Below are 55,149 nucleotides of genomic sequence, written 5' to 3'. Positions count from 1 at the left end.
GAAAAAAGGATTTTTTATGCAGGATGAATCACCAAAACGCTTTGATCGAATTGTAGCTATCCTTATACAATTACAATCCAAACGAATTGTAAAGGCTCAAGAACTGGCCGAACGTTTTGAAGTAAGTTTACGAACCATTTACAGAGACATTCGTTCTTTAGAAGCCTCTGGCGTCCCTATTTATAGTGAAGCTGGTGTAGGTTATTCTTTAGTAGAGGGTTATCGTTTACCACCTGTAATGTTCACCCGTGAAGAAGCTAGTAGTTTTATTGCTGCGGAAAAGTTGATGGAAACGTTTATCGATAAAGAATTAGGAAAACATTATGCTTCTGCAATGTTCAAAATAAAATCGGTTTTAAAAAATACAGACAAAGATTGGCTAACTTCTATCGAATCTAAAGTGATCATGCAACCTCCTTCCGTGAATCTCTTCAACGAAAAAGTACCAGATGCCATGAGTATTCTTTTTAAAAGCATCGCTGATAAGACTCAAGTCAAATTAAATTACCAAGCATTTGATGCAGAAGAAGCTTCTGAAAGAAGTATTGAACCTGTCGGTATTTTTCATGACAATAACAATTGGTATATTTTTGGCTTTTGTCACTTAAGAAACGATTACCGCCAATTTAGAGCTGACCGCATTCAAGGCATTGAAAATAAAGACGTGGCATTTACTAAAGAACACCAACCTCTAGAGTTTTACTTAAATAAAGAAAAAGAATGTCCTACCACTAAAGTAGTCTTATTGGTCGACAAAAAAATTGGTAAATATTTAGACTTTGAAAAAAAATATCATGGATTTGTATCCCAAAAAAAAATAGGCCAACAGTTAGAAATGACTTTTTTAAGCAGGGATATTGAGAACGGATTTCCAAGATGGGTTTTAATGTTTGCCGATTATGCAACGATTATAGAACCCCAACGCCTAAAAGACAGAATGTTGGAAATGCTAGAAATTTATAAAACAAACTTATTACAATAGAACTCCGAAAACAACTAGTCATTTTCGGAGTTCTAAGTATTAATTACGCTCTAGTCCAGAAAAAAGGAGGTGTAATTCCTAAAGCTCTTAAATAAACATAACCTTGTCCGCGATGATGGATTTCATTATCAATGAAATAAAAAATATTTTCAATGATAGGAAACTCGTATTGCCCAAAAAGATTGAATGTTTTTTCAAAATCTTCAATTGGAATTTGCTTAAAATACTGATTAATTTCTGACGTTGCTTCGTCCCATTTTTGCAAATAAGCTGCTTTTGTCGCTAAATTTTCTACAGCTGCTTCAGAATAAGGCTGTTCGTCTCTATTAACAATTCCTTTTAATGCAGGAACACCAATGGCTAAAAGTTCGGATACTAATTTTGAAAAAGGACGCATACCTCCAATTGAAAATTCGAAAAAATCTTTTTCTGGAAAGGCTTCGATTACGTGTCTTGTTAAAGCGCGATGTCCTTGCCAATGTTTTAATAAATGTTCCGGGCTAATTACTTGTGGTACTGATACTGTGTTCATAATGTATAATTTATTGGATTACCTTACAAAGGTAAAGTCGGTTTATGACAACGGTTTGTCAGTAGTGATTTTAAAAAGTAATAAAAAATTATTCTTTTTTAAAAAGCCTTACCATTCTTTAAAAATACATTTATATTGCCCTTAAAAATATTACTAGTGATACTTTTAATTTTATTTATAATACTATACTATTTACTACTAACATTAAATTGGTCAAAATTTAAATTAAAATTTTTGCTAGTGTTATTTTAAATATTATTTTTGATATAAAAAATATCATTTTTAAACATAAAACAGTCATTAATGACGTTTTTAATGTGAAAAGAATACTAAAATATATCTTCTTAAATATAAAAAGTATATGAAAAAAGGAAAAAATAATATTGACACAGGAAAAATACTTGCTGATTATATACAATCGTATAAAATTAATAAGACAGAATTAGGCAATGCCATTAATAGAAGAGGACTTTCTATTTTAAATTATACAAGAAACAGTAGTATCCAAACAGCTATCTTAATTGAGATTTGCTACGCATTAAAACACAATTTTTTTAAAGAAATCGCAGACCAACTTCCAGAAGATTTTACAACAAAAAACAGAAAAGATAAAAGTTTAATTACGGAAAAAGATCAACTCATAGCCCAATTACAAGAAGAAAACAAAGTACTTAAAATTCAAAATGAAGTATTAATGAAGATAAGAAGTTAAGGAACTAGATTGCTTTAAAACCTATATTTATTATATAATTCATTAGATTTAACAACGACTTCTGTCATTTTTTCTCCACAAAAATTATAAATAATAAGTCTTCCAAATTCTTGGTTAACTATACAAATAACCTCATGAATTTCTTTATTTACAAGTACTAATCTGTGAAATTTTCGAAAATCATAAGTATCACCCTTTTCAGAAGATTTCATCTTAATTTTCATTAAAACGGCACCATTTTCATTTACTATTTCATCAATTCTTGTAACTCTTTTATGATTGGTTTTTCTAAAAAAGAAATATTTATGTTTTATTTTGATTGCTGTTGTAATGGTAAGTACTTTTCCTTCACAGTTATTTTTTAACTTCGGATTACCATTCTTACCACTCACATTCTGAATACAAATTAAAAGTAATAGAATAGGCAATAATAGCTTTAATTTTTTATTCAGCATTATATCCAAAATAATTACCATAATATTCAAACCTTTCTATAATTTCTTTGTCAATATTTTTTTGAGATTTTATATATTTTATAACATTGGTATAACCATTATAAAAAAGCCGATCTTTAAATAAGGCTGAATTAGCATCAAAACTGGTATCATCATTAGCAGATAGCAAAAGCAGTACGTCTTCTAAATTTTTATAATTAGCTAAATAGTCATAACAATTACGTAAAGTAGTTGTACAAAATTCACCTTCACAGCAGTTTTCAATCTCTTGACTAAGTAAAAAGCGTAGAATTTCAAGATAATTGGAATCTTTTTTGATAAAATTTGGCGCTAATAAATGGACGATTTTTTCTCTTTTTTTTTCATTTAAATCAAATCCACCATCCCATGTTGTTAATTCATTATTATTCCATTTAAATGCAATTGTAGAAAGAATTTCTTTACTAGGTAGATTTGGTTTTGCCGCATCAATTGCTTCAATAATTTTTTCTAAAACGTATTCCATATTCAAATTATATATTAATAGATGAATATACAAAAATGAAATTAACAAGTACAATTAAAAAACGGCTTACATTATCGCAAACCGTTTCAATTGTATATTAAAAATTGAACTCTAAACACTAACTGTTCATTATCGATTCAATTTCGTCAGCCTCAATAGGAATATTACGCATTAAATTGAAAGGCGCACCATTATTTTGGATAACCACGTCATCTTCTAAACGAATACCAAAACCTTCTTTTGGAATATAAATTCCAGGTTCCACTGTGAAAACCATATTCGCTTGCATCGGTTCATATAAAAGCCCATAATCATGCGTGTCTAATCCCATATGATGTGAAGTACCATGCATAAAATATTTTTTATAGGCTGGCCAATCCGGATTTTCATTTTGAACATCTGCTTTGTCTAACAACCCTAAACCTAATAGTTCAGAAGTCATAATTTTTCCAACCTCAACATGATATTGTTTCCATAAAGTTCCCGGAATCAACATTTTTGTAGCTTCATTTTTTACTTTTAAAACTGCATTGTAAACCGCTCTTTGACGCTCAGAAAATCTTCCAGAAACTGGAATGGTTCGGGTCATATCGCTCGAATAATTGGCATATTCTGCACCCACATCTAACAATAGTAAATCCCCTTCATGACATTGCTGATTGTTTTCAATATAATGCAATACATTCGCATTGTTTCCTGAAGCTATAATAGGTGTGTAAGCAAATCCTTTAGATCGGTTTCTTAAAAACTCATGCGCAAATTCAGCTTCAATTTCGTATTCCATTACATTAGGTTTCACAAAATTTAAAATTCTTCGAAACCCTTTTTCAGTAATATCACACGCTTTTTGAATTAAATCCAATTCTTCGCTTTCTTTTACAGATCGTATGCGCTGTAAAATAGGATTTGACTTTTCAACTTTATGTGCAGGATAATTTTCTTTCCACCATTTTACAAAACGTGCCTCACGCGTTTCTGTTTCAATAGTGGCGCGGTAATGCTCATTGGTATTGATATACATGGTTTCTGAATAAGCCATGATTTCCTTTAATGTTTTATGAAAGTCTTGTAACCAAATAACTGTTTTAATTCCTGAAACTTCAAAAGCTCTTTCTTTTGTTAGTTTCTCTCCTTCCCAAATAGCAATGTGCTCATTTGTCTCTTTTAAAAATAAAATTTCTTTCAAATGCTCATAAGGTGCATCTGGAAAAAGCAAGAGAATACTCTCTTCTTGATCCACACCGCTCAGATAAAAAATATCGCGATGTTGCGCAAAAGGTAATGTAGAATCTGCTGAAACAGGGTAAATATCGTTTGAATTGAAAATAGCAACGCTATTCGGTTTCATTTGAGAAACAAATTTTCTACGATTCTTTATAAATAAGTCTTTGTCTATTTGATGGTATTTCATGGTTTAGATTTTTAGATTTCTCGATTTTTAGAATATTTAGATAAACTATGTATCAAAAATACACAAACTATCTTTTTGAATCAGTAGCCAAATGGCTTAATTTTTATTTTATATGAATTATTTAAGATTTGAACACAGATTTGAGAAATTTCAATAATTTTAAAAATTTCTCAAATCTGTGTTCAAAAAATTATAAAATATTTTTACGAATGCGACTCATATGACGTGTAGAAATTCCTAAAAAAGAAGCCAAATAATGCAAGGGAACTTCTTGAAGTAATTTAGTTTCATTAACCAGCAATTTTCTATAGCGTTCTTCAGGTGTTAATGTTAGCAAGTCAATGCGATAATCATCAATTAAACAAATTTGTTTTTCAATTAAATAAAAGTAAAACTGATGAAAGGCTTTATTATGTTGTAATAAGTAATTGAAATCCTCTAGTGTTATTACCCATAAACTACTATCAACAATTGCTTTTATACTTTTTCTAGAAGGTACTTTATTTAGAAAACTATTTAAAGAAGAAGTTACGGTGTTCTTTAAAGCCAAATAAGTAGTTCGTTCCTCCCCTTCTACACCAATTGCATGCTGTAAAATACCATTCTCCACAAAACAAAAATGAATACAAATTTCATTTTCACTCACTAAAAATTCATTTTTCCTTAGTAGCACTTTTTTAAAATAGCCTAAAGCATCAAGTACTTCATTTTCCAAACAATCCTTTGGTAGTAAAGTCTTTATAAAATCTTCAAAATTATTTTTTTTAGGTAAAGTAGCCATTAGATACGTAATTATCTTCAAAAATAAGGAGATTATTTAAAAACTAAAATGATTATAAAAAACGTTTTTAAACAAAATGGTTATATTTACCAAATAAAAAATTGAACATGAAAAAGTATTACAAAGGAATCTTACTTTTAGTTTTAACTTTAAATTTTAGTTGTTCTAAAGACGATTCTGAAAAAAATGAACCTATAAATGAACCTGTAGTAAATTTAGATGAAAAAGTCCAAATATACAAAGCTGATAAAATTGATGACAGTTATGTTTTTGCTATTGAAAACGGTGGAAGAAACTGCTACTTAGTCAACAAACAAGGTTACAATGTAAAAGAATGGCAATTTGATTTGAAATTTGGAAATGATATTGAAATTCTGCCTACAGGAGAATTATTAGCCCAATTCAAAAAAGTTCCCTCAGCAATAACATTAGGTGGTTATGGTGGCATTATCAGTATACTTAATTCAGATGGCTCTACTAAATGGGAATACTTGTGTGCTGATGATTCAAAAATTGCGCACCACGATGTAGATTTATTACCAAATGGAAATGTTTTGTTTTTAGTTTGGGAAAAAGTTACACCTGCTGAAGCATTAAATTATGGTGTTGAAGTAGCCAATGATATTTTTCCGGAAGCTTTATTTGAAGTTAATCCACAAACCAATCAAGTGGTTTGGGAATGGCACAGTTATGATCATATTGTACAAGACACCAATACTACATTAGTTAATTATGGTCAAATTAATCAGTATCCAAACCGAATTAATTTTTCTTATAATAATCGTCCTGATGGAGATATTATGCATGCCAATGGAATTGATTATGATGAAGAAAAAGACGTTATCTATATGAGTGTTAATTTTTATAGTGAAGTTTGGGTAATCGATCATAGCACTACTACTATGGAAGCAGCATCAACTTCAGGTGGAAATTACAATAAAGGTGGTGATTTATTATATCGCTTTGGTAACCCTAGTGCTTACAATCATCCCTTTGGAGAACGCTTTTTGTTCAATAATCATTTTCCAAATTTAATTGAAAAAGAAGTTCCTGGAAAAGGAAACATGCTCATTTACTGTAACGGATTAAATGTAAATCAATCTACAGTTTACGAATTAGCTCTGCCTCAAAACTTTGAATTATCAACTACAGCATCAAACGAACCGCAAATGGTTTGGAATTTTACAGATCCTGATTTATTCTACGATAAAATATCTGGTGCTGTAAGACTCAAAAATGGAAATACGTTAATTACGGAAGGTGATTATGGTTATTGGGAAGTAACTCCAAATAAAGAAGTTGTTTGGAAATATTTTGGAGATAATCGAACGTTTTGGAGAGGTTACAATTACAACCTAGACGATTCCGCAATACAAAATTTAGGACTGTAACCCAACAAAAAATTTTATTATACCCAATAAATTGGTTATTTTCGAGGAAATTATTTTCTTATGAAAAAAGCAATTTATTGGGTATTTTTTTTAGCATTTGTACCAAGCTCATTTGGTCAGAACATGGATTTAAATGCGTTAAACCTTAAAAATATTGGTCCTACCATAATGAGTGGCCGAATTGTTGATATCGCTGTAAATCCAAATAATCCAACCGAATTTTATGCTGCATATGCTTCTGGTGGTCTTTGGTATACCAATAATAACGGAACTTCTTTTGAGCCTGTAATGGATACGGCTCCTACATTAAATTGTGGCTCTGTTACAGTAGATTGGAATACAGAAACCATTTGGGTAGGAACTGGAGAAGTGAATTCTTCACGTTCTTCATATTCGGGAATTGGTGTGTTAAAATCAACAGATAAAGGAAATACGTGGAAAAATATTGGCTTGAATGATAGTCATCATATTAGCAGGATTTGGGTAAACCCATTAAATAATGATGAAATTATTGTAGGTGCATTAGGACATTTGTATACTCCAAATGAAGAAAGAGGAGTTTTTAAAACTGTTGATGGCGGAAAAACATGGACTAAAACATTATTCATTAATCCAGATACAGGAATCATTGATATCTCCGTAGCATCAGACAATACTCAAATTATGTATGCTGCAGCTTGGGAAAGAGAAAGAAAAGCTTGGAATTTTAAAGGCAATGGAAAGGGTTCAGGAATTTACAAAAGTGAAGATGGTGGTACAACTTGGCATTTAATTTCTAGAGATGGGAGTGGATTTCCAAACAATGACGGCGTAGGAAGAATTGGTTTAGGAGTTTTTAATCACAATATTTTATATGCTATATTAGACAATCAAAATAACAGACCAGTTGTAGAAGAAGCAATAACAAAAAGTAAAAAAACAGCACAATCTGACATGTTCAGTGCTCCTGGTTCAATTTTTATAAAAAAGCCCAATAAAGAAATAAATTCGTATTTGAAAAAACACGGGTTAACAGAAAAATACCGTGCAGAAACGCTTAAAAATTGGGTTAAAAAAGGTCAATTGCAACCAACGGAAGTGAAAACTGTTTTACAAGATGCCAATAAAGCGCTTTTTGAAACAGAAGTTATTGGTTGTGAAATCTACAAATCTATAGATGGCGGAAAAACTTGGCAACGCACTCATGAAAACTACATAGATGATTTATACTACAGTTATGGGTATTATTTTGGGAACATTTCAGTTGATCCAAAAGACGAAAACCGTATTTATTTTGGTGGTGTTCCTTTGCTTTTTTCTAATGATGGTGGAAAAACTATGAAAAATATTAGTACTGAAAATGTCCATGCAGATCATCATGTAACTTGGATTAATCCAAACAACCCCAATCACATTATTAACGGGAATGATGGAGGAATTAATATTAGCTACGACAATGGTGCACATTGGAAAAAGTGTAACAATGAGGCTTTAGGCCAATTTTATGCTGTAAATATCGACCATAATGAATCCTACAATGTATATGGTGGCTTACAGGATAATGGGGTTTGGGTTGCCAACAATAATTACAAAAAATCAGATGCATGGGAGCAAGAAGGAAAATATCCTTATGAAAGTATTATGGGGGGTGATGGTATGCAAGTACAAATTGACAAAAGAGATGCTAACATTGTGTATACGGGTTTTCAATTTGGTAATTATTTTAGATTAGATAGAAGTAAAAATACACAAGAATTTATTTCTCCAACATTACCAAAAGGTACTAAAGAAAAACCACTCCGCTTCAATTGGCAAACTCCTATATTATTATCTCCTCACAATCAAGACATTTTGTATATGGGTTCTCAATTTTTGCACCGTTCGATGGATCAAGGTACAACTTGGGAAAAAATTTCAACAGATCTTACGCACGGTAGTGTAGAAGGTAATGTAGCATTCGGCACACTAACCACCATTTCTGAAAGTCCGTTGCAATTTGGATTATTGTATACCGGTTCTGATGATGGAATCATTCATCTTTCCAAAGATGGCGGTATTTCATGGAATATCATTTCAAGTCAATTACCCCAAAACTTATGGGTTTCTAGAGTAAAAGCATCTCAATTTAAAAAAGAACGTGTTTATGCTACTCTAAATGGTTATCGAAATGATGATTTTAAACCTTATGTTTATCTTTCTGAAGATAATGGAGCCAATTGGCAAGACATTAGTTCCAACTTACCTCAAAGTCCTGTAAATGTTATTTTAGAAGACACTGAAAATGAAAATCTGCTTTTTGTAGGTACCGATAATGGATTGTTTGTTTCTTTAGACAAGGGAAAATCATGGATTGATTTTTCATCCCAGATGCCTCCTGTAGCCGTACATGATTTGGTCATCCAACCTAAAGCCAAAGATTTAATTGTGGGTACGCATGGCCGTTCATTATACAAAGTGAATATCGATAAAATACAGCGACTAACATCGGAAGTGCTTTCTAAATCACTGTATATTTATGAAGTTCCTTCGATAAAAAAATCAGATCGTTGGGGTTCAAGTTGGAGCACTTGGGCAAAACCCTTTGAACCTAAAGCTGAAATTTGGTTTTATTCCAACACATCAGAAGAAGTTGAAATTACCATTGAAAATGAATTTGGTTTAACCGTTTTTTCTAAAAAAATAGCCGCTAAAAAAGGCTTAAATTTAGTTGAATACAATTACATCTTATCAGATGACGTGATCTCTAAATGGAAGAAAAAATATAAAAAAGCCATCTTTGAAAAAGGAGATAATGACAAACAATATGTACTTCCTTCCAAGTATAGTATTCATATCAAGAAAGGAAATGAAGCTGTTTTTACCCATTTAGAAGTTACAGAAAGCAAGAAAGTTTAATAAAATAGAATTTAAAATTTTTTATAAATACTAAAAAATTTCTTACATCGTTAAAATAAAAAATTAGGAAACAAGAAATTAAATTGCTTTAATTAATAACTTAAATATGATCCAAAAAACCCTCTACCTTTTATTATTTTTTTCTTCTTTTAGTTTTTCTCAATTTGATGATTTGGATTTGACTCCAGCGGATAGTTTAATGCAAGAAGGTAAAATTAAAGATGCCATTATAGAATTTGAAACGAATTATCAAAAAGGGAATAGAGATACAAATTATTTATATAATTATGCCTGTGCGCTAGCTGAAGATTCTCAATTCGATAAAAGTTTCGCTATTTTAAGAGAGTCTTTAGATTTAGAAATAAAATTAAATCCGCTCTTTGATCCAGACTTTTTAAACTTAAGAACGGATAAAAGATGGAATTCTTTTGAAGATGAACTAATTAGCAAAATAGAACTAGAATATAAAACTATAATAGTAGATAAAGAATATGCAAAAAAATTATGGAAAATGAGAGCTTTAGATCAAGCGTATTATTTTCAAATTCATTTAGCAGAAAGAAAAATCGGGAAAAATACCACAGTAGTTAATACTTTATGGAAAGTTAAAAACAATATTAATAAAGAAAACTTAGAAAAGTTAGAAAAATTAATACAACAGAAAGGATTTCCCAAAAAATCTTTAGTTGGAAATAATGCCGTCCAAGCAGCATTTTTAATTATTCAACATGCCGATTTACAAACGCAAAAAAAATATGTAAGCACAATTGAAGACTTGTGTAAAAAAAAGGAAGCCGATTCACAAAGTTTTGCCTATTTATATGACCGAATTGAAATTAGTGAAGGAAGACCTCAAAAATATGGAACACAAGTAAAATATAATAAAGAAAATCAACAATATGAACTTTATCCATTAGTAGATAAAGAAAAGGTCGATTTTTGGAGAAAAGAAATTGGTTTAAGTCCAATAAATGAATATTTATCTGGATATGGTATTAAAATATAGTGTAAGAAATTAAAGAGAAATACTATTCTACTATAAATTTATAAAAGCAACATTTAAAAACAAAAGCCTTGAGAAATTTCTCAAGGCTTTTTGGTCAAACCAAATTATACTAAAAATATTAAAATTGCGCTACCTCAGTAGAATCTTTCATTGCTGTAGTGGAAGATCTATTGTTAGTAACGGTATTTTGAACCGCGTCAAAGTAGGTAGTACCTACAAATCCTTGGTGTTTTACTGCTTTAAAACCATCTTTTTGCAGAGCAAATTCTCTTTCTTGTAATTCAGAATAACCTGCCATTCCTCTTTCTTTATACGCTTTTGATAATTCAAACATACTCGTATTCAAAGCGTGGAAACCTGCTAAAGTGATAAATTGGAATTTATACCCCATTGCTGCTAAATCCTCTCTAAAAGTTTCCATTTCTGCAACCGTTAATTTTGCCGCCCAGTTGAAGGAAGGCGAGCAATTATAAGCCAACATCTTTCCTGGATATTTCGCATGAATTGCATCCGCAAATTGTTTTGCATATTTTAAATCAGGATTACTGGTTTCCATCCAAATTAAATCTGCATAAGGAGCATAACTCAGCCCTCTATCAATACCTTGTTCAATACCTGCATTCACATAGAAGAAACCTTCGCTCGTTTTTTCACCTGTAATAAATTTAGCATCCCTTGGATCAATATCACTCGTTAAAAGATTCGCAGCATCAGCGTCTGTTCTTGCTACAATTAAAGCAGGAACACCCATAACATCTGTTGCCAAACGAGCCGCTACTAATTTATTAATTGCTTCTTGTGTAGGTACTAATACTTTTCCTCCTAAATGACCACACTTTTTAGCAGAACTCAATTGATCTTCAAAATGTACACCAGCTGCACCCGCTTCAATCATGGATTTCATCAATTCAAACGCATTTAGATTTCCACCAAAACCAGCTTCCGCATCGGCTACAATTGGTACTAAATAATCTTTTCTATCTTTTTCTGGCACCTGATTTACCACTTGAATTTGATCGGCTCTTAACAAAGCATTATTAATTCTTTTCACAACAAGAGGCACGCTATTCGCAGGGTACAAAGATTGATCGGGATACATTTCACCAGCTACATTTGCATCCGCAGCTACTTGCCATCCACTTAAATAAATGGCTTCTAAACCTGCTTCTACTTCTTGAATCGCTTGGTTACCAGTTAAAGCACCTAAACCAGCTACATAATCTTGCGCATTTAATTTTTTCCAAAGCTTCTCAGCTCCTAATTTTGAGATACTATGTTCAATTTTATAAGAACCTTGTAATTTAACTACTTCTTCAGCGGTATAAGGACGTTCAATTCCTTTCCATCTTTCGTTGGTTAACCAATCTGTAACTAATTCCTGAATTCTTGTTTCTACTGTTTTCATTGTGTTTTATAAATAAAGGTTGTGTTAAATGTATTTATATCCAGTTAGGGTTAGAAAATCGATGAAGGTATAATTCACTACCAAAATATCTAACAGTTGTTCGGCCAATTTATAATGGTATTTTTCATGATTCTCATCACCTACTTGGTTTCTAATTTTTTCATATTCTTCCATGGCAATTTTATCATAATATTTCTCCGTTAAGACTTTGCCATTATCTAAGGTTACGCCATTGCGAAGCCATTGCCATAATTGCGAACGAGATATTTCTGCTGTTGCAGCGTCTTCCATTAAATGATTTAAAGCAGCAGCGCCTTGTCCATTCAACCAAGAAGCGATATACAAAACGGAAATATTGATGTTTTTACGAACTCCCGCTTCAGTAATCGTTCCTTGAGGTACTTCTAACAAATCAGCTTCTGAAATCGAAAGTTCATTTCGTTTTACATGAATTTGATTTTTAGTAGGCATGTTTTCATCGAAAACTTTCATTGCAACGGGCACTAAATCTGGATGTGCGACCCAAGTACCGTCATGACCATTTTTTACTTCACGTTCCTTATCGGCTTTTACTTTGTCAAATGCTATTTTATTAGCTGCTTCATCATTTTTAATAGGAATTTGAGCAGCCATTCCACCTATGGCATGAATATTTCTTTTGTGACATCTTTGGATAACCAATTCCGAATACGCTTTCATAAAAGGACTCGTCATCGTTACTTGATCACGGTCTGGCACTAAGAATTTATCATTATTTCTAAACTTCTTGATATATGAAAAAATATAATCCCAACGACCACAATTTAGCCCTACGATATGATTTCTTAATTCATAAATAATTTCATCCAATTGAAAACTAGCCGTAATCGTCTCTACTAAAACGGTAGCTTTTAAAGTTCCTTTTTTAATATCTAGATATTCTTCAGTAAATTCAAAAACAGTATTCCACCATCTCGCTTCTAAGTAATGTTCTAATTTGGGTAAATAGAAATAAGGAGCGGTATTATTTTCTTTTAACTGTTTATGATTATGAAAAACATATAATCCAAAATCAACCAAAGCACCTGAAGCTTCTTCATTATTAATTAAGATATGCTTTTCATTCAAATGAATGCCACGAGGTCTTACTAATAAAACCGCTGTATTTTCATTTAACTTATATTCTTTATTTTTTGCTTCGTCAAATAAATAAATCGTTTTTGCAACAGCATCTTTTAAGTTTTGTTGTCCATTCATAAGGTTCTCCCAAGTTGGAGAAGTACTATCTTCAAAATCTGCCATAAACGTTTTGGCACCAGAATTCAACGCATTGATTACCATTTTACGATCTACTGGACCTGTAATTTCAACTCTTCTGTCTAATAAATCCTCAGGAGTTGTGCCTGCAAACCAATCTTTTTCACGAATATCTTGCGTTTCTTTTGGAAAACAAGGCAACTCTCCTTCATCAAACTTTTGTTGTTGTACTTTTCTTTTTTCAAGTAATTCCAATCGTTGTTTATTGAACACTTCATGTAATTCTGTTAAAAAAAGAATCGCTTCTTCTGTTAAAATAGCAGGGAATTTTGCAGTAGCTTCTGGAGCTAATTCAAATGCTTTTGCTGTTGTTTCTAATTGATTTTCCATGACTTATTGTTTTTGTTGGTACAATATTATAAAAAAGTTTTTTACAAAACAAGCGAACGTACGCTAAAATATAAAAAAATTATTTTTTTGTGATTTTAAATAATAGCGTATCTTTGAAATTATGAATTTAGAGAGAGATTATATCAAGCTTATTTTTGGCTTAAAATTAAAACAGGCAAGGACTAACAAAGACTTGTCGTTATTTGGCTTAGCCAAAATAACTGGGCTATCCAAGTCGTATTTAAATGAGATTGAAAAAGGAAAAAAATACCCAAAGACAGATAAGATTATTCTGTTATCTGAAAAACTAGATATTTCTTACGACAACATGGTATCTTTGAAGTTGGATAATAATTTAGCACCCATTGGTGAAATTTTAAATTCAGGAATCTTAAAAGAAATCCCCTTAGATATCTTTGGAATTGAGGAAAGTGATTTAATTGATATCATTGCTAATGCACCTGCGAAAGTAAATGCCTTTATTAGCACCATCATTGAAATTGCCCAACATTATAATTTATCTAGAGAAAGTTTTTTCTTAGCTTCCTTACGCTCCTATCAAGAAGCACAAAATAATTATTTTGAAGATTTAGAACAAAAAGTTTTGGATTTTGCCAAAGCCTTTCACATAGATTTAGACGCAGAAATAGCTTTAGAGGAATTGCAATCCATCTTAATTGAAGAATACAACTACAAAATTGAAATTTTAACTTTTAAAGAACAAAACGAACTAGGCGATTTACGTTCGATTTTTGTAGCCAAAAGCAAAACTTTGTTAATCTCAACAGATGTAGACGATTCGCAAAAAGCATTTATTTTTGCCAAAGAAATAGCCTATAATTTTTTACAAATTGAAGAACGATTGTACACTTTTAGCTGGATTAAGTTTGAAAATTTTGATCAGGTATTAAATAATTTCTACGCTTCTTATTTTGCAGGTGCCTTACTCTTACCTAGAAAAAAAATGATTGAAAAATTAAATGTTTTTGTAGCCAAAGAAGATCCAAAACCACAAGAATTTGTTCAACTAATAACCGATTTCAAAGTTTCTCCAGAATCTTTTTACCAAAGATTAACCAATTTATTACCCAAAGATTTTCAGTTAAAAAACTTATTCTTTTTACGCATGTCGCACAAAATTGGAAGCGACAATTATAAAATCAAAAAAGAATTACACATTACCAATCAACAAGAACCACATGCCAATGAAATGAACGAACATTACTGCAGAAGATGGGTTTCTGTTCGAACGATGGTAGAGTCTTTGAAACAAAATAAAACACATTTTTTTGATGCTCAAATTTCTTGTTATGAAAACAGTAAAAATGAATATTTAGTTTTTTCTTCTGCCACTCCAGACCCCTTTAAAAAAGACCATATTAGAAGTATTTCTGTGGGTATTCTCATCACACCTGCACTCAAGAAAAAATTTAAATTTATTGACAACGAAAATATTACCAAACAAATTGTAGGCGTTACTTGTGAAACTTGTGCGGTTAAAGATTGTTCTGTAAGAGCGGCCGCTCCTATTCAGTTGGAACAAAAAATACGCAACGAAAACACCGATTTAATCGTGAACAAATACATAGAGAAATACAGTTAAAAAAACTGTATTACTCTATCCATTTATAATATCGCGCCCCAATTAAATTAGGGTTTTCTTTTTCAATCAAATCAAGAACCCATTCCTTTTTGGGAAAACAAACACTTTTTTTTACTTCCTTTTTATGTAATTTTTCATAGGTTGTAAAATCTATTTTGTGACTTTTTTCTAAAGTTTCAAAAAGCTGTGTTTTTTCTAAAGCAGCTCTCCAGTTGCTTTGAACAACCCCTTCAAAGACTTTCGATTTCGAACCACTTCCATAGGCTAAAAAACCAAAAACGTTTCCTTCTATTGGAGTATCATTCGCATAAAAATGAGACAAAGTAGACAATAATCCCATAAAAACAGATCCTGTATACAAATTACCAATTAATGAAGAAGCTATTTCCGCAGGTTGCAATTTTTCAGTAACAAAATTTTGATACGCTTCTGATTTTCCTATTTCTTTTAATTTATTTTGGTAATCCAATGACTGCACATCCATTTCAATTTCCTTGGAATCCAAAGCATAAATTTCTGTCAACATTCTTCTACCTTGAAAAGAATAAGGCAGGTGCATCACAATACTAGCCCAAGAATTATAAATTGTTTCTTCTGAATTTTTCAATTTTTTAAACAAAAAATAAGCCTCTCTGGTTCTATCCATATAGCATTGATTTGAATATTGTCCATCAAAAACCGGCTGGTCTTTATGAATTTCAATTTCAGTTTCTAAGCTAGAAAACCAATCTTCGTTATTATCACTTCCAGTAATAGATGATTTAGCAATACTTCGATACGGTTTAAAAAAATCAAAAACTCCTTTTGTACTGGTTGCCCAATGATTTTCAAAAGCTATAATGCTAGGATTAGAAGTAATCAACATAGCTAAAGCACCAGCACCTTGTGTATATTCGCCCGTTGAATTTAAATCGTATTTTGCAATATCACAAGTAACTACAATGGCTTTTTTTTCTGGGTATAATCGCACAAAATCCATACAGTTTTGCATTGCATCTACACCACCAATACAGGCAAATGTAAAATCTACCGCATCGCAATGAGAAAGACATCCTTGACCAAATTTTTGTTCCATTAAAGATACCAAAAAAGAAGCAATCGGCTTAGAGCTATCTATACTACTTTCTGTGCCTACATAAATTCTGGAAATTTCATTTAAATTAATGTTTTGTTCCAAAATCAATTTCGTGAGTGCATTCGCTCCAAAAACTACAGTATCTTGATGTACATCTGGGAAAGTCATTTTTAACAATCCTAATCCTTTTTCTAATTTTGCAGCTTCAATTCCTCTTGCTTTGGCTAACTCATGTATAGGTAAATGTAATTTGGCTACATCAAAAGATATCGCATCAATTCCAACTTTCATAGTATTTCTTTTTAAGTGGTTAAAATTACAATTATGAACCTAAAAACAATCTCCTATCAAACTAGAAAATAGCATTTTCAAGGATTTTTATGAATTTTAAAAAAATAACTCTATTCTACATTAAAATTCATAATTCTACAACGTTTTATATCAAAAAAAATTCAATAGTATTAATGTAGATTTTTAACACATTTAAACCGGATTGTTAATAATAAAATACTACATTTACACGTTTAATTATAAGAGTGCTTCTAACATACTAAAACAAAAATTATTAACCCATTAGAACAAAAATGAAGAAATTCTTACCGATATTTATTTTGGCATTAGGGATAAGTTTCTTCTCCTGTTCTGACAAGGACGATAATTTAGTAAATGATGAACCTCAATTAATAATTAAATTTGAGTTTAATCCAAATCAACAAAGACTTGATAATTTAGGTCAACCCGCAGTTGTTGCATCTGGTCACGCTGCTCAATCACCTGTTTTTAATAGTATAAGTGCCCATTATTTTGAATTAAGTCCAAATGCTTATACACAGCTTGGAGATGGAACTGTTTTGTATCATGCTCCAGAAACCCTTACAGGAGGAGATTTAGCAATCGATTTTACACAAGCAACTGTTGTTTCTAGTGGCGAGACTTTCTTGTCTATTCCTTTAAAAGAAGTAAACCAAGGAAGCTATCAATATGTCAGAGTTTCTTTATCGTATCAAAATTATGATATATCCATCTTAAACAACAACACAAATTACACCGCAACTTTAGAAAGTTTTGTGGGCTACAACACTTATATTACAACACATCAAATAGGAAATAATATTTTTAATGTAAACGCTAACAAACTTCAAGGATATTGGGCTTTAGGACTACATAACTACCCTTATGCTACTTCTGGTCAAGCTCCAGAAGGATCAACTACAGTTCCTAATCCGATTGCTACTACTTCAGCAATTCCACAAGGTTCATGCGTTGTTACAGGTAAATTCCCATCTAATTTAGTCATTACCGGAACTGAAACTAAAGACATCATTGTTACACTATCTTTATCTACAAACAATAGTTTTGAATGGGAAGAAGTAAATATGGACGGAAAATACGAACCAACCGCTGGTGAGAACGTAATCGATATGGGAATTAGAGGTTTGGAACCCTCTTACAAATAAACATTTACTAGGTAACTCTTTGATTTACAAACCCAATTAAACATATTTTAAATTCATTATAAATTACCACTAAAAGGTTGTAGTTAAATTTTTTATGCTGTATTTTTGTTTGATTTTTAAAACTTGAACAATCAAATTAAATTATGGCAAAATCAGCACTTTTAAAGTCATCTATTGCTAAGAAATACTGGATGGCTCTTACAGGTTTATTTTTATGCTTGTTTTTAGCTGGTCACTTGGCTGGAAATCTTCAGCTTTTAGTACCAAATAATGCTTTGAATTTTAATCAGTATGCGTTATTTATGACCACTAATCCTGCAGTAAAAGTTCTTTCTTATTTAACGTACATTTCCATTCTTTTCCATGCTATTGATGGATTTTTATTGACGTATCAAAACGCTAAAGCGAGACCAATTGGGTATGCCAAATCAAATCCTTCTGCAAATAGCAGTTTTTCATCTAGAAACATGGCGCTATTAGGAACAATTGTTTTGGTATTCATTGTTACTCACATGGTAAATTTTTGGGCAAAAATGCATTTTGACAAAAACATGCCACTAATGACACAATCAATAGAAGGTCAACCTGGTATGAAACAAGATTTTTATGTTGGAACACAAGCTGGACAATATTACCCAGTAGAACAAGTAGAAATTGGAACTCATACAGACGAACATAATCATGCTCCAAAGCAATTTAAATTGGTTAAAAAAACGGAATTATACCATGCGCAAGCAAATGTAAAAGTAGCAGATTTATATAAAGACTTATATAAAATTACCTTAGCCTTTTTTAGAGATGCTAAATATGGTTTATACTTTACAATTGGCTACGTTTTAGCCATGTTTGCACTTGGTTTTCACTTATGGCACGGTTTCCAAAGTGCTTTTCAATCTTTGGGATTAAACAGCCCTAAATATACTCCTATAATCAAGTTTATTGGGAAAGCTTTTGCTGTAATTGTTCCTTTATTGTTTGCGATTATCCCATTATATATTCATTTTACTAAATAATCAACATCAGATATCATATGAAGTTAGATTCTAAAATACCAGAAGGACCATTAAATCAAAAATGGACTGATTATAAAGACCACTTAAAATTAGTTGCTCCAAATAATAGACCAAAATTAGACATTATAGTTGTAGGAACTGGTTTAGCAGGTGCATCAGCTGCTGCTTCTCTAGGAGAAATGGGTTATAATGTAAAAGCATTTTGTTTTCAAGATTCGCCTCGTAGAGCACACTCAATTGCTGCTCAAGGAGGTATTAACGCTGCGAAAAATTATCAAAATGACGGAGATAGTATTTACCGTTTATTTTATGACACTATTAAAGGTGGTGATTATAGAGCACGTGAAGCAAACGTTCATCGTTTAGCAGAAGTTTCAGGAAATATTATTGACCAATGTGTTGCGCAAGGTGTTCCATTTGCACGTGATTATGGCGGAATGTTAGACAATCGTTCGTTTGGTGGTGTACAAGTACAACGTACTTTTTATGCTGCTGGACAAACAGGGCAGCAATTATTACTAGGTGCCTACTCCGCTTTATCAAGACAAATTGGTTTAGGCCGAGTAAAAATGTACAACCGTCACGAAATGCTAGATTTAGTAAAAATTGATGGTAAAGCACGTGGAATTATTGCACGTAATTTAATCACAGGTGAAATAGAAAGACACTCTGCACACGCAGTAGTTATTGCTTCTGGTGGTTATGGAAACGTATATTTCTTATCCACTAATGCAATGGGTAGTAATGTAAGTGCAGGTTGGAAAATTCATAAAAAAGGAGCAGCTTTTGCAAATCCTTGTTATGTACAAATTCACCCAACATGTATTCCTGTTCATGGAACAAATCAATCGAAGTTAACGTTAATGTCTGAATCATTGCGTAACTCAGGTCGTATTTGGGTACCAAAGAAAAAAGAAGACGCAGAAGCTATTCGTGCTGGCAAATTAAAACCAACACAAATTGCCGAAGAAGATAGAGATTATTACTTAGAAAGAAGATACCCTGCTTTTGGTAACTTAGTACCTCGTGATGTAGCTTCTCGTGCTGCAAAAGAGCGTTGTGATGAAGGTTTTGGAATTGAAGCAAATGACACAAACGAAGGAGTTTATTTAGATTTCTCATCAGAAATTAAAAATAAAGGTAAAGAAGTGGCTTATGCACAAGGAAATCACAATCCTTCGGAAGAAGAAATCATCACTCTAGGTAAAAAATGGATTGAAGAAAAATATGGTAACTTATTTGAAATGTATGAAAAAATTACAGATGAGAATCCATATGAAACCCCTATGAAAATTTACCCTGCAGTGCATTATACGATGGGTGGTGTTTGGGTAGATTACAACTTACAATCAACTATTCCAGGTTGTTTTGTGGCTGGTGAAGCCAACTTCTCTGACCATGGTGCAAATAGATTGGGTGCCTCAGCATTAATGCAAGGTTTGGCCGATGGTTATTTTGTACTTCCCTATACGGTTTCCAATTATTTAGCTGACGAAATTAGAACGGGTAAAATTTCTACTGACGCTCCTGAATTTGCTGAAGCTGAAAAAAATGTGAAAGATAGCATCAATATGTTCTTAAACAATAATGGAACAAAATCGGTTGATTATTTCCACAAGAGGTTAGGACATGTAATGTGGAATAAGGTGGGTATGGCGCGTAACGAACAAGGACTGAAAGAAGCTATTGCAGAAATTGGTCAAATTAGAGACGAATTCTACAAAGACGTATATGTACCTGGAAATGCTGATGAACTTAATCCAGAATTAGAAAAAGCTCTTCGAGTTGCTGATTTCTTGGAATTAGGTCAATTAATGGCAATGGATGCCTTACAAAGAAATGAATCTTGTGGAGGACACTTTAGAGAAGAATATCAAGATGCTGAGGGTGAAACCTTACGTGATGACGAAAACTTCTCATTTGTAAGTGCTTGGGAATACAAAGGCCAGGACACTACTAAAGCAGAATTACACAAAGAAGAATTGAAGTATGAATTCATTAAAATTGCAGCTAGAAACTATAAATAAGAAATTATGAGTACAGCAAAAAACATAAATATAAACCTTAAAATTTGGCGTCAAAAAAACGCGAATGATAAAGGAGGAATTGTAGATTACAAATTAGATAACGTATCTACTGCAAGTTCGTTTTTAGAAATGCTAGACCAATTAAACGAACAATTAATTAACAACAAACAAGAACCAGTTGCTTTTGATCATGATTGTAGAGAAGGAATTTGCGGTATGTGTTCCTTATATATTAACGGTAGAGCACACGGACCAGAAACTGGGACAACTACTTGCCAACTTCATATGAGAAAGTTCAAAGATGGTGATACTATTTACATTGAGCCTTTTAGAAGTAAAGCTTTCCCTGTTGTAAAAGATTTAGTTGTTGATAGAAGTTCGTTTGATAGAATTCAGCAAGCGGGAGGATTTGTTTCTGTAAACACATCAGGTAACACAATAGATGCTAATGCAACTCCTGTACCAAAAGATGACGCTGACAAAGCATTTATGGCAGCTGCTTGTATTGGGTGTGGTGCTTGTGTGGCAACTTGTAAAAACGGCTCTGCAATGCTTTTTGTAGGTGCAAAAGTATCTCAATATGCCCTATTACCACAAGGTAAAGTAGAAGCCGCGCAACGCGTTCAAAACATGGTCAGACAAATGGACGAAGAAGGCTTTGGTAACTGTACCAATACTGGAGCTTGTGAAATTGAATGTCCAAAAGGTATTTCATTAGAAAATATTGCTCGAATGAATAGAGAGTTCTTAAAAGCAAGTTTATAATAGAAAGTACATACTACTAAATAAAAAAACTCCCGATTCACATCGGGAGTTTTTTTATTGTTAATCTTCTATTTTTTCTTTCATTACGAAAGTTTCCATAAATTTTGTGGTGTAATTACCTTCAACATAATCCGGTTCATCCATAAGTTGTCTATGAAATGGAATAGTCGTTTTAATTCCTTCAATAACAAACTCATCTAAAGCTCTTTTCATCTTATTGATTGCTTCTTCTCTTGTTTGAGCAGTAGTAATTAATTTTGCAATCATAGAGTCATAATTAGGCGGAATTGTATATCCAGCATATACATGCGTATCTAAACGCACACCATGCCCTCCAGGAGAATGTAAAACCGTTATTTTACCTGGGGAAGGGCGAAAATCATTGTACGGATCTTCAGCATTGATACGACATTCTATAGAGTGTAATTGTGGAAAATAATTTTTACCTGAAATAGGCACTCCTGCTGCTACTAAAATTTGCTCGCGAATTAAGTCATAATCAATTACTTGTTCTGTAATTGGATGTTCTACCTGAATACGCGTATTCATTTCCATAAAATAAAAATTTCTATGCTTATCCACCAAGAATTCTACAGTTCCAGCTCCTTCATATTTAATAAATTCCGCTGCTTTAACCGCTGCATCTCCCATTTTATTTCGAAGTTCATCCGTCATAAAAGGAGAAGGTGTTTCTTCTGTTAATTTTTGATGTCTTCTTTGAACAGAACAGTCTCTTTCCGATAAATGACAAGCTTTACCAAAAGAATCTCCAATTACCTGAATTTCTATATGCCTTGGTTCTTCAATTAATTTTTCCATGTACATCCCATCATTACCAAAAGCAGCACCAGCTTCTTGACGAGCACTTTCCCATGCTTTTAATAAATCTTCAGGTTTCCAAACCGCTCTCATTCCTTTTCCACCACCACCAGCTGTTGCTTTAAGCATCACAGGATATCCCATGTCTTTTGCAATTTTTTGAGCTTGTTCAAAAGATTCTAAAATACCATCAGAACCAGGAACACAAGGCACACCTGCAGCTTTCATAGTAGCTTTAGCTGTAGCTTTATCACCCATTTTATCTATCATTTCAGCAGAAGCTCCAATGAATTTGATACCATGTTCTTCACATATTTTTGAAAATTTAGCGTTCTCAGACAAAAAACCATATCCAGGATGTATTGCATCTGCATTTGTAATTTCAGCAGCAGCAATAATATTAGACATCTTTAAATAAGAAAGGTTGCTTGGAGGAGGCCCAATACATACTGCTTCATCTGCAAAACGCACATGTAAACTGTCTGCATCAGCTGTAGAATAAACAGCAACAGTTTTAATTCCCATCTCTTTACAGGTTCTAATTACACGTAAGGCAATTTCCCCTCTATTTGCAATTAATATTTTTTTAAACATAATATTTTTAATTAGATAATTAGACAATATGTCAATTAGACAAAAAGAAGTAATTACTTCTAAATACTAATTTCTAACTTTATTAAGATGGATCAACTAAAAATAAAGGTTGGTCAAATTCTACTGGTGAAGAATCGTCAACTAATATTTTAACAATTTTACCAGAAATTTCTGATTCAATTTCGTTAAATAATTTCATAGCTTCAATTACACAAACTACATCACCTTTAGAAACCGAGCTACCTACTTCTACAAAAACAGGTTTGTCTGGAGCTGGTTTTCTATAAAAAGTACCAATTATTGGCGATTTTATAGTAATATATTTTGAATTGTCATCCGCTTCTTTAGTTGTTTGTGGAGTTACTGGAGCTGTTGGAGCAACAGGTTGATTCGCTGGAGCTTGTGGTAAAGCATTAGAAACGGGAACTTGTTGTACATAAGTAGTTGTACTTTCTGCACCTTCACTTGTAGTTTTTATGGTGATTTTAAAATCATCCATTTCTAACTTTACTTCGGTAGCTCCTGATTTAGCTACAAATTTAATTAGGTTTTGAATTTCTCTAATATCCATACTATTTGACATTTGGTTTGGTTTGTTATTGTTTATTATAAGCCCATTTCAGATAAATCGCTCCCCATGTGAAGCCACCTCCAAAGGCTGCAAAAATAATATTATCTCCCTTTTTTAATTGACTCTCAAAATCACATAATAGCAACGGTAAAGTTGCAGAGGTAGTGTTGCCATAACGGTGAATGTTTACTAATACCTTAGACTCTTCAACTCCCATTCTATTAGCGGTAGCATCAATAATTCTCTTATTGGCCTGATGTGCAACCAACCAATTTACATCATCATGTGTAAGTTGGTTTCTTTCCATTATTTTTTCGCTCACATCAGCCATTCCAGACACTGCATATTTAAAAACAGTCTTCCCATCTTGAAATACATAATGCTGTTTGTTTTTTACAGTTTCTTCAGAAGCTGGTAAAATAGAACCTCCAGCCTCAATTTTTAGAAACTCTCTACCCACTCCATCACTTCTTAAGATTTCATCTTGCAACCCTAATCCGTCCTCATTAGGCTCAAACAAAACAGCTCCACCTCCATCACCAAAAATGATACAGGTAGCCCTATCAGTGTAATCAATAATAGATGACATTTTGTCTGCACCTATTAATAAGACTTTTTTATATTTTCCGGATTGTATGTAAGCAGAAGCGGTAGACATTCCATAAAGAAAACTGGAACATGCTGCTTGTAAGTCAAAAGCAAAAGCATTTGTTGCTCCAATTTGAGTAGCAACATAAACTCCTGTAGAAGCAACTGGCATATCTGGAGTTGCCGTTGCCATAATTACTAAATCAATTTCTTTTGGATCAATTTTAGCTTTATCAAATAGATTTTGAGCAGCTTTTATTGCCAAAAAGGAAGTTCCTTCGCCTTCTTCCTTTAAAATTCTTCTTTCTTTTATTCCCGTTCTAGTAGTAATCCATTCATCGTTGGTTTCTACCATATTTTCCAACACTTGATTAGACAACACATAATCAGGAACATATGAGCCAATAGCTGTTATTGCGGCTGTAATTTTATTCATAAAAATAATTTTTCTTTTTTAATAATCGCTTAATAAAAAAGTGTTTGAAATTACAAAAAAAAAATCAAACCTGTGTAAAATAAAGTTATTAATATAACAAAATGCATATTAACAAAAAAACTCTCACTGCGTGAGAGTTTTTCTCTATTTCATTGAAGCAATTAAGCTACTGCCTCAGCTTTATCAATTACTACTTGACCTCTGTAGTACATTTTACCTTCATGCCAGTAAGCTCTGTGGTATAAATGTGCTTCACCTGTAACAGGACATGTTGCAATTTGAGGAACAGACGCTTTATAGTGCGTTCTTCTCTTGTCTCTTCTCGTTTTCGAGGTTTTTCTCTTAGGATGTGCCATTTTACTATATTATTTATCCGTTAATAGTTTTTTTAAATTCTCCCACCTTGGGTCTATATTCTCTTCTTCCTTTTTATCTTCTTTCGGAGATAATGCATCTAATTTATCTAAAACATCTGTTTTTAAAGTTCCATCTTTTACACCTGGGTGAATTCTTTTAAATGGAACAGAAAGAACAATCATTTCATATATATATTGAGATACATCTACCTGAAACTCACCGTGTGGCAAAATGAGCAACTCTTCATTTTCATCATTAAATGAATCTCCAAAATTCACAATTAACCTCAATTTACCCTTAACTGGCAAATCAAAAGGCTCATTCGTTAAATCACAAGGAACATTTACTATTCCTTTATGCTTGAAATTCAACTCAAGCATCGTGTTTTTTTTCTCTAAAATTAAATCTACTTTAATAGCTACACTATTAAATTCTTCAAAATTAAAGTGCTCAAAGAACGAATTATCTAACTGATATTCAAACTGATGCTTTCCGATTTTTAATCCAGAAAACTGAATTAAATATGCTTTTAAATTTTTCATAACAACAGTCAACCTTTCTTTAAGGGGTTGCAAAGATATAAAATTATTATAAATTCAAACATGTTATAAACATTTTTTTGTTTACAACTAATTTTGTTTTGCCTTCAAAGGCTTTTTTGTAAGTTCTTGATATTCATTTCGCTTTTTATAAATATCCAAAGCTAAATAAACCGCTTCTTTAAATGAATCATGTTTCGCAATTCCTTTTCCAGCTATTTCAAAAGCTGTCCCATGATCTGGAGAAGTACGTATTCGATTTAATCCTGCTGTATAATTCACTCCATTACCAAAAGACAAGGTTTTAAAAGGAATTAAACCTTGGTCGTGGTACATAGCTAAAATAGCATCATATTTTTCATATTGTAAAGAACCGAAAAAACTATCGGAAGCATAAGGCCCAAAAACCAACTGACCTAAATCAAACATTTTTTTTACTGCGGGTTTAATCACTTTTTCTTCTTCATCACCTATAACACCATTATCACCACTATGAGGATTTAAACCCAAAATAGCCACTTTAGGCTTAGAAATACCAAAATCTTGCTGTAAGGTTTTTACGATTGTCCCCACTTTTCTTTCCAACAATTCTTCTGTCAAATAATTTGAAATTTCGTTTACTGGAATATGGTCGGTAAGAAGCCCTACTCTTAATTTATCATGAACCATTAACATTAGAGCATTTCCAGACAACTCTTTGTCCAAATAATCAGTATGTCCAGGAAATTTAAAATCTTCAGATTGAATATTATATTTGTTTATTGGAGCCGTAACCAGTACATCTACTTGCTTGTCTTTAAGTGCTTTTGTTGCTGTAGCAAAAGATTTTATTGCATATTTACCAACTACATCATCATTCTTTCCAAATTCTAAATTTACACCTTCTTTCCATACATTCAAAACATTAATTTTCCCTAAAACAATTTGCTCTAAAGAATCGATTCCATGTAAACTTGAATCTAAAGCTAGGTTCTTTTTTAAAAAAGATATGATTTTAACATTTGCAAAAATAACTGGAGTACAAAGCTCAAGCATTCTATTATCTTCAAAGGTTTTCAAGATTACTTCTGGACCAATTCCGTTCAAATCTCCTATTGATATTCCTACAATTATATTTTCTGCTTTTTTAACCATAACTAGTTAGTATTTATTGCTTACTTTTGAGCTACAAATTTAGTAAAATAAATCAGTTATGTTTACAGGTATTATTGAAACATTAGGAACTCTACAAGAAATAAGTCAAGAGCAAGAAAACTTACATTTAAAAATTGAATCTAACATTACCCATGAATTAAAAATCGACCAAAGCGTAGCTCATAATGGCATTTGTTTAACGGTTGTAGCAATAGAAAACAACACTTATACCGTTACTGCAATTAAAGAAACGATTGACAAAACCACAATTTCATCATGGAAACTAAATGATAAAATAAACTTAGAAAGAGCCATGAAACTTGGTGATCGTTTAGATGGTCATATTGTTCAAGGTCATGTCGACCAAACAGGAATTTGCATTAACATTAAAGAAGCAGACGGAAGTTGGTATTTCACTTTTGAGTATGACAAAACTCAAAGTAATATTACAATTGAAAAAGGCTCAATAACTGTCAATGGAACGAGCTTGACTGTTGTAGATTCAAAATTAAATCAATTTTCAGTAGCCATTATTCCATATACCTATGAGAACACTAACTTTAAAACTTTTAAAGTTGGAACAATAGTAAATTTAGAATTTGATGTTATAGGAAAATATGTAAAAAGAATACAAGATTTAAGAGTGTAAAAGAATTATAGATAATTCTTTTTAAAATCGAATTTTCTTACTATATAATAACCAAAAATCAAGCCTGCAAATATCATAGCAACGACTCCATTGTCTATAGGCAACCCTGGCGGTGGAGTTGGTGGTGGTGGCGGAGGTGTCGAATCAGAAAAAACATTCTGAAAAGACAACAAAACTAATAAAAGAATAAGTCTTTTGTTCATCATAATTTCCATTAGGTTACAAAAATAAAAACTTTTTCCTATTTTAAAAGAAAATTGTTCTTTAATATTATATGAATAAATTGAGGCCAATCATTTTATTACTTACGAAATTATAAATATTTCTGTATTAAACAATTTTTTTTTAACAAAAACTTTTAAAAATGTTTTTCTTATTAAAAAACAAAATAGCCTTCAATGAAGGCTATTTTGTTTTGTGGTCCCACCTGAACTCAAATATCTTTAATCAAATAAAATCAAATATAATCAAATAAACAAAGGCTTCTTTAAATATAAGATGTTTTGTATATTTCATTATATTTGATTAAAAACCATTAAAGTAATTGTTGGCTAAATGTCGGCTTTTTCTTTAAGTTTGCTTAAAAAAATAAAACATGGCTACAATTAAATTTTTAATTCAGACAAAAAATAATCCTGCAAATATTTATGTTAGATTAATAGATGGTCGTAAGGTTGATGTTAAAACAAAAACAAACTTCATTATTAATCCTTCAGAATGGAGTGCTGCTAAACAACGTCCAAAAAATTTAAAGAATGCCGAATTTAAAAATCTTGATTTCGAATTGCAAGAACTTAAAACTAAGTTGCTAAATTACTACAATAATAATTTAGATCAGGAAATAAATTTACAATGGCTAAAAAATTTTTTTAATCCACAAGAGGAAAGTATAGTTCCAACATCATTAATTGATTATTTTAATTTTTATTTAGAAGAGAGAAAAAACGATATAAGCCATAGGCAAGTATTAAAAATTAATGTTGTAAAGAACAAACTAATCAAAATTGAAAAAGAATACAAGAAAAAGTATTTAGTTAAAGATATTAATATAAAATTCAAAAATGAATTTGAAAATTATAATCTAACAAATGGATATAGCAAAAACACTATTGCTAATAATTTAAAAGTAATTAAGTCCATTTGTAAGCACGCTAAGAAACGAGGATTAACGATAAGCAATGAATTAGAAGAAATTCGTACTACAGAAAGAAAAGCAATTAGTGTTTATTTAACTTTTGAAGAATTAGAAAAAATTGAAAATCTAAAAATAGGCATCCAGGAACAAGAAGAAGCTAGAGATTGGCTATTAATAAGTTGTTATACAGGACAAAGAATTTCAGATTTTATGAGATTCAAAAAAGAAATGGTTATTACTCATTCAGGTAAGCAATTAATTGAGTTTTCTCAACAAAAAACAGGTAAAAAAATGGTTTTACCATTGCACCCAAAGGTTACTGCAATTTTAAAAAAGAGAAACGGTAATTTTCCGAAAAAAACTACCGACCCTAAATATAATGTTCTAATAAAAATAGTTTGTAAAAAAGCTGGAATTACAGATTTAGTTTTCGGAGGAAAAAACGATCCCGATACAAATCGCAAAGTGTTTAAAGAATATGAAAAACATGAATTAGTAACTTCACATATTGGTAGACGTTCTTTTGCAACAAATTTTTACGGAACCATTCCTACTTCTTTACTTATTTCTGCAACTGGACACAGCACCGAAAAAATGTTTTTGACATATATTGGAAAAAGCAGTTCCGACCAAGCTTTGGAATTAGCCAACTATTTTTAAAAAGCTATTTCCTATTAGCTACTTTTTCGATAGATTTTTGTAATACATTGTAAATGGAATAATCAAAATACATTTTCATACTAGCTCCAAGTTTTTCAGATTCTTTAAAAAACTTTTCTAGCAAATCGTTATTGTTAAATGGCAAACATAGCAATCTTTCTTTATCATCTCCCTTTTTTGCAGAAATAAGCATAGCTCTAGCTACATTGTTTTTTGTGTCCCAGTATAAAAAGTAAGTGTAAGTGAATTCTTTAAATGTATTTTGTTCAATTTTTTTTAATTCAAATCCATCTTTCATTTTATTTCCTAGAGCCAATTCTTTTGGCAGCTCTTCTAATAGATAATTGTACTCTTCTACGCTTGTACTGATTTTTTCTTGAGAAAGCACTGAAAACGATACAACAAACAATAATAATGTTAAAATTTTCTTCATGGTAAAATATTTATTTAGTATTAATTCACAAAATAAACTGTAATTATTTAACCAGTCAATACGTATTTATACTGATTTTTTAATACGTGTAAATACGTACCTTTTATAACCTTGTACGTATTTATACGTATATAATTTTAACATTAAATACATTTTATCTGTAATAATTTTAACAAATAAAATACGTTCTTTGTAGAAGTTGCTGTTTGTTATATCATGTTTGTTTTAGAGAATTAATACTTTTATAGTATTATTAATTTTAAAACATTTTATTATGAAAAAAGTTATGACTTTTGAGGTTAAAAAATTAACCAACAAACATTTGAAAACAATTAAAGGTGGTGAAGATGCTACTACGGTTCCTCCAGCAGTAACTGATGAAGAGGATATCGATAGAGGTGGCGGAAGACCAAAGACTAATGGTTAAAAAATGATAAAAAGACTAATAGCTTCATTCCTGGTACTTGTATCAGGAATGATTTTGTTAAGTGACTTGTTTGTAAGTTACTACAATATTGAATTTAAAAACATATACGGATTTAACTCTACTACAAATTTTGTGTTTTGGCTATCTATGATGATAAGCCAATTTCTTATTATTATTGCAGCACAATTTAAACCTTACAGAATAAGTTATTTAGCCCCAATCTATATAATTTCTTTATCTCTTTACTGGATATTTTTTTCAAATGATTACGATAACAAGTCTTATTTTAATATTTATGTACTTGGATTCTCGTTAGCTTTGTTAGTGGTTATTTCTCTAATTTCAATGATTATGAATAAAGAGAAAGTAGAAACAGAACAAAAAAATGCTAAACTAAAATTACTTGAAAATATCTTTGATTTAACAGTTTTAAAAATCAAAAAAGCAGATAAAAATTAATGGGTTTAAAAAGCAATAAAAATTCTAGTTATAAAGAACTCAACTTTATAGTTTCTGAAGCTATGGATAAACTTAAAAAAGGTTTATTATCAGAGCAGGAATATATTTCTATTATTTTAAACGTAGAAAAAGAAGTTAAAAACATTAACGATTCAAAAAAAGAGAATACTCTAAATGACTTCTTTTGGAGAATTATTAACTAGCTCTTTTTGGTTGGATTAGAAACCATTTTTTTTGCTTTCTCTAAATTTTCCTTAAGATTAATATATTCTAACTGTTCCTCGAGTTCCTTAAAAATGTTTTGATTTAAAATTGCAGATTCATCAATTTTACTTGTAGCAAGATCAACCTTATTTTCAAGTCGAACAAGTATTTCCTCGTTTTGTTTAGTCAACAATTCAATTTTATCCTTATAAGCTACAATTAAGTCATCTCTTAATTGAATTTCTTTAGTAATGATTTCAGAATCTACTGTGTTAGTTGTTTTTGAGGTGTTTAAAGAGGTGTTTTTATTAGATAAATCATTATTAATAAAATCATCTATAGAAATTTTAAAATAATCACAGATGCTCTGTATCGTTTCGATTTTAGGTTGAGATTTTTCATTTATATAAAATGAAATATTACCTCTATTTAATCCAAACATTGCACCAAACTCATCCCTAGAACAATTCATTTTATTAACTAAGAATGACAAATTATTAGAAATATAATTTTTCATTATAAAATTTATGTTATTTAAACAATTGAAAGTCAATTAATTAAGAATTAATTTATAAAAAATATGTATTTTAGTTATAAAATATTTGTCTTAATTATAAAATATATGTAATATTGTCGTATCAAAATACGAAAAAATTATGACTGTAGCAGATTTTAAAAAAGAGAGGAATGAGAAAATTAAATCTCGTTATGAGGAATTGAAGAAAATTACTGGAAGAGGGTCGAAGGCTCTTTCAGTAACTGCTACGGAGTTTGGTTTAAGTACTCATGCAATAGATTCTATAATTTATCCGAGAATTAAAACTAAAACTGTGCCAAAGGAACAATAAGTATAAAAAACATTATAACCATAAACACAACCCTAAAGAGTAAGCATGGCTAACTCACTAAAAGTAAGTTCATTGTTTAATTTGTAATAAAAACTATTTATAAGAAAATTTTCATTCTTGTTCGTAATATGGTGGTACTAAATAGTTTTAAAAATTGATTAATGCGGTTACATTAATCTTTTGAATTACAAATATTGGGTTGTGTTTTTAAAAATAAAAGTTAGTAAAATAGAATAGAGCGCCCGTCAAACCTTAAAAAAATTACTATGGAAGCAGTACAAATTACAAATTTATCACCACTCGAGCTTTCTCGTTTAATTAAAAACGAAGTAATGGAATTTGTTAAGCCAAAAGAAGAAGAAGAAGAACTACTTACACAAAAAGAGGTAGCAGGTTTTTATAAGGTTAGCGTTCAAACTATTATTAAATGGCAAAAGGATGGCATAATAAAGGCTTATGCAATTGGAAATGAACGCAGATACAAGAAAAGTGAACTTATAAAAAATTTAATCCTAATAAAATAAACATGAAAAAGAGTGGATTTTGTAGACAAATAATACACGAATCAATAGATATTTTACTTCATTTAAACAATGAAAACTTTAATTTAATTAACAAATTAAAAGAATCATTAAATATTGCTATAGAAAACCATGTATTATATGAAAATGAAATAGCCATAGGTGATTATATAGCATTTCATAAAGAACAAGAAAGGATAGCATTATTTTCTAGTAATTTAGTTCCAAAAAGTTTTAAACCTTCACACGAGAATAAATACAAATTAAGCGAGGATAATAAGAAACTAGAATGTGAATACTTAAGTAATCACATAGAATCATACTTTATTATCGAAAATAATGAACAAATAAAAGTTTTAAATTTTCTTGATAACAAATTGGATGAAATTAAGGTAGAGATAGGTTTCTATATCATTAAGAACGAGTGGGGCTACAATAAGTGTGTTTCAAATGAAGATTTTCAGAAGAATTATAAAATTGTTGAGTCTTAAACATAAAAAAAGAGAGTGGATACCACTCCACTCTCAACCATTTAACCACACCATGAACGGTGTAGATTGTTAAGCCACCACAGCTTAACGGTCCAAAATTAAGTAAAAATTATGACAAATAATAAAATAATAGAAGCAACAGCTGCTTTTAAAAAGTTGGACAAAGTAACGCAAGTCATTTACAAAAGAAAACAAATGATGGATATCGTTAAACGTGAGTTAGAAGTAGCAAGAACAATTGGTTTTGAAAGCTACGTAGAAAAATACAATCCTGATCAATACAAGAAGGATGTAATACAAGAGCTACTCTCGACCATTTAACCAACCGTAAAATACCACTTCACGTTACAAAACGTGTGAATCCTTGACGTTGAGGGCGAGTTTTTGGGTTAACATCGCTCTCTTCTGAAAGGTTAAGTTTAATTTAAAACATGAACGATATGCATTTAATTACTGAAAATGAAGTTTACAAACGCGAAAGCGAAGAAAAATTCAGTTTAAAAGAGCTAATAACATTAAAGCTTCCTGAACCTGTCACTTACACTAAAGAAGATTATGACTGGTATATGACTGTAGCATTAGAAAAAGTTGACAAAGTAACTCAAGACAGAAATTTACTTACATCTAAATTAATTTTGGAATACAGGTGGGCAATTCGTGAGGGTTATAATCATCAATTAGATACTGCTTTGAAAAACAGATACGATTATCCAAGAAACCAAAATACCGTAAAAGGCATTCAAAGTTATATTGAAAGAATTAAAAAAGCTTCAGATGAAGAAATGAAAGCTTTGGAAGTTGAATCATAAATTTAAAAACATCAAATAAAATGGCACTAGTAAACATTAACAATGAAGTTAAAGATAAAATTTTAAATGTAGGACAATTAATCGAATTATTAGAAAAATGTCCAAAAGATGCATTAGTATATCATGAAGGTTGTGATTGTTATGGACAAGCTGATAGAGTCGAATTTGATGAAACAGACAATACTATTTTAATAGGACGATGTAATTAATTTAAAAAAAATATTATGGGAAATATTCAGAATTTAAACGAAAAAGAAGCACGATACACCACAGATATTGAAAGCCTGCAAGAACTAATTGAAAAAGACAACGAAATACAGCCAGTAAGCCATTTACAACTGTATCTTATTCAACAAAGAAAAGAAATACATAAAATTCAAACTAATCAAATTAACAATATAGAAGTTGTTGAACCTGAAATAAAATAAAACCATTTACCATTTAAAAACCACACGTACCATGAAATTTTCACCACTTAAAGCCATACTATACTTCATAGTATTTTTAACAGTTCTATTCCTTTACTTTTGGGTAACAGGAAAATCTAATCAAGAAACCTTAAAAGAAGATATTAACTCATTTGTTATTTGTCTTTCAGCATTCGCAATCATTGTTTTCGGAACGAATATATATATCAATTCGCTAAACAAAAATTGATATGAGGTCGAATAACAATAATAGCAATCCAGCGAAAATTGGAGAGTTATTTCACGCCAATATTTTTGGGAAAATAACTCCTGTAACGCAAAATAACGTTCCAGTAAACGTTATTCGACGTGACGTTATCGATACGTTTAAAGACGTTAAACCCACGTTAGAAAAACCAAAAATTTACGTTGCATCTGCGTTTAACGAACGCCCATTAAAGGCAATATGGCCAATACTTGAAAACGAATCTTTTGCAGCTACTATGGACAAATTCAGGGTTTATGTAGCCGATATCAATGATAAACGTAAAATTGAAAATGAATCCATTGCCAAATACAACGAGAGTTGCAAATTAGTAATACTTTCCGAAATGCAGGAAACGTTGAAAAGAGTTTTTGTTAAGAAATTTAAAACGTATTCAGCTAGCTTTTATAATAAGGAAGTAGATAAACTTTTTACTGAAAAAGGCATCCAATTACCAAAGAAAAAGCTTCACATTCTTAAATATCCTACAGAGCTAATTTTCCAAAACATTCTTCACGAATACGCACAGCAATTAAAACAGAATACAAAAGTAATTCAGGATTTAGGTATTACTCAAGAGAGACCGTTAAAAATGCTTGAAATTAATTCCGTTAAGATTACCCAGTTAGAAAGAAACGGTATTAAGAGTATTTCAGTAACCAACGAAACGATTAAGAATCACAGAAAGCATTTAATTGATGCAGGTGTGTTTTTTGACTATACTTTTTGCGGTCACAGAAGAGGTGTAAAAGTGCATATAAACCCCGAAATTTTAGTTGTTTTAGACCTCAAAACCGAAAAATTAACAACCCTTGAAAATCAATGCGTTACGCTCCGAACCGCTAAAAGTTTTTGCAATAACAAAGAGATTACTGTAACTAAAGTAAATAAAAGTAAAATAAAAGAGAATGTTGATAACAATTCTCTTGAGATAGGAACGGCTTCGCCTGATAATTCATTTGCTTTTTACAATAACACCACTTCACAGTTAGAAAATAAGCAAACAGAGGGGCGCGCGAAAAATGTTAAAATTTCAGAAAATCTCGAAATTTTAATTGAAGATAAGATTGGGTTTTGCAATAATTTGAAATTAGGCAAGTATAATAACTATGTTCCTATCGATATCAGATATTTATACCACGAATCCAAGTACGGGACTATTCCTCGAGAAAGATTTAAAGAACTAATTATTCAAGATTTTTTCAAAAGTTTAGCAAGATTATACAAAAACAGCTCACCGTTTTTTGGTTCTTGGCTACAAGCTTACAATCAATGGATGGATAAGAAATTAATTGCTAAAAATGGCTATTTATACCACAAAGATTTAATGGTAGATAAGTTACAAGAATACCGTTGGAGATTGAACCATGCATCCAAATGGTTTACAAAATACAATGTAAAACCATTATACCCGAATCAATATTTAGATTTTACAAGAACAAATCCTAAAGAGATTGGTTTTGAATACACTCAAAAAGCTTTTCAAAAGCATAAAAAAGACATTCAAGAACGTATAAGTAACGAAAATGTAATCATTTTAAACGCAAAGAAACGTAAAGAACGTATCAATTATGCTAAGAAATTTGATTTAGTAATTAAAAGATTTATGAATAACCGACTATCGTTAAACGATACGTTCGATTACATCAAAAACAATCTCCCTGAACAATACCGATTAAAATTTACAGAAAAATTAATGAGTTACTCAGTAAAAAAAACTAAAACATTTTAATTATGAAAATAATAGCTCCTTTTAGCGGTGGAAAAGACAGTCAAGCAACACTTTTATATGCAGTTGAAAAATATGGTTTAGAAAATGTAATCGCTGTATTTTGTGATACAAAGTGGGAGCATGATATTACTTATGCTCATGTCAAATATGTAATTGAAAAATTAGGAGTTACATTTTTTAATTTACAATCAAAAGTATATAATGGAATGGTTGATTTAGCAATTAAGAAAAAACGTTTTCCAGCATCTAAATCAAAATTTTGTACTACAGAATTAAAAGTCATTCCAATGATTGATTTTGTATTAGAACAAAAAGAAAATCTTATAATCTTACAAGGAATTAGATCAGATGAGAGTGAATCACGTTCCAAAATGAATGAGGAATGTAGGTATTTCAAATACTATTTTGAACCATATCAAACAAATTCAATGATAATTGAAAACTTATCAAAAAAGGATAAATTATCATTGGCACAAAAAAACAAACTTGAAAAAGCAATTAAACGGCTAGCCAAAGGTAAAGAAGATGAAAAATATCATACTTATAGAAAAGAAGAAGTTTTTGAATGGTGTAAAAACTATACTGATGATATTTTGAGACCATTTTTTAATGCATCAGCAAACGAAGTTATTACTTATTCTCTAAATAGAGGATATAAAATTAATCCATTATACTTCAAAGGATTTTCAAGGGTAGGATGCTTCCCATGTATCATGTGTACTCAGAAAGAAATTGATTTAATTATAAAAGACTTTCCAGATATAGTAAAAAAAGTAAATGAAGCAGAAAACAAAGCTAAATCAACATTTTTTAAACCTGATAGAGTTCCGAAAAGGTACAGAAACCAAATTACAGATAACGGAGTAAAATATACAAGTTTTCAAGATGTAGTAAATTATAGAAAAGATAAAAACGCAACAGGAGATTTATTCGAAAACGACTTAGAATTAAATACCTGCAAATCAATTTACATGATTTGCGAATAATTTGAATTATGATTTTAAACCGATTTGGAAATAAAAAAAGTATGTGTAAAGAGTTATTTAATTGCTTTCCTGAACATAAAATGCGCATTGAATTGTTTTTTGGTGCAGGTGGTAGTTATTTCCATACTCCATTGCCTAAATATTCAATTTTGAATGATTATGATGATGATGTTACCAATTTATACCATGTTGTAATGAATAATAGACATGAATTTGAGTATCAACTTACAATTTTACCGATAACTGAAAGCTTAATTGATTATTGGAAATGTAATACAGAAATTGAACCTATTAGAAAAGCTTTACGTTTCATTTTTTTATCAAATTTCACTTTTGTAGGTAAAGGAGACACTTTAAGACTTGGATTAGATAATTCCAAAAAAACAATTCTAAAAAACATTGAAAATACTTTTTTAAGGTTACAAAACGCAAAGATTACAAATGATGATTTTAGGAATGTGATTGGTAAAATATCATTTAGTAAAAAAGTATTACCAAAAGACAAATGTTTTGTTTACCTAGATCCAAACTATCTTGACAGAGATAATAATTACAAATTAAAGAACTGGACCGTAAAAGATACAGAAGATTGTTTTAAAATCATGGTAAACTGCGGAATTAAATGCGCTTTATCTGAATTTCATTACGAACCAATTTTAGATTTTGCTTCAGATTACAAAATGAATGTAACGACCTTGAAAACAAGGAAAAACATTAAGAATAGAAATACAGAAATTCTAGTTACTAACTATGAAATTCAACAAACAAAAATTCACTTTATAATTTAATAATTAATACCATTTAACCCATGATTACTTTGTTCATTTTCAAATCAGGATTTTCAAATTTTTTCTTTACTGCTAATTTAATTTTTCTAATTATAGTATTTATTAAACCTTTTATAAGAAAAGAAATGATAAAAATTGCTTCAAAAAATTGGGATAATTTATATCCTGAACACAAAGAAGTTATTGAATACCATTTAGCTTTTAATAGCTTGAAAATGCAGTCTTTATTTGCCGATACAACATTTATTAAAAACTTAAATAACGAAGAATTTATTAAAGAACAATTCAAAGATATTGACCCTTATGATTCAACAGATTTTTACAGATGGAATGTACGCAATATTGGAAATTTTGCTTATGTGTGTCTGTACTACAAAAATCAAGAAATTCAAGACAAATGTCGAATTATTTTGAAAGAGTATAAAGCTTGGGTAAAAGAAAATAAAGAATATAAAAAATTAAAATAATTATTAATACTTAACACCATTTAACCACATTATGAGAATTAATAAACAACAGTATAATTTAAATTTTAGTAGTTTTCCTATTGACAAAAACAAAATTACTTATGGTGAATTTTTTGCAGGTGGACTAGGTTGTGCAACTGGGGCATCAAAAGATAAAAACATATCAGTTCTTTGGGTTCTAAACCATGATAAAATAGCTTGTAAAACTGCCAATTTTCATTTACCAAACACAAAAGTATATTGGTCTGATATTTACGTTCAAGACGAAAAAGAACTTGAACAGGTTGACATTATTCAGGCATCATTTGAATGTGATGAACATAGTAATGCTAAAGGTTCAAGACCTATAGATAAACAGAGTTATATGATGGGTTGGGAATTGTACCGGTACATTAAATATTTACAACCATTAGTACTCACAGTTGAAAACGTACCTGGAGTAAAAAAGTGGGGGCCATTAGATGAAAACGGAAAACCAATAAAAGAAAGAGCAGGTGAAGAATTCGAAAGATGGAAAAGTGCAATGATATCTTTGGGATATGAATATATTGAAAGTATAAGATGTGCTGCCGATGATGGAATCCCAACAACAAGAACAAGATATTTTGCAATTTTTTATAAAGAAGGTATAGATTGTTCGTTTCCTGAATATACTCACAATGAAAATGGTACTGATGGAAAAGAAAAATGGATTGCTTGCGAAAAATTTATTGATTTAGATAATCATGGACATTCTATTTTTGGAAGAAAATTTAATACTGAGTTACCAAAAAATTTAAGAAAACCTTTAGTACCTAATAGTCAAAAACGTATAGCCTACGGAATAAAAAAAGAATCTCCCGATTTCCATCAATTTATTTGTAGTTATTATGGTGGAAAACAAGGTATAAAGCGAATCACTGAACTTTCAGAGCCTTTAAAAACACAAACGAGTGAAAATAGACATCAACTTGTTACAGTTGAGAAAATGCAATTCATTGCAGATTATTGTTATGGAGATACATCTGACCCTATTACAAAACCTTTAAGGACACAGTTACAAAGGCAAACTAAAATGCTTGTTACAACTAAACAATTTATAACACAGTATTATGGAAATAATCAGGCTCAATCTACTTCTTCTCCTTTAAGAACTCAACCTTGTAGAGATACTAGCCAATTAGTAACAACGATTGAGAAAATTCAGTTTTTATGTCAATATTATAATAGTAATGGGAATCCTGAACAAAATACTCAATCTACTAATAAACCTTTGAAGCCAATATTACAGGTTAACAAACATCAATTAGTGACTGTTTTACATGATTTTGATATAAAAACAAGATTTTTAGATGCTGAGGAACTTTCTGAAATTTCAACATTCCCACGTGATTTTTTTACTAGGGAAGGATTAGAATTAAGTCATAAGAACTCAATATCTCTTATAGGCAATGCAGTTCCACCTGAATGGTTCTATAAAATTCTCTCTCATAACATTCCAGCAATATTAGAGTATAAAGAAAAGAAAATGACAGCATAACATTTTCAATATAAACATTAATAATTTAAATCCATTTAACCACATGAAAACAATCAACATCATTTGCTATTTAGCAACCCTTTATCTCATTTCATTATTCGTTAGAAGTGTAATTATTCCAAAAGTAAGACAATGGCTTTACAATTACAAAGAAAAGCAGCTGCTGAAGAAAGGAAACAAGAAGTTCTACTTTGAGAAAAACAAAGTCATTGTATTTGCTCATACTCAGGAACAAGCCAATGCAAAGTACAAACAAATGAAGTCTAACTTAAAAAAGAGACGAAATGCCATTTTGGAGCAAAACAGAAAGTAAGCTTAAAATGGTGGTTTTGTTTCCAAAAGGAAAGCCTAATCAAGTTTGGTACTCACCTATTAAGCACAATAATAAACCTGATCAAAATATAATTCATTCAATGGTTAAAAGATTGTCATCTCAAATAAAAGGTTACAATAAAATTCAAATTTATGATGTAGCCACTAATACACTTAAATACATCTATGAATAATGAAAACAATAAAAATACAAAATGTAACACAAGAAGAAATTCAAGTATTACAAAATGAATTACACGAATATCAAAATTCGTTAGCATCCAATTTACGTTCACAATCAGATTTTCTAAATGCCATTATTTACGTTGATTTAGCGTTGCGCTTATGGTTCAACTTTAGAAATAAAATTGAAAAACAGCAACCCAAAAAAGGATATACAATAACCCTAAAAGCTTCTGAATCTGCGATTTTATTAAAAGTATGTTTATGGCAAAACCAAAGTAACGCCACGTTTGAACGTAACGTTAAAACTAAGTACTCATTTACACTGGACCAACAATTAAAAAGCCTACAGCTATGAGAAGAGAATTTGACTATGTTGGAAAAGAAAAACTAGATCTAGCCAAACAAGAACATCGTGATGTTGTCATTCAAAGAAATAAAAATCTAGAATATTTTATAAAAAATGACATCTGTGTATATGATAATAAAGACATACTGAAAATCAAAGTAGAATTTACAGTCACCATTAATTGTTTGGTTTGTGGTAATACAATCGACAAGGATAAAGAAGTAGATTTTGAAGAAATAAGCAATATTCATTTGCCAGTTGTAAAATGTTCTTGTTGTGAAACTTCTTACCATTACACAAATAAAAATGAGGTTTATCAAATAGCATTAAAGAAAACAGAAAAGCCAACTAAAAAAAAATAACTAATGTCTAAAGTAATAATAATCTCAAGATTTTTTCCAGTTGGTCATAAAAGGCAACAAGAAAAAACAGACTTTCTAGCTAAGTTTTGGGCAAATCATGGTATCATAATGCAAAACTATCATTTAGAACAATTGATAGATGATTACGCTAACGTTTCAAAAATAGGCTTTTTGATGAACCCTAAAAAGCATACAATTAGAAAAGGTAATCGGTTTAAAAAAGGTGATTATTTCTCACCAAGAGTTTGGAGTGGTAGACCATATCATAGCAAACAAATTATCGTAGCACCTGATACTAAAATAAAGGAAGTATATCAGATAGAAATTAGAAATGATTTATCAATTTTAATTGATAACAAAGCCTTCAACTCAATTGATATTTTAGCTAATAATGATGGACTTAATAAAGAAGATTTTATTAATTGGTTTTCAAATCAATTACCATTTAAAGGACAAATTATTTGTTGGAATACTTATAATATTAACTATTAAAATTACAGAAATGAATAAATATGAATTTTATAAACTGATAAAAGTAATGCTATTATTTATAGCAACATTTTGGGTAATATCATTTTTTGGACTAGCAATTTATTTAATCTATAACTATTAAATAATATTTAATTTTTAAAAAAACACTAAAAAAATAAAGTACAATTTAAAGTATATTATTATGTCAAAAGCACTAAAATCAGATAAGCCTTTAAACGCAAAAATTAATAAAAATTTCTTCATTTTGGTTTTAGAAAATCCAAAAGAGAATGACGTTAAAAACACCAAAATTACTTCAGCAAATAAGCTTTCAGAGTATCTAAAGGACGAAGAACTTAAAATAAGGCTTTTTGAGGAAGTTTTAGGTAACGGAAAGTACAAAACGACACGTTTAATAAGAAATAGGCTTAAAATCATTTTTTACTCAAAATAACATTTTGACTTTAAATAAGCGTTTTTAAGCAATTTTATATCAATATGAAATAAAGCTAAGGACGATTAAAAAAAGTCTCTTAAAATAAAAATTCGATAAAAATAACTAATACTATAAATTATGATTAAGACTAACAATCAAAGAGAAGAAACGATAAAAAAGTGGAATAATAAATACATTATAGATATAGAAAACAAAGAAATTTTTTATTTTGATGCACAACGTGATTGGTTTGTATTATTCAATTATCCTAATAGATTTTCAGAAATTGAAAATGTTTATGAAAAAATAATACCAAAGAAAACTTATGTAATATATGCAGATTCAAAATATTTAGTTTCTTCTATTATAGAAATGCCAGGAGAATTTAAAATGATTGAAATTTACGATGAACCACCAAGTTTGCATACAGATTTAATTAATTTAAAAAATCTAACTGTTTTAGTTGATTAAGAACTCTTAAAATTAACACTCAATAAAAAAATTAATAATAAAAATTATGATTAAAAATAACATTAGAATGGTTGTGCAAGGTCCAGTTGAAAATGCGTTCGACTTTGCTGTTAGATTAGAAAAAGAGTGTGATAAAATTGCATTACAATTCAAAAGAAAAATTAATGCAGCTCCAATAGTATTCCTTACTTCAGATAGTTCAGGAAGACAGACAGCTACCTTGCAGTTTATGACTAACGAAAAAAATAAAAATGAAGATTTATTTAATCCTTTTCAATTAAGACTTGCTTATGATAACTTTTTAAAGAAATTTGGAAAAAATAAAAATGCAGAAGAATTATTTAATTTTTTATTAGCAGAAAAACAAAAAAATTATGAAGATAGATCGCTTAAAAAAAAATGATAAGTTTGTATCAAAGGATTTAGATGGTTGCTGTTATGTATTTATGGAAAAGGAAATAGACGTCTATCATTACAGATTATTTGGAACATCAATGTATTTTAGGACAAAAAAAAAAATTAATGTAGTAAAACTATAAACTATGCTTAAACCAAACCAATTTAGTCCAACAAAAGAAGAAATTGAAAATATAATTAAAAAGAACAAAAAATTAACTCAATATGAAAAAAAATGCTATAAATGTGGTCATAAACCTTGTTCTCATTGTGACGGATTTACATGTGATACATATCTACACAATGTAGAAATGTCAGGAAATTGGGAAGATTATAACGAAGAAGATATTATGGAAGATGGAAGTTTGTTTCCACCTCATTGTTGTTGTGATGGTCAATGTAGTTATGATTAAGGTTGTTTTTATAAAAAAATATTAATGTAGTAATTCAAAAGCCACTTATATAAGTGGCTTTTTTTATTCTAATTCTTTATAAATGTATTCTAATTCTCTCGGGTATATTATTTTTCTGTCTTTAGCTTCTTTTAAAGAAATGCCACTTACCCTTGCAATAGTTTCATTAATTAAAGGTCTTAAAATCCTTTCAGAAACTTTAGGAAAATCTTTATAAACTTCACTTTTTGTTTTAAAATTCAATTCTTTATTACTCATACTAAAGTGGTTAAATGGTTCTCCAAAAATAGTTAAAAAAACAAACATTTTAAAAATAAAATGTTTGATAATCCTTGCAAATGTTAGATAATCCTATCAAATCCTTGCAAATCCTCGCAAATCCTTGCAAATCCTTGCAAATCCTTACAACGCTAAATTTTAGCTTTATACATTTGAACTCTGATTCATTGACATAGATTAGTTATTAAGTAAAACAAGCCTATTACAGGCGTATTAATTATTAATGTAATAGGTTTTTTATTATGGATATAATATCAAGAGTAAATAGGAAATTGCATCGAAACATAATGCCTGGATATCAATATGAGAAATTGATACCAAGATTTCAAAACAATGTGCATCATTTTGATAATGAAAATGATAACCATAACACTTACGATACACTCCAATTTATGCAACAATGGACTGTACAATATTATAAACAACTTGAAAAAGTTGCTCCACTTTTAAAAGGAGAAACAATTCAAGAAACAGTATCTAATATTTACAAATGGTTGTATTCCCATTTTCAGTATAACATAGATACTAACGTTCAAAAATTATTTGCTCCAAGTAGTGCTTGGTATTACAGAAAGAAAGGAATAGACTGTAAATCGTATAGCGTTTTAGCATCCTGTCTGCTGCTGAATTTGGATATACCGCATTCATTTAGGAAAGTAAAGCTAAGAGGTTCAAATCATTGGAGTCATGTTTATGTAATTGTACCAACTAATTTAGGTTACTATGTGATTGACGCTACAACACATGATAATAAAGAAGTTAATTATAATGAAAAATACGATTTAAGTATGTCAGGATTAACACACATAGGACTAGCTAGTCCACTAGATGAAAATCAAAAGCAAATGTATTTTGAAAATCCATATGATTATCAAATGTTAGCGTGTAGTTGTGGGGAACAAAACCCGATCAATTATTTAGCAGCCAATGAAGATGGGAGTGATATTAATTTTGATTGGGTATCAAAATTATTCAAAGACTTAAATCTATCAAAACTATTCAATTCAATTAAATGTTGGGGCGGAACGGCATTTGATGCAAACCGTTTACAAGCATTAATCCCCGAAATCACAAAATACTTTATATCTATTATTGCTAAATACAATAAAGCAATAGAAGAAAAGCGTTTTGAAGACGTTCATAAAATTTATGTTGAGTATTGGTTAAAAAGAAACGCATTAGTACTAACGTATATTACAAAATATCGTGAAGGATGGAACCCTTGTTCCGATGCATCTTTTGAATTTCTACTTTCTTTCTTTGATAATAAAATTTGGAAAGTTTTGGGACTTGCTTTTGAAAAACACATTGTAACATACTTTGAAATTGGTCCTGATAGAACACCTTATAATTTCACACATTTTGCCAATTCAAAAGACTATTTTGATGGTGTTTATCTATGGGGAACTAATCTAGGAGTAAATATCGTAGCTTCAGAGCATAGTTATTCAGTTAACAATAAACCTAAAACAGAACAAATCCCTGCTTTTATTTTAACACCTGAAATTGAAAGTGCTTTAAATAGCGATGTAGCATCATCGTCTATTAATCTTGCTAGCGTAATGCAAACTATCTTAACAACTGCACCAGTTATTTTTTCAGTTTTGGGACAAGGAGATAGTACTACAGGAAACACCAATGATACAAATGGAGATACCAACTATAGTAATTTACCTCCAAAAAACCAACAAGTTACCAAAGCAGGATTTGGTACTGTGGCAGGCGTAGTTATGGTTTTAGCAGCTGGTGCTTATATGTTTAAAGGAGACGACAAAAATAAAACCGTTGCAGATGTATAATAACCAATACACATACAATCAGGAACAACTTAACGGATGGTTGGGTAGAGCTTTAAAAAGACTTATTGTTAAAGTAGCGAGTTTTGTAGATAGTTCACTAAATACTGCCACTTTTGGAATATCGTCAGAAATCGGAAGTTTTTCCAATTTGGCTCAAGACATTGGATCAGGTGGAAGCTCTTTTTGGCAAAGAGGAACCTTTAACGAGTATGATGAGATTCTTGCAAATCTACAGAATGACCCAAGAGGTTTGTACGAACCTACTTTTAATGAAGAAATGTTACTTGACGATTTTTCAAACGATTTGAGTTTGATTATTCAAGACATCACCAATGATGTTTTGGCTATCGAAAACCAAGCTTTTAGTGAGGCGAAATTGGAAAAAATCAATGCCATTTTAAAAAGAGTTTCCCTTTTAAAAGAGTATCACAAATACAATGAGCTAAAAGGACTTTCAAAACCTGCATTAGAGCTTAGAGATTTATTAATTGAAACTATGGTAATTCCAGTATTAAAAGTGGTTTCTTCTCAAATGCAAGGGCAAACCAATTATGAAAAGAAAACTGTTAAGTTACTTATCTCTTCGGGTGGAGTTTTAACAGAATTACAACCAATTCTAAAAAGAATTTACAACACATTTGAAGCAATTGTTGAAGTCTACTTACCAAAACAGATTACAATTGGGAATAATGACAGCAACATAGACACAAATACAGGTGGTGGTTCAGGTTCATCAAATACAAATGGAAATACCACTACTCCAACAGAGAAAAAAGGATATAGTTTAGTAACCAAAATAGGAATAGGCTTTGGAGTTAGCCTAATAATAAAAAAACTCCTTAAATAATTTTAAAAACCATTTAAACCACAAAAACCATGTTTAAGAAACCGACACAAAAAACAGTAGTAGGTCAAGCTACTAAAATTGGTGCAGGAGTTATTGGAGCAAAGCTTTCAGACGGTGTGGCGGCAGTTATGCCTGAAAGCACTAACTCTTACAAAAAAGGTGCAATTGCTGTAGCTGCATTAGTTGGAGCTGCGTGTATAGACACAAAAACAACCGCAGGAGAAGTTGCACAAGCGGCTTTAGTAGGAATGGCTATCAAACAAGGTAGCGATGCCGTTACCGACTTGTTAGTCCCTGCAATTGATGCACAAGACAACAGTAAAACTACTGGTAAGTTCATCAATGCCGTTGTAGGACACAATGCAGAAACAATCGTACAACCTGCTCCAGTAAGCGCAAAAATGTTGAATAGCTCGTATTCTTGGAATCAAGGAACTACACCTTTAGAAAGAGCTGAACCTGTTACGCTACCAAGTAGAGCACCTTTAGGCGTTTAATTCAATCAAAAAATCATTTTAAAAACAATTTAGTAAAAACAAAAACCATTTAATACCACAAAACCATGAATAACAAAGTTTTTTTCGTAATGGCTATTAATTTCTTAATCGGAATTAAAGAAAGATTATCAACACAATTACAGTCTGATTTTCAAAAAAATAATGTTGCCTTACAAGATCAAGTTTTAGAACTTAAAAAAGAAATTTCAGGAGGAGGAACAATCGACCTTTTAGATGCAACTGATGAACGTGTAGACGGTATCAACTCTTTTGATAAAAACCGTTTAAAAACAGGTAGAGCCTTTGTCTTTGACGAAGTTGCAATTGGATATGCTACAAATGCTGCTTCAGGATTAGCAGGTAATATTGATTATGTATCGGATGCACCAAAAGAATTGCGTAATGCAGTATTTATCTTAGAACAAGAGGGTAGAGAAGTTTTAAGAATGCCTATTAAAGATTTGAATAACAAAGATGGCTTCAAAATTTCAGATGCTTATAAAGAGTTAAGAACTCTTCATTATTTTGCTGATAATAGAGAAATAACTGCAAAAATCAAATTCCCTCCAGGAGTAACTTTAGATGCAGGAGTAAAACACTACGTGTATTTACGAATCAACGGTGCTCAGACTTCTAAAAAGTCAGACGTATAATATTCTCGAAACCATTTAACCACAACCATAACTAAAAAGCCTTGCCTTATTGTAAGGTAAGGCTTTTTTAATTTTAAGTTTTATGAAAAAATTTGAAACCAAAATCATTAATGTTACTCTTCCAGCTGCAAACTCCACCGTAGATTCTACCTCGATAAAATTACCTGATGGAAAAGTAATTGGTATTGCACAAGTAAATACTGGAAATACTTCAGGTGAAATAATTAATTTATCTATCCTTAACAATGGAAATGAGGTTTTAAGCCCTAGTGATTTATCCTTTTCCAAACAACAACCAGGAGGTGGATTTTTAAACTCATTACGCCCTGTGGATTTCGAAGGTGGGTATGAGTATAACATAAGACTTTCGGCTTACACTCCAAGTAGAGCAAATAATATTACTGTTCAAGTTTTATTTGCAGTAGTAACAAACCAAGATTCAAGCAAGTGTTAAGATGAAAAAAGTAAACTACGTTAGAGCTACTATTAATAATAGTATAGATGCTTTCCCTCTTGAGGGATGTATTAACCCTGTATTTCAAAATTTAGGAGATGCACCTGTTATTATTGATGGTGTCTTGTATGATAAAGACGAAAGTTTTCCCATTCATACAAACGGATTAGAAATCGACAAAGGCAATAACGTGTCAATTATTTTTCAATCTGAAACAGGAAAAAACCTACTCTTTAGATGTTTAAAAGTATCTGAAGATAAATGTAATCAATAATATAACGCTACATATTATGAGTTCAATTCAAAATACAATTAATTTTTTAAAAGAGAATCCAGAGAATTTCATTTGGATTACCAATCTAAATAACGATACGCGAATAGGTCAAAATGTTCATTATAAAGACATTCCAAACGAAGATTTAGAACAATACATTTTGTCTTTAAATCCAAGCACCAAAACAAGAGCTTGGATTGAGCATCGCAAAAAGCAAGGCAATACAAATGTAAAAGTAAGAGGTATGGGTTACACCATTAAATTTGATGCTGAAAGTGACAAACCTCAAAATTTACCAGTTGCAACATCATCCAATCACTTACCTACAAATCAGGCAATACCACAACATTATTCCTATCCAACCATTAATCCAAATCCTATTGATTATGGAGCATTAGGAAGTCCTTTTGGATTATCTGCACCTGAAACAAGAGATATGGTTCGTAAAGCAGATAAGTACGAAGCGATGAAAGAAACTTTGGAAGAGCGCACAGAGGAACTCAGAAAAATTAAACAGGATTTTGATTTACAAGAAATTGAAAACAGAGAACTCAAAAGTAAACTAGCGGTTTCAGAACAGGAAAAAACTATGGCTATTACTTTGGCTAAAATGGAAAACAAATCCTTTTTAGATTCACCTGCTTTTGAAAAACTTATTGAAAAAGCACCTGAAGTATTTGCCAATATGGTTGCAATGAAAAGTGGACAAGTTCCTACTACTACTGCATTAAATAGTCCATTAAACAATTTATCAGACGTTAAACGTGATTTTGTAGATTACATTTCTGCAAATGAGGTTTCTGATCAAGATGTAAACTTTGTAGGAGCTACTTTAAACTTTATGGGTAACGATCAATTTAAAGCAGAATTACAACAATTAATAACTAAATACAATATCTAAAATGGCTAATGTAATTATAACTGGAAAAAACTCGATTGATGAACTTAAAAGAGTTAAAGCAATTGAGAAATTAAAAGCTTTATCTACCGAAGAATTAGAGCGATTAACTTCTTTGTCAGATAATAGTAAAGCTAGAGCTTATTTGAGTTCAGCCACTAAATTCGCCATGTTAAAAACCTTTTTATAAAATGAAAAAACAACTATCAAACCCTTTAGCAGTTGCTACCTTAGCCACAAATCCCGATGTGATTAGAACCACAAAAACATTAGTTATTGGAGGTGGTATTGCCTTTGCGGGGTATTATGGTTGGAAAAAATATAAAGAATGGCAAAAGCAAAAGTTTGTGGAGAAATATGCGCATCTACCTGATGTGCAAGCAGCAATGGTCATGTACAAAGCCATGTTTTCCATTGACAAAATTGATGCGTGGCCGTTTGGCTCTATTACCATTCCTGATGGAACTGATGAAGCACAACTTAATAGTTTGGCTCTAAAAGTTTCTTCTTTGGAAAATGTAGTAAAAGCCTATAAAGTGCTGTTCGATAGTAATTTATTGACTGATGTATTAAGCGAATTAAACAATAGAGAACTTCAAAAGTTCTTTGATTCATTAGGTGCTAAATCAGAATATGAAGGTCAGTTTAATCCTGATGGAAGTATTAAGCCACAAACACCTTTTACAGTTGGTACGACAATTCAAGTTTTAAACCCAAACGGTACTACTATCTATAAAGCCAATGAAGTTAACGGTGAATATCAAAACAGTGGCGTAAAAAGAGACTTTATGAAGTACTCACAAACTATCGGAGAAATTATTAGAGTGTACAGAGGAGTTACAAGCGGACAGTATTATTATGTTGTAGATGTAGCATGGTCCTTAGATACCTTTTACGGTTATGGTTGGGTGGCTCATAAAGAAGTTAATAGAGAAATATAATGGAAACGAAAACAAACATAGTTGCTTTTAAAGGCAAAGTAGTAGATGAGTTTGGAGAAGCACTCGAGGGGGCACACGTAAGCATTTTGGATTACCCAAGTTTTAATGGAGTTCCTTATGGAGTAGTTACTGATGCAAAAGGGGATTTTTCTATCTCTGATTTTAATATCAATAATTACTCTAAAGTAGCTATTAGCTACGTTGGGAAAGAACAAATTCAAGACATTGTTCTTAATCTGAATTACAAAACCATTTTAATGAAAGATGCGTTTACCAATTTACCTGGATATACTGGAACCTATAAAAAGAAGCCTTGTTGGTTATGCATACTTATTCTTGCAAGCCTTTTTGGGTATAGTGTCTATTCGAAATAAAAATATTTAAGATACTTCTTTTTTTATTAGTTGTATTAGTAGCGAGGTTGACAGCATTGGGCAGCAATGCCCTTTGCTTCAATTTTTAAAGTATAATGATTATGGCAAATTTTAATGATTTTTTAAAAATACTTCAGAATGTTGAGGGTGGCTATCAAAAGCATTCTCAAGATTCAGGAAACTATAATAGCTTAGGACAATTAGTAGGAACCAATTGGGGTATTTCTGCAAAAACTTATGAGCTTTGGATTAAAAGACCACCCACAGAAACTGATATGCGTATTATGCCAAAAAGTACTGCGGTCCAAATTTACAAGCTATGGTATTGGAATGTAATGCGTGGAGATTCAATAAGCAATCAATCTGTTGCAAACATCATTATCGATCATGGGGTAAATGCAGGAATTGGTTTAGCAGCCAAAGAAGTGCAACGTGTTTTAAATCAAAAATTTGGTTATGCATTAGCAGTTGATGGTGTAATTGGTAATCAAACGATACAAGCAATTAACAAAGTAAATCAAGAACAACTACACGAGCTTTATATGATAGAAAGAATTAATCATTACAAAAGTCTAGGAGGTGTGTTTTTACAAGGGTGGCTTGACCGTTTAAAATCCTTTGTGTTTAAAAAAAAAGCTTAATCACTTTTACAGGTGTAGCACTTATTACCCTTACAGCCCTAACTATTAAAAAGATAAGAAATGAATAATTTATTTATACCTATTGGCAAAATATTCAATAATACAACCAAAGACTTGCCTGCTGATTTTTATATCGCTGGTTCGGCTCAGGGTAATGAACTAGTTTATAAAACCAATACGTATCGAACTTTTGTTCTTTCGATACCAGGAACAACCATAACCAATATTAACGAGATTGTCAGAAATGGCAATGACCTTTTCTTGACGTGTAATTTTGGAGTGGATAATATTATCGTTTCTCTAATTAATTGCCAAATTAAATCGAATAAATTAGTCTATGAAGCGATTAATTATAAGGCTTTAACTGGAATTACATTTGTTCACAGTATGGTTTTCTATGAAGACTATTTGTATTTATCAAATCGAGTAACAGGTCAACCTGTAATTTTAGGTAAAATTAATCCGTACAATTTAGAAGAGCAAACCTATTTTCAATTACCAAGTGGAACGGGTTACATTGGTTCAACTGATACGTTAAAAGTGTATCGAGGTTATATCTATACGCTAATTTCTAACGGTAATTCAGGAGCCTATTTAGTAAAAGTGGATTTGTCTTTTAATTCAGTTCAAATAATTTATACCACTGGAACCACAGCTGCCAAAAGAATCAATTCACCTTATCCGTTTTACATCTACAATGATGAAATTTTCATTGTTTGGGTAAACCGCTCTTCAGGAGTTTATAATAAAATTGGTATTGATGTTTTGAATTTAGATGGTACTGAATTAAGGAATTCAGGTGAACTAACTACAACCTTAGATGGAACTCAAAGACCGCATCCGCATTGGATGACCATTTTTAATGGGAAGATTGTAATTACTTCCCTTTACAATAAATTCATTTGTCGTATTGACTGTAAAACATTAGACTTAGAAGAGTGTATAAATGTTGGTATGACAGTAACCGATGATAATTCGATGATGCCAAATGGATATATTTATCTTAATGGAGAAGCTAACATATATGACCCTGCATATTTACCCAAATTATTAAAAATTAAGTACGATAATTTTACCGATTTAACGGAAGAAATTTCTACTCAAAAGTTTTTTAATGGGAATGGATCAGTAGGTTCAATCAATTACAACTATACTGGCAATATTCAACCAGTATCTAAAACCAATTATTCAAGAAAATATAAAACCATTACAGGTTTTATTGCTCAAAATGGTACAAATAATCCATCTTTAGAAATATTGGATAATGATTTTGAACAATTTAATTTAAGTTTTACACGTAATTCTTTAGGAAATTATAAAACTAGCATTCCTGATAATTTTTATGCAACGTTAATTCTTTGTCCAAACATTATTCCAACTTCTTTAACTCTTGAAAATGATGTAGCTAACATAAAAATAGCTACTGGAGTTGATGGAACAGAAGCCTACATTGTAACTACTAAAAATGGAATTTTATCGGATGACTGTATCCCTTATAATTATTTTGAATTGAGGGTTTATGAACCTGATGCATTTGAATTATTCACAGACGAATTTACAGACGAATTTATCTAAAAAAAATATAATTATGCCAACTACACCAAACATCGAAGCGATTACTACTGAAGTAATGAATTATTTAAACGCTTTCACTACTAAAAAAAGTATTGGAAGGCCACAAATTATAACCGCTATTTCAAAAGCAGTAGAAAGACTATATACTCCTATGGATGCATTTATGTCAAGCAATAACATTCAAACTATTGATTTAACCAATTACGTAAATGTAGAAAGGTTGTTTGCAGGTGCTAATCCTTTTTCCTCTTTGGATTTATCACCATTAGTAAATTTAAAGCACTTGGAACTGTTTAATTTAAACGGAACTATGACAAGTGTAGATTTGTCAAATAATACTGCATTGGAAATTGTGAACTTTCAATTCTCTTACGGTATTAATTCAATAGATGTTTCTGCTTTAGTTAATTTGAAAGAACTAAATATCGGTTCAACTTCTATTAGTGCTTTAAACATTTCTACAAATACGCTATTAGAAAAATTAGTATTCAATAATAACACTTTGTCAACACTTAATATTTCAAATAATCCATTATTGACTTATTTAGATTTTGGAGGTAATGTATTAAGTAGTGCTGAAATTGATTCTATACTTGCCACATTAGTAGCCAATAATTTAAACAATGGCTATGTAAGTTTGGGAGGAAATAATGCGCCTGGAAGTCAAGGATTGACGGACAAAACTACTTTAGAAGGTAGAGGTTGGACAGTAATGGTTAATTCTTAATCTTTTTGTTTATGGATATTCACCAAATACTAAACTATTTTTTTGGTTCAACCACCATATTTGCAATTTACATTGCTTGGAAAAGTCGAAAAGCAGAAATAAAAAAGATAGAAGCTTTATCCAATCAGGAAGTTTCAAAAAGTGATCAAGAAAAAATTACAACAGCTGAAAAAACAATCGACCTTGTAGATAAGCTTAGAGAAAGAATGGATAGTGAATTTGAAAGAATGACTAAACAAATTCAAACTGTGCAGGAAGAAAACAAAAGGATTTCAGATGAAAATAAAAAAATAAAAGGAGAACTAGACCTTTATAAAAAACAATGTTCACAATGCAGTAATAACAAAATAGGAAAATCATGAAAAAAGCACTTGCCTTTTGGTTTATTTTTTTAGCTATGATACTCACTCTATCATGCATCACATCTTGTCGTTCCAAAAAAGTGACTGAGACAAAAACTATTGAGAAAAAATCTGATAGCTTAGTCCATAATACAAGTGTAAAAAAAGTAGTCGAAATTTCTAAAAAAATTAAAGATAGTAGTTCTAGTTATATGCCAGATTTAAAAACTGGACAAGGTAAAGACTGTGACAGCTTGTGTAATGAGAAATATCGTAACGCTTTAAAATCGATTAATTTTTACAAAAAAAGCGGTGAAAACAGTTATAAAATGTTTTATGATGAGAAAACTCAATTCTTATATACCATAGCTAATATGCAAGAAACTATCAATACCCAAACAGATAGTATTTCTAAACTACAAAAAAAACAACAATCAATAAAAATAGTTGAAAGAGAAGTACAAGTAAATGTCTATCCAAAATGGCTATTAGGTTTTGCATTTTTGGGTCTTTTGTTTATCATTTTCTTATTATATCGTTTTAGTTTAATTTTTAAACCTTAATTATGAAAAATATATTAATACCTGTTGGGTTATTGGCTATTGGAGGAATACTTATTGCATCAAATAAAAAATCAATCAAAACAGATCTAGTTAGAAAACAACTTAAAGAATACATTAGAAGTATAACGGATAGTGATGCAGATTTACAGTTAATTGGAATCATTGATAAAATGACCGATGACGAAGTAATTTTTTTGAATGATTTATGGATAGTAAAGAAGTATTCACAACCCTATCCAAAAGAAGTACAAATAAAGTTTAACTCAATTGGTGAGAAATACAACATTTTCACTTAACGATATAATCTTTTAACTCAAAAAAAACTATGAAACTAACTACAAAAACAAAAATAGCAATTGGCTTAGCAGCTTTTGGATTAATCACTGCATATGGGTCCAAAAAGATTGCAGATTATCAAACAGTAATTAATAATTTACTATTTAAAATCGATAGTATTTATAAAGTTAGAGTTAAAGGAACTAAGTTACTATTCGATATTTCTGTAAAGTTTACCAATACCACTCAATATGATTTTTCGATAAATACTTTAGGTTTAGTTTCGGTAAAAAAGATAAAAGTATATCGTAATAATGTATTAATTGGGGAAGCCAATTCGGATATCACACAAATAGAAATACTAGCTTATAATTCATCTATTATCAAAGATATTACAATTGAAACTAACTATTTGCACCTTGTAAATGAATTGCTTAATTTTGAAGAATTCACCGATTTGAAAAGTTGGAAAACTGAAATTATCGTAGAAGCCTTAGGTCAAACTTATATTTTAGAGCAACCTTTGGAATAACCATTTAACCACTACACCGCCATGAGTAATTCTTTAATTAAAGAAATACTTACTAAATCTTCATTAAGCAATGAAGATTTAAGTATTTTAGAAGCCTTTGAGCCTAACGATGGCACAAATAGGCTTTATTCTTTTTTTACACCAATATGGATTTGTGAAGTAATGTATCAACTGGCAATTAGATACGGTTTCAATGAAACAAAAGGTAAAATTTTGGAACCAAGTTGTGGTACAGGTAATTTTCTAAAAGTTATTAAAAATCCAAAAAATATTACTGCATTTGAATTGGATAATTTAAACTATCAAATTGCAAAAAAAAGAGTTCCTGAAGCTACAATTTTCAATAACTATTTTGAAACAGCATTTTTAAAAGCACCTCGATATACAAGTGTCTTGAAGAATGAAGTAACTAATTTAGACAACTATCCTTTTGATTTAGTTATTGGTAATCCTCCTTACGGAAAATATAAAAATCTTTACTCTTCTTATTTTTCTAGTTTAAAAATCAAGCAAGTAGAAATGTTCTTTATGCTTCAATCAATGAAGTTATTAAAAAAGGGAGGTTTACTTGTTTTTATTACTGCACAAAACTTTATGAGAAATGATAAGACCTATATGCATGAAAAA

General features: G+C 30.6%; 72 protein-coding genes (1 of these 72 cut by a window edge). 54 read left to right on the top strand and 18 right to left on the bottom strand.

The window, feature by feature from the left end; translation table 11 throughout:
- Positions 1-16: 16 nt before the first annotated feature.
- Positions 17-982, top strand: coding sequence for a helix-turn-helix transcriptional regulator (locus tag FHG05_RS11560; protein ID WP_140998246.1), 966 nt, complete (start codon positions 17-19; stop codon positions 980-982).
- Between the two features lie 43 nt (positions 983-1,025).
- On the opposite strand, the gene FHG05_RS11555 is transcribed toward FHG05_RS11560, so the two are convergent.
- On the bottom strand, positions 1,026-1,514 hold the full coding sequence (locus FHG05_RS11555) for a DinB family protein (RefSeq protein ID WP_140998184.1): 489 nt from the start codon (positions 1,512-1,514) through the stop codon (positions 1,026-1,028).
- A gap of 361 nt (positions 1,515-1,875) precedes the next feature.
- On the opposite strand from FHG05_RS11555, the gene FHG05_RS11550 reads away from it, so the two are divergent.
- On the top strand, positions 1,876-2,226 hold the full coding sequence (locus FHG05_RS11550; RefSeq protein ID WP_140998183.1) for a hypothetical protein: 351 nt from the start codon (positions 1,876-1,878) through the stop codon (positions 2,224-2,226).
- A 14-nt stretch (positions 2,227-2,240) separates the two neighbouring features.
- Here FHG05_RS11550 and FHG05_RS11545 read toward each other — a convergent pair whose 3' ends face one another.
- The 4 genes from FHG05_RS11545 to FHG05_RS11530 form a co-directional block, all read right to left on the bottom strand.
- Positions 2,241-2,681: a hypothetical protein gene (locus tag FHG05_RS11545; protein ID WP_140998182.1), complete on the bottom strand. Its 441-nt coding sequence runs from the start codon at positions 2,679-2,681 to the stop codon at positions 2,241-2,243.
- The gene (locus FHG05_RS11540) at positions 2,671-3,186 is read right to left on the bottom strand and encodes a hypothetical protein (RefSeq protein WP_140998181.1); all 516 of its coding nucleotides are present in this window, start codon (positions 3,184-3,186) and stop codon (positions 2,671-2,673) included. Before FHG05_RS11540 ends, FHG05_RS11545 begins: the two co-directional genes overlap by 11 nt.
- A 118-nt stretch (positions 3,187-3,304) precedes the next feature.
- Positions 3,305-4,597 carry an aminopeptidase P family protein gene (locus FHG05_RS11535; RefSeq protein WP_140998180.1) on the bottom strand — a complete coding sequence of 431 codons (1,293 nt, stop codon included), beginning with the start codon at positions 4,595-4,597 and terminating at the stop codon, positions 3,305-3,307.
- Positions 4,598-4,787: 190 nt separating this feature from the next.
- Complete coding sequence (locus FHG05_RS11530; RefSeq protein ID WP_232338085.1) at positions 4,788-5,399, bottom strand: Crp/Fnr family transcriptional regulator; 612 nt, start codon at positions 5,397-5,399, stop codon at positions 4,788-4,790.
- An 86-nt stretch (positions 5,400-5,485) separates the two neighbouring features.
- Here FHG05_RS11530 and FHG05_RS11525 point away from each other — a divergent pair, with 86 nt between their 5' ends.
- From FHG05_RS11525 to FHG05_RS11515, 3 genes are all read left to right on the top strand, one after another.
- The gene (locus FHG05_RS11525) at positions 5,486-6,769 is read left to right on the top strand and encodes an aryl-sulfate sulfotransferase (RefSeq protein ID WP_140998179.1); all 1,284 of its coding nucleotides are present in this window, start codon (positions 5,486-5,488) and stop codon (positions 6,767-6,769) included.
- A gap of 60 nt (positions 6,770-6,829) precedes the next feature.
- Complete coding sequence (locus FHG05_RS11520; protein ID WP_140998178.1) at positions 6,830-9,643, top strand: VPS10 domain-containing protein; 2,814 nt, start codon at positions 6,830-6,832, stop codon at positions 9,641-9,643.
- Between the two features lie 106 nt (positions 9,644-9,749).
- Positions 9,750-10,649 (top strand): DUF6624 domain-containing protein, encoded by a 900-nt coding sequence (locus FHG05_RS11515; RefSeq protein ID WP_140998177.1) that lies wholly within the window; start codon positions 9,750-9,752, stop codon positions 10,647-10,649.
- Positions 10,650-10,767: 118 nt separating this feature from the next.
- Here the strand turns inward: FHG05_RS11515 and aceA are convergent, their stop codons facing one another.
- Entirely contained in the window at positions 10,768-12,054 is a 1,287-nt protein-coding gene (gene aceA, locus FHG05_RS11510) for an isocitrate lyase (RefSeq protein WP_140998176.1), read from the bottom strand.
- Between the two features lie 24 nt (positions 12,055-12,078).
- Positions 12,079-13,680, bottom strand: coding sequence for a malate synthase A (aceB, locus tag FHG05_RS11505; RefSeq protein WP_140998175.1), 1,602 nt, complete (start codon positions 13,678-13,680; stop codon positions 12,079-12,081).
- 121 nt (positions 13,681-13,801) lie between these two features.
- Between aceB and FHG05_RS11500 the strand changes: the two genes are divergently transcribed.
- The gene (locus FHG05_RS11500; protein WP_140998174.1) at positions 13,802-15,283 is read left to right on the top strand and encodes a helix-turn-helix domain-containing protein; all 1,482 of its coding nucleotides are present in this window, start codon (positions 13,802-13,804) and stop codon (positions 15,281-15,283) included.
- Positions 15,284-15,293: 10 nt separating this feature from the next.
- Here FHG05_RS11500 and FHG05_RS11495 read toward each other — a convergent pair whose 3' ends face one another.
- Positions 15,294-16,649, bottom strand: a complete 1,356-nt coding sequence (locus FHG05_RS11495) for a hydroxymethylglutaryl-CoA synthase family protein (RefSeq protein ID WP_140998173.1) — start codon at positions 16,647-16,649, stop codon at positions 15,294-15,296.
- Positions 16,650-16,942: 293 nt separating this feature from the next.
- Between FHG05_RS11495 and FHG05_RS11490 the strand changes: the two genes are divergently transcribed.
- The 4 genes from FHG05_RS11490 (at position 16,943) to FHG05_RS11475 (ending at position 21,620) form a co-directional block, all read left to right on the top strand.
- Positions 16,943-17,815: a hypothetical protein gene (locus FHG05_RS11490; RefSeq protein WP_140998172.1), complete on the top strand. Its 873-nt coding sequence runs from the start codon at positions 16,943-16,945 to the stop codon at positions 17,813-17,815.
- Positions 17,816-17,958: 143 nt separating this feature from the next.
- Complete coding sequence (locus FHG05_RS11485; RefSeq protein WP_140998171.1) at positions 17,959-18,828, top strand: succinate dehydrogenase cytochrome b subunit; 870 nt, start codon at positions 17,959-17,961, stop codon at positions 18,826-18,828.
- Between the two features lie 17 nt (positions 18,829-18,845).
- Complete coding sequence (locus tag FHG05_RS11480) at positions 18,846-20,855, top strand: fumarate reductase/succinate dehydrogenase flavoprotein subunit (RefSeq protein WP_140998170.1); 2,010 nt, start codon at positions 18,846-18,848, stop codon at positions 20,853-20,855.
- Positions 20,856-20,861: 6 nt separating this feature from the next.
- Complete coding sequence (locus FHG05_RS11475) at positions 20,862-21,620, top strand: succinate dehydrogenase/fumarate reductase iron-sulfur subunit (RefSeq protein WP_140998169.1); 759 nt, start codon at positions 20,862-20,864, stop codon at positions 21,618-21,620.
- Positions 21,621-21,680: 60 nt separating this feature from the next.
- Here FHG05_RS11475 and accC read toward each other — a convergent pair whose 3' ends face one another.
- The 6 genes from accC to pdxA form a co-directional block, all read right to left on the bottom strand.
- Positions 21,681-23,033 carry an acetyl-CoA carboxylase biotin carboxylase subunit gene (gene accC, locus FHG05_RS11470; protein WP_140998168.1) on the bottom strand — a complete coding sequence of 451 codons (1,353 nt, stop codon included), beginning with the start codon at positions 23,031-23,033 and terminating at the stop codon, positions 21,681-21,683.
- Positions 23,034-23,115: 82 nt separating this feature from the next.
- Positions 23,116-23,604, bottom strand: coding sequence for an acetyl-CoA carboxylase biotin carboxyl carrier protein (accB, locus tag FHG05_RS11465; RefSeq protein WP_140998244.1), 489 nt, complete (start codon positions 23,602-23,604; stop codon positions 23,116-23,118).
- A 25-nt stretch (positions 23,605-23,629) separates the two neighbouring features.
- A complete protein-coding gene (locus tag FHG05_RS11460; RefSeq protein WP_140998167.1) occupies positions 23,630-24,628 on the bottom strand; it encodes a beta-ketoacyl-ACP synthase III in 999 nt (332 codons plus the stop codon).
- Positions 24,629-24,789: 161 nt separating this feature from the next.
- Complete coding sequence (rpmF, locus tag FHG05_RS11455) at positions 24,790-24,984, bottom strand: 50S ribosomal protein L32 (protein ID WP_026993360.1); 195 nt, start codon at positions 24,982-24,984, stop codon at positions 24,790-24,792.
- 9 nt (positions 24,985-24,993) lie between these two features.
- Positions 24,994-25,527 carry a YceD family protein gene (locus tag FHG05_RS11450; protein WP_140998166.1) on the bottom strand — a complete coding sequence of 178 codons (534 nt, stop codon included), beginning with the start codon at positions 25,525-25,527 and terminating at the stop codon, positions 24,994-24,996.
- 87 nt (positions 25,528-25,614) lie between these two features.
- The gene (gene pdxA / locus FHG05_RS11445) at positions 25,615-26,658 is read right to left on the bottom strand and encodes a 4-hydroxythreonine-4-phosphate dehydrogenase PdxA (RefSeq protein ID WP_140998165.1); all 1,044 of its coding nucleotides are present in this window, start codon (positions 26,656-26,658) and stop codon (positions 25,615-25,617) included.
- Between the two features lie 58 nt (positions 26,659-26,716).
- On the opposite strand from pdxA, the gene FHG05_RS11440 reads away from it, so the two are divergent.
- Complete coding sequence (locus tag FHG05_RS11440) at positions 26,717-27,307, top strand: riboflavin synthase (protein ID WP_140998164.1); 591 nt, start codon at positions 26,717-26,719, stop codon at positions 27,305-27,307.
- Between the two features lie 5 nt (positions 27,308-27,312).
- Here FHG05_RS11440 and FHG05_RS11435 read toward each other — a convergent pair whose 3' ends face one another.
- Positions 27,313-27,513, bottom strand: a complete 201-nt coding sequence (locus FHG05_RS11435) for a hypothetical protein (protein ID WP_232338084.1) — start codon at positions 27,511-27,513, stop codon at positions 27,313-27,315.
- Between the two features lie 389 nt (positions 27,514-27,902).
- Here FHG05_RS11435 and FHG05_RS11430 point away from each other — a divergent pair, with 389 nt between their 5' ends.
- A complete protein-coding gene (locus FHG05_RS11430) occupies positions 27,903-29,102 on the top strand; it encodes a site-specific integrase (protein ID WP_140998162.1) in 1,200 nt (399 codons plus the stop codon).
- A gap of 4 nt (positions 29,103-29,106) precedes the next feature.
- Here the strand turns inward: FHG05_RS11430 and FHG05_RS11425 are convergent, their stop codons facing one another.
- Entirely contained in the window at positions 29,107-29,535 is a 429-nt protein-coding gene (locus tag FHG05_RS11425; RefSeq protein ID WP_140998161.1) for a hypothetical protein, read from the bottom strand.
- A gap of 274 nt (positions 29,536-29,809) precedes the next feature.
- Here FHG05_RS11425 and FHG05_RS18420 point away from each other — a divergent pair, with 274 nt between their 5' ends.
- From FHG05_RS18420 to FHG05_RS11415, 3 genes are read left to right on the top strand one after another with little or no spacing between them, the layout of a single operon-like run.
- Positions 29,810-29,962 (top strand): hypothetical protein, encoded by a 153-nt coding sequence (locus FHG05_RS18420; protein ID WP_157504243.1) that lies wholly within the window; start codon positions 29,810-29,812, stop codon positions 29,960-29,962.
- Between the two features lie 3 nt (positions 29,963-29,965).
- Complete coding sequence (locus FHG05_RS11420) at positions 29,966-30,421, top strand: hypothetical protein (RefSeq protein WP_140998160.1); 456 nt, start codon at positions 29,966-29,968, stop codon at positions 30,419-30,421.
- Positions 30,421-30,624, top strand: coding sequence for a hypothetical protein (locus FHG05_RS11415; RefSeq protein ID WP_140998159.1), 204 nt, complete (start codon positions 30,421-30,423; stop codon positions 30,622-30,624). The genes FHG05_RS11420 and FHG05_RS11415 overlap by 1 nt, the downstream gene beginning before the upstream one ends.
- Here FHG05_RS11415 and FHG05_RS11410 read toward each other — a convergent pair.
- The gene (locus FHG05_RS11410; protein ID WP_140998158.1) at positions 30,621-31,142 is read right to left on the bottom strand and encodes a helix-turn-helix domain-containing protein; all 522 of its coding nucleotides are present in this window, start codon (positions 31,140-31,142) and stop codon (positions 30,621-30,623) included. The two genes, FHG05_RS11415 and FHG05_RS11410, sit on opposite strands and share 4 nt — an antisense overlap.
- Before the next feature lie 139 nt (positions 31,143-31,281).
- Here FHG05_RS11410 and FHG05_RS11405 point away from each other — a divergent pair, with 139 nt between their 5' ends.
- The 21 genes from FHG05_RS11405 (at position 31,282) to FHG05_RS11305 (ending at position 42,851) form a co-directional block, all read left to right on the top strand.
- Entirely contained in the window at positions 31,282-31,473 is a 192-nt protein-coding gene (locus FHG05_RS11405; RefSeq protein WP_140998157.1) for a hypothetical protein, read from the top strand.
- Between the two features lie 266 nt (positions 31,474-31,739).
- A complete protein-coding gene (locus FHG05_RS11400) occupies positions 31,740-31,997 on the top strand; it encodes a helix-turn-helix domain-containing protein (protein ID WP_140998156.1) in 258 nt (85 codons plus the stop codon).
- 2 nt (positions 31,998-31,999) lie between these two features.
- Complete coding sequence (locus FHG05_RS11395; RefSeq protein WP_140998155.1) at positions 32,000-32,485, top strand: hypothetical protein; 486 nt, start codon at positions 32,000-32,002, stop codon at positions 32,483-32,485.
- Positions 32,486-32,596: 111 nt separating this feature from the next.
- Complete coding sequence (locus FHG05_RS11390) at positions 32,597-32,806, top strand: hypothetical protein (RefSeq protein ID WP_140998154.1); 210 nt, start codon at positions 32,597-32,599, stop codon at positions 32,804-32,806.
- Positions 32,807-32,925: 119 nt separating this feature from the next.
- Entirely contained in the window at positions 32,926-33,294 is a 369-nt protein-coding gene (locus tag FHG05_RS11385) for a hypothetical protein (protein ID WP_232338083.1), read from the top strand.
- 20 nt (positions 33,295-33,314) lie between these two features.
- Entirely contained in the window at positions 33,315-33,503 is a 189-nt protein-coding gene (locus tag FHG05_RS11380) for a hypothetical protein (protein ID WP_140998152.1), read from the top strand.
- Between the two features lie 15 nt (positions 33,504-33,518).
- Positions 33,519-33,722, top strand: coding sequence for a hypothetical protein (locus FHG05_RS11375; RefSeq protein WP_140998151.1), 204 nt, complete (start codon positions 33,519-33,521; stop codon positions 33,720-33,722).
- Between the two features lie 230 nt (positions 33,723-33,952).
- On the top strand, positions 33,953-35,698 hold the full coding sequence (locus tag FHG05_RS11370) for a hypothetical protein (protein WP_140998150.1): 1,746 nt from the start codon (positions 33,953-33,955) through the stop codon (positions 35,696-35,698).
- A gap of 2 nt (positions 35,699-35,700) precedes the next feature.
- Positions 35,701-36,684 (top strand): phosphoadenosine phosphosulfate reductase domain-containing protein, encoded by a 984-nt coding sequence (locus FHG05_RS11365; RefSeq protein WP_140998149.1) that lies wholly within the window; start codon positions 35,701-35,703, stop codon positions 36,682-36,684.
- Between the two features lie 8 nt (positions 36,685-36,692).
- A complete protein-coding gene (locus FHG05_RS11360; protein ID WP_140998148.1) occupies positions 36,693-37,472 on the top strand; it encodes a DNA adenine methylase in 780 nt (259 codons plus the stop codon).
- A 125-nt stretch (positions 37,473-37,597) separates the two neighbouring features.
- Positions 37,598-37,939, top strand: a complete 342-nt coding sequence (locus tag FHG05_RS11355; protein ID WP_140998147.1) for a hypothetical protein — start codon at positions 37,598-37,600, stop codon at positions 37,937-37,939.
- A 31-nt stretch (positions 37,940-37,970) separates the two neighbouring features.
- Entirely contained in the window at positions 37,971-39,458 is a 1,488-nt protein-coding gene (locus FHG05_RS11350) for a DNA cytosine methyltransferase (protein ID WP_140998146.1), read from the top strand.
- A gap of 43 nt (positions 39,459-39,501) precedes the next feature.
- A complete protein-coding gene (locus FHG05_RS11345) occupies positions 39,502-39,771 on the top strand; it encodes a hypothetical protein (protein WP_140998145.1) in 270 nt (89 codons plus the stop codon).
- A complete protein-coding gene (locus FHG05_RS11340) occupies positions 39,743-39,964 on the top strand; it encodes a hypothetical protein (protein WP_140998144.1) in 222 nt (73 codons plus the stop codon). Before FHG05_RS11345 ends, FHG05_RS11340 begins: the two co-directional genes overlap by 29 nt.
- Positions 39,964-40,311 carry a hypothetical protein gene (locus FHG05_RS11335; RefSeq protein ID WP_140998143.1) on the top strand — a complete coding sequence of 116 codons (348 nt, stop codon included), beginning with the start codon at positions 39,964-39,966 and terminating at the stop codon, positions 40,309-40,311. The genes FHG05_RS11340 and FHG05_RS11335 overlap by 1 nt, the downstream gene beginning before the upstream one ends.
- Positions 40,308-40,664 carry a hypothetical protein gene (locus tag FHG05_RS11330; RefSeq protein WP_140998142.1) on the top strand — a complete coding sequence of 119 codons (357 nt, stop codon included), beginning with the start codon at positions 40,308-40,310 and terminating at the stop codon, positions 40,662-40,664. Before FHG05_RS11335 ends, FHG05_RS11330 begins: the two co-directional genes overlap by 4 nt.
- A gap of 3 nt (positions 40,665-40,667) precedes the next feature.
- A complete protein-coding gene (locus FHG05_RS11325) occupies positions 40,668-41,156 on the top strand; it encodes a hypothetical protein (RefSeq protein ID WP_140998141.1) in 489 nt (162 codons plus the stop codon).
- Between the two features lie 181 nt (positions 41,157-41,337).
- Positions 41,338-41,589, top strand: a complete 252-nt coding sequence (locus FHG05_RS11320; RefSeq protein ID WP_140998140.1) for a hypothetical protein — start codon at positions 41,338-41,340, stop codon at positions 41,587-41,589.
- Between the two features lie 120 nt (positions 41,590-41,709).
- A complete protein-coding gene (locus FHG05_RS11315; protein WP_140998139.1) occupies positions 41,710-42,042 on the top strand; it encodes a hypothetical protein in 333 nt (110 codons plus the stop codon).
- Positions 42,043-42,088: 46 nt separating this feature from the next.
- A complete protein-coding gene (locus tag FHG05_RS11310; RefSeq protein ID WP_140998138.1) occupies positions 42,089-42,445 on the top strand; it encodes a hypothetical protein in 357 nt (118 codons plus the stop codon).
- A gap of 139 nt (positions 42,446-42,584) precedes the next feature.
- Complete coding sequence (locus tag FHG05_RS11305; RefSeq protein WP_140998137.1) at positions 42,585-42,851, top strand: hypothetical protein; 267 nt, start codon at positions 42,585-42,587, stop codon at positions 42,849-42,851.
- A gap of 63 nt (positions 42,852-42,914) precedes the next feature.
- Here FHG05_RS11305 and FHG05_RS11300 read toward each other — a convergent pair whose 3' ends face one another.
- Positions 42,915-43,109 carry a hypothetical protein gene (locus tag FHG05_RS11300; protein WP_140998136.1) on the bottom strand — a complete coding sequence of 65 codons (195 nt, stop codon included), beginning with the start codon at positions 43,107-43,109 and terminating at the stop codon, positions 42,915-42,917.
- 263 nt (positions 43,110-43,372) lie between these two features.
- Between FHG05_RS11300 and FHG05_RS11295 the strand changes: the two genes are divergently transcribed.
- The 18 genes from FHG05_RS11295 to FHG05_RS11210 form a co-directional block, all read left to right on the top strand.
- Positions 43,373-44,929: a transglutaminase-like domain-containing protein gene (locus FHG05_RS11295; protein ID WP_140998135.1), complete on the top strand. Its 1,557-nt coding sequence runs from the start codon at positions 43,373-43,375 to the stop codon at positions 44,927-44,929.
- Positions 44,922-45,776: a hypothetical protein gene (locus FHG05_RS11290; RefSeq protein WP_140998134.1), complete on the top strand. Its 855-nt coding sequence runs from the start codon at positions 44,922-44,924 to the stop codon at positions 45,774-45,776. The genes FHG05_RS11295 and FHG05_RS11290 overlap by 8 nt, the downstream gene beginning before the upstream one ends.
- A 29-nt stretch (positions 45,777-45,805) precedes the next feature.
- Entirely contained in the window at positions 45,806-46,273 is a 468-nt protein-coding gene (locus FHG05_RS11285; RefSeq protein ID WP_140998133.1) for a hypothetical protein, read from the top strand.
- 65 nt (positions 46,274-46,338) lie between these two features.
- Entirely contained in the window at positions 46,339-46,926 is a 588-nt protein-coding gene (locus FHG05_RS11280; RefSeq protein ID WP_140998132.1) for a hypothetical protein, read from the top strand.
- An 82-nt stretch (positions 46,927-47,008) separates the two neighbouring features.
- Positions 47,009-47,380 (top strand): hypothetical protein, encoded by a 372-nt coding sequence (locus tag FHG05_RS11275; protein ID WP_140998131.1) that lies wholly within the window; start codon positions 47,009-47,011, stop codon positions 47,378-47,380.
- Position 47,381: 1 nt separating this feature from the next.
- The gene (locus tag FHG05_RS11270; protein ID WP_140998130.1) at positions 47,382-47,654 is read left to right on the top strand and encodes a hypothetical protein; all 273 of its coding nucleotides are present in this window, start codon (positions 47,382-47,384) and stop codon (positions 47,652-47,654) included.
- Positions 47,655-47,670: 16 nt separating this feature from the next.
- Complete coding sequence (locus FHG05_RS11265; RefSeq protein WP_140998129.1) at positions 47,671-48,555, top strand: hypothetical protein; 885 nt, start codon at positions 47,671-47,673, stop codon at positions 48,553-48,555.
- Position 48,556: 1 nt separating this feature from the next.
- Complete coding sequence (locus FHG05_RS11260) at positions 48,557-48,742, top strand: hypothetical protein (RefSeq protein ID WP_140998128.1); 186 nt, start codon at positions 48,557-48,559, stop codon at positions 48,740-48,742.
- Between the two features lies 1 nt (position 48,743).
- Positions 48,744-49,493, top strand: coding sequence for a hypothetical protein (locus FHG05_RS11255; protein ID WP_140998127.1), 750 nt, complete (start codon positions 48,744-48,746; stop codon positions 49,491-49,493).
- Positions 49,493-49,867, top strand: coding sequence for a carboxypeptidase-like regulatory domain-containing protein (locus FHG05_RS11250; protein ID WP_140998126.1), 375 nt, complete (start codon positions 49,493-49,495; stop codon positions 49,865-49,867). The genes FHG05_RS11255 and FHG05_RS11250 overlap by 1 nt, the downstream gene beginning before the upstream one ends.
- Positions 49,868-49,968: 101 nt before the next feature.
- Positions 49,969-50,508: a glycoside hydrolase family 108 protein gene (locus FHG05_RS11245; RefSeq protein ID WP_181369170.1), complete on the top strand. Its 540-nt coding sequence runs from the start codon at positions 49,969-49,971 to the stop codon at positions 50,506-50,508.
- A gap of 60 nt (positions 50,509-50,568) precedes the next feature.
- A complete protein-coding gene (locus FHG05_RS11240) occupies positions 50,569-52,083 on the top strand; it encodes a hypothetical protein (RefSeq protein WP_140998124.1) in 1,515 nt (504 codons plus the stop codon).
- A gap of 13 nt (positions 52,084-52,096) precedes the next feature.
- On the top strand, positions 52,097-52,810 hold the full coding sequence (locus FHG05_RS11235) for a leucine-rich repeat domain-containing protein (protein ID WP_140998123.1): 714 nt from the start codon (positions 52,097-52,099) through the stop codon (positions 52,808-52,810).
- 11 nt (positions 52,811-52,821) lie between these two features.
- The gene (locus FHG05_RS11230) at positions 52,822-53,172 is read left to right on the top strand and encodes a hypothetical protein (RefSeq protein WP_140998122.1); all 351 of its coding nucleotides are present in this window, start codon (positions 52,822-52,824) and stop codon (positions 53,170-53,172) included.
- Positions 53,169-53,714, top strand: coding sequence for a hypothetical protein (locus tag FHG05_RS11225; RefSeq protein ID WP_140998121.1), 546 nt, complete (start codon positions 53,169-53,171; stop codon positions 53,712-53,714). Before FHG05_RS11230 ends, FHG05_RS11225 begins: the two co-directional genes overlap by 4 nt.
- Before the next feature lie 2 nt (positions 53,715-53,716).
- On the top strand, positions 53,717-54,010 hold the full coding sequence (locus FHG05_RS11220) for a hypothetical protein (RefSeq protein WP_140998120.1): 294 nt from the start codon (positions 53,717-53,719) through the stop codon (positions 54,008-54,010).
- A gap of 29 nt (positions 54,011-54,039) precedes the next feature.
- A complete protein-coding gene (locus FHG05_RS11215; protein ID WP_140998119.1) occupies positions 54,040-54,522 on the top strand; it encodes a hypothetical protein in 483 nt (160 codons plus the stop codon).
- 21 nt (positions 54,523-54,543) lie between these two features.
- On the top strand, positions 54,544-55,149 hold the 5' portion of the coding sequence (locus tag FHG05_RS11210) for an Eco57I restriction-modification methylase domain-containing protein (protein ID WP_140998118.1). 105 nt of this gene lie beyond the right edge of the window; the window shows 606 of its 711 coding nt (coding positions 1-606); it begins with the start codon at positions 54,544-54,546; its stop codon lies off the right edge, out of view.

Origin of the sequence: Flavobacterium profundi, from assembly GCF_006491645.1 — a bacterium.
GTDB classification, from domain to species: Bacteria; Bacteroidota; Bacteroidia; order Flavobacteriales; family Flavobacteriaceae; genus Flavobacterium; species Flavobacterium profundi.
The sequence above is the reverse complement of the archived record's forward strand: the minus strand, read 5'-3'. Positions and strand labels throughout refer to the sequence as shown.

What these genes read in the sequence shown, in the direction of transcription:
- FHG05_RS11560 (WP_140998246.1), top strand. Translation starts at nt 17, where the DNA reads ATGCAGGATGAATCACCAAAACGCTTTGATCGAATTGTAGCTATCCTT.
- FHG05_RS11555 (WP_140998184.1), bottom strand. Translation starts at nt 1,514, where the DNA reads ATGAACACAGTATCAGTACCACAAGTAATTAGCCCGGAACATTTATTA.
- FHG05_RS11550 (WP_140998183.1), top strand. Translation starts at nt 1,876, where the DNA reads ATGAAAAAAGGAAAAAATAATATTGACACAGGAAAAATACTTGCTGAT.
- FHG05_RS11545 (WP_140998182.1), bottom strand. Translation starts at nt 2,681, where the DNA reads ATGCTGAATAAAAAATTAAAGCTATTATTGCCTATTCTATTACTTTTA.
- FHG05_RS11540 (WP_140998181.1), bottom strand. Translation starts at nt 3,186, where the DNA reads ATGGAATACGTTTTAGAAAAAATTATTGAAGCAATTGATGCGGCAAAA.
- FHG05_RS11535 (WP_140998180.1), bottom strand. Translation starts at nt 4,597, where the DNA reads ATGAAATACCATCAAATAGACAAAGACTTATTTATAAAGAATCGTAGA.
- FHG05_RS11525 (WP_140998179.1), top strand. Translation starts at nt 5,486, where the DNA reads ATGAAAAAGTATTACAAAGGAATCTTACTTTTAGTTTTAACTTTAAAT.
- FHG05_RS11520 (WP_140998178.1), top strand. Translation starts at nt 6,830, where the DNA reads ATGAAAAAAGCAATTTATTGGGTATTTTTTTTAGCATTTGTACCAAGC.
- FHG05_RS11515 (WP_140998177.1), top strand. Translation starts at nt 9,750, where the DNA reads ATGATCCAAAAAACCCTCTACCTTTTATTATTTTTTTCTTCTTTTAGT.
- aceA (WP_140998176.1), bottom strand. Translation starts at nt 12,054, where the DNA reads ATGAAAACAGTAGAAACAAGAATTCAGGAATTAGTTACAGATTGGTTA.
- aceB (WP_140998175.1), bottom strand. Translation starts at nt 13,680, where the DNA reads ATGGAAAATCAATTAGAAACAACAGCAAAAGCATTTGAATTAGCTCCA.
- FHG05_RS11500 (WP_140998174.1), top strand. Translation starts at nt 13,802, where the DNA reads ATGAATTTAGAGAGAGATTATATCAAGCTTATTTTTGGCTTAAAATTA.
- FHG05_RS11495 (WP_140998173.1), bottom strand. Translation starts at nt 16,649, where the DNA reads ATGAAAGTTGGAATTGATGCGATATCTTTTGATGTAGCCAAATTACAT.
- FHG05_RS11490 (WP_140998172.1), top strand. Translation starts at nt 16,943, where the DNA reads ATGAAGAAATTCTTACCGATATTTATTTTGGCATTAGGGATAAGTTTC.
- FHG05_RS11485 (WP_140998171.1), top strand. Translation starts at nt 17,959, where the DNA reads ATGGCAAAATCAGCACTTTTAAAGTCATCTATTGCTAAGAAATACTGG.
- FHG05_RS11480 (WP_140998170.1), top strand. Translation starts at nt 18,846, where the DNA reads ATGAAGTTAGATTCTAAAATACCAGAAGGACCATTAAATCAAAAATGG.
- FHG05_RS11475 (WP_140998169.1), top strand. Translation starts at nt 20,862, where the DNA reads ATGAGTACAGCAAAAAACATAAATATAAACCTTAAAATTTGGCGTCAA.
- accC (WP_140998168.1), bottom strand. Translation starts at nt 23,033, where the DNA reads ATGTTTAAAAAAATATTAATTGCAAATAGAGGGGAAATTGCCTTACGT.
- accB (WP_140998244.1), bottom strand. Translation starts at nt 23,604, where the DNA reads ATGGATATTAGAGAAATTCAAAACCTAATTAAATTTGTAGCTAAATCA.
- FHG05_RS11460 (WP_140998167.1), bottom strand. Translation starts at nt 24,628, where the DNA reads ATGAATAAAATTACAGCCGCAATAACAGCTATTGGCTCATATGTTCCT.
- rpmF (WP_026993360.1), bottom strand. Translation starts at nt 24,984, where the DNA reads ATGGCACATCCTAAGAGAAAAACCTCGAAAACGAGAAGAGACAAGAGA.
- FHG05_RS11450 (WP_140998166.1), bottom strand. Translation starts at nt 25,527, where the DNA reads ATGAAAAATTTAAAAGCATATTTAATTCAGTTTTCTGGATTAAAAATC.
- pdxA (WP_140998165.1), bottom strand. Translation starts at nt 26,658, where the DNA reads ATGGTTAAAAAAGCAGAAAATATAATTGTAGGAATATCAATAGGAGAT.
- FHG05_RS11440 (WP_140998164.1), top strand. Translation starts at nt 26,717, where the DNA reads ATGTTTACAGGTATTATTGAAACATTAGGAACTCTACAAGAAATAAGT.
- FHG05_RS11435 (WP_232338084.1), bottom strand. Translation starts at nt 27,513, where the DNA reads ATGATGAACAAAAGACTTATTCTTTTATTAGTTTTGTTGTCTTTTCAG.
- FHG05_RS11430 (WP_140998162.1), top strand. Translation starts at nt 27,903, where the DNA reads ATGGCTACAATTAAATTTTTAATTCAGACAAAAAATAATCCTGCAAAT.
- FHG05_RS11425 (WP_140998161.1), bottom strand. Translation starts at nt 29,535, where the DNA reads ATGAAGAAAATTTTAACATTATTATTGTTTGTTGTATCGTTTTCAGTG.
- FHG05_RS18420 (WP_157504243.1), top strand. Translation starts at nt 29,810, where the DNA reads ATGAAAAAAGTTATGACTTTTGAGGTTAAAAAATTAACCAACAAACAT.
- FHG05_RS11420 (WP_140998160.1), top strand. Translation starts at nt 29,966, where the DNA reads ATGATAAAAAGACTAATAGCTTCATTCCTGGTACTTGTATCAGGAATG.
- FHG05_RS11415 (WP_140998159.1), top strand. Translation starts at nt 30,421, where the DNA reads ATGGGTTTAAAAAGCAATAAAAATTCTAGTTATAAAGAACTCAACTTT.
- FHG05_RS11410 (WP_140998158.1), bottom strand. Translation starts at nt 31,142, where the DNA reads ATGAAAAATTATATTTCTAATAATTTGTCATTCTTAGTTAATAAAATG.
- FHG05_RS11405 (WP_140998157.1), top strand. Translation starts at nt 31,282, where the DNA reads ATGACTGTAGCAGATTTTAAAAAAGAGAGGAATGAGAAAATTAAATCT.
- FHG05_RS11400 (WP_140998156.1), top strand. Translation starts at nt 31,740, where the DNA reads ATGGAAGCAGTACAAATTACAAATTTATCACCACTCGAGCTTTCTCGT.
- FHG05_RS11395 (WP_140998155.1), top strand. Translation starts at nt 32,000, where the DNA reads ATGAAAAAGAGTGGATTTTGTAGACAAATAATACACGAATCAATAGAT.
- FHG05_RS11390 (WP_140998154.1), top strand. Translation starts at nt 32,597, where the DNA reads ATGACAAATAATAAAATAATAGAAGCAACAGCTGCTTTTAAAAAGTTG.
- FHG05_RS11385 (WP_232338083.1), top strand. Translation starts at nt 32,926, where the DNA reads ATGCATTTAATTACTGAAAATGAAGTTTACAAACGCGAAAGCGAAGAA.
- FHG05_RS11380 (WP_140998152.1), top strand. Translation starts at nt 33,315, where the DNA reads ATGGCACTAGTAAACATTAACAATGAAGTTAAAGATAAAATTTTAAAT.
- FHG05_RS11375 (WP_140998151.1), top strand. Translation starts at nt 33,519, where the DNA reads ATGGGAAATATTCAGAATTTAAACGAAAAAGAAGCACGATACACCACA.
- FHG05_RS11370 (WP_140998150.1), top strand. Translation starts at nt 33,953, where the DNA reads ATGAGGTCGAATAACAATAATAGCAATCCAGCGAAAATTGGAGAGTTA.
- FHG05_RS11365 (WP_140998149.1), top strand. Translation starts at nt 35,701, where the DNA reads ATGAAAATAATAGCTCCTTTTAGCGGTGGAAAAGACAGTCAAGCAACA.
- FHG05_RS11360 (WP_140998148.1), top strand. Translation starts at nt 36,693, where the DNA reads ATGATTTTAAACCGATTTGGAAATAAAAAAAGTATGTGTAAAGAGTTA.
- FHG05_RS11355 (WP_140998147.1), top strand. Translation starts at nt 37,598, where the DNA reads ATGATAAAAATTGCTTCAAAAAATTGGGATAATTTATATCCTGAACAC.
- FHG05_RS11350 (WP_140998146.1), top strand. Translation starts at nt 37,971, where the DNA reads ATGAGAATTAATAAACAACAGTATAATTTAAATTTTAGTAGTTTTCCT.
- FHG05_RS11345 (WP_140998145.1), top strand. Translation starts at nt 39,502, where the DNA reads ATGAAAACAATCAACATCATTTGCTATTTAGCAACCCTTTATCTCATT.
- FHG05_RS11340 (WP_140998144.1), top strand. Translation starts at nt 39,743, where the DNA reads ATGCCATTTTGGAGCAAAACAGAAAGTAAGCTTAAAATGGTGGTTTTG.
- FHG05_RS11335 (WP_140998143.1), top strand. Translation starts at nt 39,964, where the DNA reads ATGAAAACAATAAAAATACAAAATGTAACACAAGAAGAAATTCAAGTA.
- FHG05_RS11330 (WP_140998142.1), top strand. Translation starts at nt 40,308, where the DNA reads ATGAGAAGAGAATTTGACTATGTTGGAAAAGAAAAACTAGATCTAGCC.
- FHG05_RS11325 (WP_140998141.1), top strand. Translation starts at nt 40,668, where the DNA reads ATGTCTAAAGTAATAATAATCTCAAGATTTTTTCCAGTTGGTCATAAA.
- FHG05_RS11320 (WP_140998140.1), top strand. Translation starts at nt 41,338, where the DNA reads ATGTCAAAAGCACTAAAATCAGATAAGCCTTTAAACGCAAAAATTAAT.
- FHG05_RS11315 (WP_140998139.1), top strand. Translation starts at nt 41,710, where the DNA reads ATGATTAAGACTAACAATCAAAGAGAAGAAACGATAAAAAAGTGGAAT.
- FHG05_RS11310 (WP_140998138.1), top strand. Translation starts at nt 42,089, where the DNA reads ATGATTAAAAATAACATTAGAATGGTTGTGCAAGGTCCAGTTGAAAAT.
- FHG05_RS11305 (WP_140998137.1), top strand. Translation starts at nt 42,585, where the DNA reads ATGCTTAAACCAAACCAATTTAGTCCAACAAAAGAAGAAATTGAAAAT.
- FHG05_RS11300 (WP_140998136.1), bottom strand. Translation starts at nt 43,109, where the DNA reads ATGAGTAATAAAGAATTGAATTTTAAAACAAAAAGTGAAGTTTATAAA.
- FHG05_RS11295 (WP_140998135.1), top strand. Translation starts at nt 43,373, where the DNA reads ATGGATATAATATCAAGAGTAAATAGGAAATTGCATCGAAACATAATG.
- FHG05_RS11290 (WP_140998134.1), top strand. Translation starts at nt 44,922, where the DNA reads ATGTATAATAACCAATACACATACAATCAGGAACAACTTAACGGATGG.
- FHG05_RS11285 (WP_140998133.1), top strand. Translation starts at nt 45,806, where the DNA reads ATGTTTAAGAAACCGACACAAAAAACAGTAGTAGGTCAAGCTACTAAA.
- FHG05_RS11280 (WP_140998132.1), top strand. Translation starts at nt 46,339, where the DNA reads ATGAATAACAAAGTTTTTTTCGTAATGGCTATTAATTTCTTAATCGGA.
- FHG05_RS11275 (WP_140998131.1), top strand. Translation starts at nt 47,009, where the DNA reads ATGAAAAAATTTGAAACCAAAATCATTAATGTTACTCTTCCAGCTGCA.
- FHG05_RS11270 (WP_140998130.1), top strand. Translation starts at nt 47,382, where the DNA reads ATGAAAAAAGTAAACTACGTTAGAGCTACTATTAATAATAGTATAGAT.
- FHG05_RS11265 (WP_140998129.1), top strand. Translation starts at nt 47,671, where the DNA reads ATGAGTTCAATTCAAAATACAATTAATTTTTTAAAAGAGAATCCAGAG.
- FHG05_RS11260 (WP_140998128.1), top strand. Translation starts at nt 48,557, where the DNA reads ATGGCTAATGTAATTATAACTGGAAAAAACTCGATTGATGAACTTAAA.
- FHG05_RS11255 (WP_140998127.1), top strand. Translation starts at nt 48,744, where the DNA reads ATGAAAAAACAACTATCAAACCCTTTAGCAGTTGCTACCTTAGCCACA.
- FHG05_RS11250 (WP_140998126.1), top strand. Translation starts at nt 49,493, where the DNA reads ATGGAAACGAAAACAAACATAGTTGCTTTTAAAGGCAAAGTAGTAGAT.
- FHG05_RS11245 (WP_181369170.1), top strand. Translation starts at nt 49,969, where the DNA reads ATGGCAAATTTTAATGATTTTTTAAAAATACTTCAGAATGTTGAGGGT.
- FHG05_RS11240 (WP_140998124.1), top strand. Translation starts at nt 50,569, where the DNA reads ATGAATAATTTATTTATACCTATTGGCAAAATATTCAATAATACAACC.
- FHG05_RS11235 (WP_140998123.1), top strand. Translation starts at nt 52,097, where the DNA reads ATGCCAACTACACCAAACATCGAAGCGATTACTACTGAAGTAATGAAT.
- FHG05_RS11230 (WP_140998122.1), top strand. Translation starts at nt 52,822, where the DNA reads ATGGATATTCACCAAATACTAAACTATTTTTTTGGTTCAACCACCATA.
- FHG05_RS11225 (WP_140998121.1), top strand. Translation starts at nt 53,169, where the DNA reads ATGAAAAAAGCACTTGCCTTTTGGTTTATTTTTTTAGCTATGATACTC.
- FHG05_RS11220 (WP_140998120.1), top strand. Translation starts at nt 53,717, where the DNA reads ATGAAAAATATATTAATACCTGTTGGGTTATTGGCTATTGGAGGAATA.
- FHG05_RS11215 (WP_140998119.1), top strand. Translation starts at nt 54,040, where the DNA reads ATGAAACTAACTACAAAAACAAAAATAGCAATTGGCTTAGCAGCTTTT.